Here is a 55,257-nt window from a genome sequence, read left to right as displayed (position 1 = left end):
GTCCACGTCACCATCGGCGGCAGCGGGCCGCCCGTCGCGTACGCCGCCTCGATGACGCCGAGATCGTCCAGGACCTCCAGCGTGCGGGGCTGCAGCCCCTTCCCCCGCGATCCGGGGAACAGCGCCGCGGCCCGCTCGACGATCCGGGCCCGTATCCCCCGCCGCGTCAGGTCACAGGCGAGCGCGAGGCCGGTCGGCCCGGCTCCGGCGATCAGAACGTCCGCGTGCTTAACGTTGTTAAGTTCCATGCCTCAGAGGATCGCCTTAACGTTGTTAAGTTGTCAAGGGCGGGGCGTGGACCGCGATTTCGGTGGTTCACGGGAGGGTTTGTCGGACGGTGACGGTGACGGCGATGACGGCGAAGGACGGCGAAGGCGGACAGGCCCAGCCTCGCGCCGCCCCGGTAGAGGCCGCGGGCCTGCTTCGCGACCACCCCGGGGATGGGTCGGCCGACGGCCCGCCGGCGCCCGCTGGCGGCCCCTGACGTCGACGTCGCCGTCGCCGTCGCCGTCGCCGTCGCTGTCGCCGTCGTCGGCGACCGGAAGGAAGCGCATGCGCCGGGGCTGAGAAGAGAGTTGGTGCCGTCATGCCGTGAGCACGGCATGACGGCGTTCCTCGGAACCTGAATGCGCAGGCCGGCGAGGTCGTGGCCGAGGAGTCCGGTGTTCTGCTGCGTCGGCCGCTGTGACAGAACGAAGACGCCGCGGAGGACCGCCTGTAACTCGGTGCGGGATACAAATACTTCAGACCGCACGCACCGCGCTTCTTCTGGGGGAACGCCATGAAGTACACCCGCATCGCCGCTCTCGCCGCCGTCGGCGTCGCCGCCTCCCTCTCGCTCACCGCCTGTGGCGGCAATGGCTCCGGGAAGGTCTCGTCCTCCAAGGGCTCCTCTTCCTCGTCTTCTTCGTCCTCGGAAGACGGCTCGACGGCGGAGAGCGGCTCGGCCTCCGACAGCTCGAAGTCGACGGCCGACGACGCGAAGCCGGGTTCCGGACAGGACACCGAGGCCCGCGCCGGCGCCGCGAACGGCGCGACGGGGACCGGCGGCAAGGTCAAGTTCTGCAGGACGCAGGACCTGGCCATCGACGCCCGGGACGCCGCGACCGACGAGGCCTCCGGCAGGATCGACATCACCATGGTCAACCGGGGTTCGGCCACCTGCTCGGCGACGGGCTTCGCGGGCGTCGACATCAAGGACGCCGACAACACCTCGAACCCCATCGAGCGCGGCCACGCCCAGCCGCGTATCACCACCCTGAAGCCCGGCGACGCCGCTGTCTTCAACCTCGCCTACGACATCGACAGCACCGGCGACAGCCTGGCGCACCCGACCAACATCCTGGTGACGCCCCCCAACGAGACCCACACCGTGAGCCTGAAGTGGCCCGCGGGCGCGGGAGAGATCAAGGGCGCCTACACCGATGTCCAGGTCTACCCCACGCACACGACCAAGTAGGGGGCGCGGCCGGCCCGGTGGCCACTGAGCCTGAACTCGTGAAGCCGTCGGGGTGAGGGATGGGCCGGTGCCGACGAGGCGGCCGTCGAAGTGGGGTCCGCGGAAGAGGTCGAACCGGCGTGAGCCGTCCGGCAGCGGGGTGTCCGGGGCCCGGTCGCCGGCCCGCAGGACGCCCTCCGGTACGGCGCTCCGCCGTTCGACCGCCACCGCCCCGTCGTGATCGGGCCGCCCACCGCGTGCGCCGCGTCGATGATCCCGAGATCGTCGAAGACCTCCCAGGTCCGGGGCTGCAGCCCGTCCCCGTGAGCCGGAGAGCCTTAACGTTGTTAAGCTCCATTTTCCGAGGCCGGCCTTAATGGCGTTACATCGTCAAGGGCCGGTGGTGCTGACAGGGAGAATGGCCGGATGGCGACGACGCGACTGGACCGGGCACAGGTGGTGGACACCGCGCTGCGGCTGCTGAACGAGCTGGGGCTCAACGGCCTGACGCTGCGTCGGATCGCCAAGGAGCTGAACGTGCAGGCGCCCGCGCTCTACTGGCACTTCAAGAACAAGCAGGAACTGCTCGACGAGATGGCCACCGAGATGTTCCGGCGCATGGTGGAGCCCCCGGAGGCCTGGCCGGCCGGGGCGAGCTGGCAGGAGCAGATCGGCGCGTCCTGTCGCGCGCTGCGCCGCGGACTGCTCCGCTACCGGGAGGGCGCCAAGGTCTTCAGCGGCACCCGCTACACCGGCCGGGACCACGACCCCTACCTCGAGAAACACCTGCAGGCCCTGGTCGGGGCCGGGTTCACCGTGGCGGAGGCGACGCAGGCGTACTTCACGTCCTACGCCTTCACCATCGGCTTCGTGATCGAGGAGCAGGCGGTGTACCCGGAGCCGGGCGAACGCGACCCCCGGTACGACCCGGCCGAGCGCGCCGCGGGCATCGGCCCGGACTACCCGCTGGCCGCGGCGGCCGGGGAGCACTTCTTCACCGGTTACGAGGAGCGCTTCGAAGCGGGCCTGCGGATCGTCCTCGCGGGGGTCGAGCAGGTGCGGGGCGGAGGGGGCCCGTCCGGGTCGTGAGAGCCGGGCCCGGGCCGGTGTCTACGGCGAGGGCGTAGGCTTCCATGGGCTTCCTGCGGAGCCGGTTCGGCCAGGGTCAGCCCAGCGCCTTCTCGATCGCTTCGAAGATGTCCGCGTCGGTCTCCTGCTGCCAGGGCGGGAGGTCAGGCCAGTCCGCCACGTAGCCGGGCTTCGGGTCGTCGAAGTGCTTGAACATCTGGGCGGTCCAGCAGGTCGCGACGAAGCGGCTCTTCTGCTCGCGGGACAGCCGGGCCGTGGTGCCTCCGCTGATCTCCACGAACTGGCGGACCTGCTCGTAGACGGAGCCCGCGGCCTCTCGCTCCCACTGCGGCGTGTCGTCCCACGGAGTCACGTAGCCGGCCTTCGGCTCGCCGGGGAAGTGCTGCTGGACACCTGCGATCCAGGATTCCCGGAACAGTCGTGCACCATCGGTCTGCGACATGGCTACCCCTCTCGTCACGGCGTGTTCAGAGCGGCGATCTCTTCCCCCAGCTCCGCCACGCGGTGGTCCCGGCTCAGGGGGCCGAACTCGTCGCACAGATAACGGAGTTTACGGGCGGCCGTCACGACCCCGGGGCGTCACCGCCTTCGCTGCCGCCAACCGCTCCGGGGCGAGATCGGCGCAGTCTCGGGCGTGCCGGTCGAACGGCCGGGGCTGTGGTGGCCGGGCTCGCTCGGCCGCCCGCCGCCACCTCGCCACCCCGCCCCAGCACCCGGACTCCCCGCGTGCTCCCCGTGATCGCTTCCGTGCGCTGGGGCGGACCGGGTGAGATGTTTCCTTACTCTCTGTCGAGCCATGCTCACTTGGGGTAGCGTCTGCGTTCCGCTTGCCGCAGTCGCACCTTCACGAGAGGCGTTTGCCCATGCGCACCGCCGTCGCGGACGTACCCCACTCGTACACCCTCTACTGCCCGCCGCTGTGCACCTCCCCGCTGGTCGCCCGCGACTTCGTGGCCACGGTGCTCCGCTCGGAGCGGCTTGACCATCTCGTCGACACGGCGATGCTCTGCACGTCCGAGCTGGTGACCAACGCCTATCTGCACGCCCGCGGCCTCGGTTCGCTGCTCTGGCTGGCGATCGAGGCGGCCGACGTCCGGGTCACGGTGTACGACGGGACGGCCGAGCCGGTCACCCGGCGTCCCGCCACGGCCGACGGGGAGAGCGGGCGCGGGCTGCACCTGGTGGACGTCCTCACCCACGGCCGCTGGGGCACGGCGCTGGGCGCGCCGATGGGGCTGGGCGGCGCCCAGGGCAAGGGCGTGTGGTTCACGCTCCCCGTCGCGGTGGCGCCAGTGCCCGTTTGATCCGCGGGGTCAGCGGAGTCTCCACCCACCGGTACAGCAGCCACGCCGTCCCCAGCATCGCGGCGATGGCCAGCGGCAGGGTGGCGTAGGCGGGCAGCCCGAGCGTCCGGTGCAGCACGTGCACCGTCACCCAGCCGAGGTGCTCGTGCACCAGGTAGAACGGGTAGGTCAGCGCGCCGGCCACGGTCAGCCAGGGCCAGTTCGCCCAGCGGAGGTGCCCCAGGGCCACCGCGCCGACGGCGACGAAGCCCAGGGTGACCACGGCGACGATGCCCAGCGAGGGGCGGTAGGAGAAGAACTCCGGGTCCGCCGGGTGCCAGAGGCGGTCGACGGCGTAGTGCTGACCGATCAGCCAGCTTGCCGTAACGATTCCCCACGCGGTCATGTCACGCCGGTCGAGGTGGAGCAGGTACAGGCCGATGCCGCCGATGAAGAACGGCGCGTACTCGGGCATCAGCACCAGGTCGAGCAGCGGCTCGTTGGCGGCCTCGGCCACCGCCGCCGCCAGGGTCCACACCGCGCAGAACAGCACGATGCGCTGCCGGTTGGCGCCGGGGAGGATGACGCAGAGCGCGAACAGGGCGTAGAAGCGCAGCTCCGCCCAGAGGGTCCAGCAGACGCCGAGCACCCGGTCGACGCCCAGCGGCATCTGCAGCATCGTCAGGTTGGTCAGGGCGTCGCTCGGCGACACCGCCTCGTATGTCACCCAGGGGAGCGCGAACACCGCCGTGACCAGGATGATCGCCGCCCAGTAGGCGGGGAAGAGGCGCGAGACGCGGGAGGCGAAGAACGCGCGCAGCGGCCGGCCCCAGCCGCTCATGCAGATCACGAAGCCGCTGATGACGAAGAAGATCTGGACGCCCAGACAGCCGTAGGCGAAGACCTGGGAGGCGGTGGGGAACTGGACGGCGGGGGAGCTGCCCCAGGCCTCGCCGATCTCGCCGTCCCGGCCGCCGAAGTGGTAGCAGGCGACCATCAGGGCGGCTATCAGCCGCAGTCCGTCGAGGGCGCGCAGCCGCGCGCCCCGGGGCGCGCTGGATATCGTGCGCGCCGCGGGCCGTTCCCGCGGCGCGGGCGCTCCCGGTGAGGGCTTCGGGAGCGTGGTGCCGGCCGGAGCCGTCATCCGAACGCGGCTTTCTTCTTCACCAGGCGTCGCTGCACGGCGCGGGCCCGGCGCGCGACCCGGCGGACCGCGGCGTTCCGCGGCAGGAAGGCGAGCTGGGACGGGATCGCCCCGGGCAGCGCCAGCGAGGTCAGCCGGCGGCGCTTGAAGTAGCGCCAGGTGCGGGTGTCGAGCCGGGTGGCCAGGAAGCGCTCCGCCTCGGCCCGCAGGCCGGGGTAGATCTGCGACTGCATGGCGTAGCCGACGGCGGCGACCAGCCCGGTGAGGCGGTCCGCGACCTCCTCGCGGGACGGGGAGGTCCAGCCGGTGACGGCGGCCGCGTCGGTGATCTCCGGCAGCAGCGCGTCGACCACGGTGACCGGGACGCGGTTGCTGTTCTGGTACGGGCTGAGCCGCTCCAGCAGCAGGTCGGTGCCGGCGCGGGCCACCGGGAGGCCGTAGAACGCGCTCGCGGTGAGGAGCGCGGTGGAGAAGCAGCCGACGACGAGCGCGGGCCGCATCCGCTGGTACAGCACCTCGGCGAGCACCGGGGTGTCGAGCACGGTCAGCCGGACGCCCAGCTCGCCGGCCTCCTTCTCCAGCACGCGCGACCAGCGGGCGGGAGCGGTGGGGTGCGGCTTGAACACGATGTTGTGATGGCCCAGTTCGGCGGCGCCGCGCAGCATCGTCACATGCAGCTGTTCCTCCTCCTCGGGGGTGAGGATGTCCAGGGCCGACAGGTACTGGCCGAGGAGCAGTGCGGGGGCCGTCGGCTCCGGCAGGGTCTCGCCGCCGGCCTGGTCCTCGGCGAGTTCGGCGAGGACGGCGGTGAAGACGTCGGTGGGGACGACCTCCGGCTCGACGCCGAACTCGGTGAGCAGCAGCGGGCGCAGGCCCGGCACGAGATCCAGGTGGAGCAGCCGCCGGATCCGGGTGCCGACCAGCGGGTCGAGCTTGTTGCGGGTCGGGCCGTAGCTCATCAGCCCGTCGGCGTAGACGTCGACCGGGGCCCCCGGGAAGAGCTGGGTCAGCGCCAGCGACGGGTTGACCTGGATGGATTCGACGGCGAGTTCGACCTCGTCGTCGCCGAGCCCCCAGAGCAGCCGCAGATGACGCTCCCAGAGCGGGACGTCGTCCTGGCGCGGGGACCAGCCGCCGGGGTGGAACGGGCTGATCGTCTCGTTCCAGGAGAGCACCCGGTCGAAGCGGCCGCGGAGCCGTTCGAAGCCGGGCATGGTGTCCACGGACGGCGTCGTCTCGGGCGTCGTGGCGTTGTTGCTGATCAGCAGCAGCCGGCGGTCGGCGGGCCCGAAGCAGTCCGCGTCGAGGGCGGCGGCCAGGGTCGCGGCGCCGTAGAGGGTGGAGGCGAAGAAGATCTGCGTCTTCCGCCGGCTCCGTGCGAGGGCGGGCATCAGGCGGCCACCTCCGTGGTGACGGGCCGGCGGCGTACGCGCCGCAGCCGCGAAGCGCGCTGAACGTCCATGGAGTCGATGGCCTCCTGCAGAACGTCCTGCGGCATGCGCTTCAATGCGGCGGCGCTCATCGCCCGCAATTTACGCGCCACCGCAGGCTCGAACCTTTCGATACCGGCGAGGTGGTGGGAAATGATGGCGCAATACGTGCGCACGGCTTTCGGGAGCAATGCGTCGGCGTTCGGATCCTTTGCCGTCTCGTCGATCACCTGGTCGAATGCGCGAATGAAGTCGAGCTGGCGGACATCGCCGATCTGGGTCAGGGAGGAGGCGACCCCGCGGCGGTAGAAGACGCCGAGCAGGCCGAGTACCGCGAACGACCGTGCCTCGCGGTGCAGCCGCCAGATCCACGGCCGGTCCTCGGCGGTGCGCAGCCCGTCCCGGAAGTGCAGCAGCCCCTCGTCGGCGAGCCGCCGGTGGTACATGCCGGCCCAGGCGTAGGCGTAGTCGACGGAGGTGCTGCGGTCGGCGGGCAGGATCGCCTCGCGCGGCGGCATGACGACGCCGCGCCGGCCGTGCGGGACGCGGTGGATGCTGCGCGCCCTGGCCGTGCACTGGACGTGGTCGGTGCGGACGAAGTCGCAGCCCAGGTCCTCCATGGCGGCGAGCAGTTGCTCGTAGTACCCGGGCGCGAGCCAGTCGTCGCCGTCGAGGAACGTCAGGTACTCACCGCGCGCGGCGTCGAGGCCGGTGTTGCGCGCGGTGGCGAGACCGCCGTTCTGCTCGTGCCGCACCACGACGGCACCGGGCAGGTCCCGCGCGGCCCGGTCGAGGATCTCCGGGGTTCCATCCGTCGAACAGTCGTCGACGAGAATGAATTCGAAGTCCTCCCGGGCGTTCGCGCGGAGACTTCTCAGGGTGTCGGGCGCGTATGTCTGCACGTTGTAGAACGGCACGATGACGGAGAGCTTAACCACCCGGGTGACGGTAGGCGGCTCCCCGACCGTAGTCTTGACCTACGGTGAACTCACGGGTGAACGAAATATGGCGGATCGGTTAACCGGCTTCCGTCACGGGCCGATTCGCCATTCGGCGATGTGCTGTTAACCCTTTGTTGCGGCTGTGTTGGGCCGCGACTCGAAATGCCTTCCTAGCGTCATCGACGTGCCAGTAACCAGTCACCGCCAGCGGGTTGCCGTGCTCGCCGATTCCGATACTCGATGGAAATGGGGCGCACTCACCGCAAACCGCCTCGTATCGGACATCCGCCTCGACGGATACCTCCTGCGCGGACGCGCCACCCCGACCCCCCGTCAGCTCGACGAAGTGGGCGTACGGGCCGACTCGCTGCGCGAGGTCACCGGCGTCGAATTCCTGCGGACCGTCGCGGATTCAGCGTACGACGTCGTCGTCCTCGCCTGTGTGGGCGGGGCCGTCCAGGCGATGCTGCACGGACTGGCCCGCGCGACGGCGACCGCCGCGGCAGGCCCGGACGGGGTCCGCCGCAAGCGCCCCGTCGTCGTCACCGGCTACGTCGGCGTCGTCTACGAGAAGCTGGCCGACGGGCTGCTGCTGCGGCACGGGGCCGACCTCGTGCTCGCCAACTCCCGCCACGACGCCGAGCGGTTCCGCGCCGTCTACCGGGGGGTGAACGCCGGAACGGACAGCGTCGTCGAGACCGCGCTCCCCTTCCTCGGCGGCGCCCGCCACGACGAGCAGGCCCGCGGGGACCGCCCCTTCACCGTGGTCTTCGCCGCCCAGCCCTCCGTCCCGGAGAACCGCGCCGACCGCACCTACCTGCTGCGCCGGGCCGCCACCCACGCCCGGCTGCACCCCGGCCGGGAGGTGCTGGTCAAGCTGCGCAGCAAGCCCGGCGAGCACACCACGCACATCGAGGAACTGCCCTACCAGAAGCTCGCCGCGCGGCTGCCCGGCGGACTCCCCGACAACTGCCGCCTGGTCTACGGGCACATGGGGGAGGTGCTGGACCGCACCGACCTGCTGGTCACGGTCAGCTCCACCGCCGCGCTGGAGGGGCTGCACCGGCACATCCCGACCGCCGTCCTCACCGACCTCGGGGTCCGCGAGGCGCTGGGCAACCACCACTTCCTCGGGTCCGGCTGCCTGCTCTCCTGGGACGAACTGGACGCCGGGCGGACCCCCGAGGCGGACGCCGGCTGGCTCGGCCGGCAGGGCGTCGCCGCCGACGGCCCGTACGAGACGGCCTTCGACGCCGCGCGGAACCGGCTGGCCGAACTGGTCGCCGCGGACGGGCTCCCGCCGATCCGCCCCTATTACACGAACGCCACGGCGCCCGGCTACCTCCCCGGCATCCTCGCCCGGCACGCCCTGGACCCCACGGGCGAACCACTGCCCGGGGCGAGCGCCGAACCGCGCGAGGAGGGCGCCCTGCGCCGCGCCACCCGCGGCTTCGCCCGCGACGCGGCCCGCACCGCCTACCGGCAGGGCGTCCAGCGCGTGGCGCCCGCGATCCGCCGCTGGGGGCAGCTGTGAGTGCCATACCCGGGGCGGCCGTGCCGTCGCGCGCCGCCGCCGCGGGGCCGGTGCCGCGCTCCGCACCGCCCGCCGCCTCGTCCGCCACGGTCACCGCGCCGCCGCGGTCCACTCCCGCGCCGCCGGGCAGCCCCGCGCCGACGCCGATCCGGGCTGCCGGGACGCAGCCCGCCGAACTCCCCGAAGGAGCCGTGATGCCTCCCACCGTGCTGGCCGTCATTCCCGCACGAGGCGGGTCGAAGGGCGTGCCCGCGAAGAACCTCGCGGCCGTCGGGGGCGTGCCCCTGGTGGTGCGGGCCGTCCGCGAGTGCCTGGCGAGCCGGATCGTCACCGACGTCGTGGTCTCCACCGACGACGCGGGCATCGCCGCGGCCGCCCGGGGCGCGGGCGCCGACGTGGTGCAGCGCCCGGCCGTCATCGCGGGCGACACCGCCACCAGCGAGGCCGCCGTGCTGCACGCGATGGACGCGCACGAGGCCCTGCACGGCCGCGCGGTCGGGACCGTGCTGCTCGTCCAGTGCACCAGCCCCTTCCTCGCCCGGGAGGACATCGACGGGGTGGCCGCCGCGGTCGCCGAGGACGGCGCCGACAGCGCGCTGACCGTCGCCGCCTTCCACGGCTTCGTCTGGCGCGAGGGCGACGGGACGGCCGGGCCGGCGGACGCCGCCGACGGCGACGCCGCCGGGGTCAACCACGACAAGTCCTACCGCCCGCGCCGCCAGGACCGGCCGCAGGACCTGCTGGAGACCGGCGCCGCGTACGCCATGGACGCCACGGGCTTCCGCGAGGCGGGGCACCGGTTCTTCGGCCGCACCTCCCTGGTGCGCACCGACCCGGCGCGCGTGCTGGAGGTCGACGACCCGCACGACCTGGCCCGCGCCCGCGCGCTCGCGCCCCTGATGGACGCCCCGCGCCCCGGCGCACTCCCCACCCGCGACGACATCGACGCGGTGGTACTCGACTTCGACGGCACCCAGACCGACGACAGGGTGCTCGTCGACTCCGACGGACGGGAAATGGTCGCCGTGCACCGCGGCGACGGGCTCGGGATCGCGGCACTGCGCCGCTCCGGTCTCGGCCTGCTGATCCTGTCCACGGAGCAGAACCCGGTCGTCGCCGCACGGGCCCGCAAGCTGCGGGTCCCCGTACTCCACGGCATCGACCGGAAGGACCTCGCACTCAAGCAGTGGTGCGAGGAGCAGGGCATCGCGCCGGAGCGGGTGCTCTACGTCGGCAACGACGTGAACGACCTGCCGTGTTTCGGCCTCGTCGGCTGGCCCGTCGCGGTCGCCGGTGCGCACGACATCGTGCGCGGCGCCGCACGCGCGGTCACCTCCACCCCCGGAGGAAACGGCGCGATCCGCGAGATCGCCTCGTGGATCCTCGGCCCCTCCCTCTAGAAGAAGGAACTGACTCACATGAGCACCACCCCTCGTCTGCGCACCCTCGGCACCAAGACCGCGGGCCCCGGCAACCCCGTCTACGTCACGGGCGAGATCGGCATCAACCACAACGGTGACCTGGAGAACGCCTTCAAGCTCATCGACGCGGCCGCCGACGCCGGCTGCGACGCGGTCAAGTTCCAGAAGCGCACCCCGGAGATCTGCACCCCGCGCGACCAGTGGGACATCGAGCGCGACACCCCCTGGGGCCGGATGACCTACATCGACTACCGGCACCGCGTGGAGTTCGGCGAGGACGAGTACCGGCAGATCGACGAGCACTGCAAGAAGCGCGGCATCGCCTGGTTCGCCTCCCCGTGGGACACCGAGGCCGTCGCCTTCCTGGAGAAGTTCGACGTCCCGGCGCACAAGGTCGCCTCGGCCTCGCTGACCGACGACGAGCTGCTGCGCGCGCTGCGCGCCACCGGCCGCACGATCATCCTGTCGACCGGCATGTCCACCCCGAAGCAGATCCGGCACGCCGTCGAGGTCCTGGGCAGCGACAACATCCTGCTCTGCCACGCCACCAGCACCTACCCGGCCAAGGCCGAGGAGCTCAACCTCAACGTGATCAACACGCTGAAGGACGAGTACCCGAACGTGCCGATCGGCTACTCCGGCCACGAGACCGGTCTGCAGACCACGCTCGCCGCCGTCGCCCTCGGCGCCTCCTTCATCGAGCGCCACATCACCCTCGACCGCGCCATGTGGGGCTCCGACCAGGCCGCCTCCGTGGAGCCGCAGGGCCTGCAGCGCCTCGTCCGGGACATCCGGGTCGTCGAGGAGTCGCTCGGCGACGGCGTCAAGAAGGTCTACGAGAGCGAGCTCGGCCCGATGAAGAAGCTGCGCCGGGTGCCCGGTGTCATCGCCGAGGGTGCCGACCGCGAGCCGGTCGCCGTCTGAACCGGCCGGAACCGCGCTGCCGGCGAGAAGCTGTCGCGCGAGAACACGAGGTGGAGCTCGGTGAGTACACCTGACGGGCCGCTGGGCCCGCCCCCGGAAGCGGCTCCGGGCCGGCGCACGGCGGCGCCGGCGGGCCGCTTCCGGGGCCCGGACCGGGCGGACCGCTCCCCGGCGGACGGCTCATCGGCGGACGGCCCGCCGGCCCCGGGGGCCCCGGACCTGGGGACGCAGGAGGGCCCGCCCGCCGTGGGGACTCCGGTGGGAACGACGGCGGGGACCTCGGCGGGAACCGTCGTGGGGACGCGGGCGGGAACCGTCGTGGGGACCCCGGCGGCCGTCGCGGGGACGCGGGCCGGACGGCGTTCCGCGGCCGGATCCCGGGCCGGGCGGCGGCCCGCGGCGGGGGAGACCCTCGCCTTCGTGGAGAGCCCGGTCCAGCTCCTGAACGTGCTGGAGTGGGTGTACGCCGACCGCTGCCGGGCGGCCGGGCAGCACCTGCCGGCGCCGGCTGCTGCCGAGGGCCGGGTCCCCGCCCCTGCTTCCGGGGCGGACGTTGTGCCCGGGCCGGTCGCAGTCCCGGGGCCCGCCGCCGAACCCGTGCCGGTCGCAGTCCCGGGGCCCGCCGCCGAACCCGGACCCGCCGCGCCCGACGGCGCCGCACCTCCCGCGCCGGACGGCGGCCGGCCGACCCCGGGGACCCCGAACCCGGCCACCCCGAACCCGGACATCCCCACCCCGGACGCCACGGCCCCGTTCGCGCCCCCGTCCGCCGGGCCGTCCGGCAGCGGCGCCATCACCGTCGTCGTGCTCTCCCCGACCGACCCCATGACCCGCGGCCAGCTGCGCCGGATGGCCGAGCTCGCCCGGGACGAGGGGCTCACGGTGCGCTGGGAGGAGGCGCGGGGCGGGGCCGGAGCGCCGTTCCAGACCATCGGCTCGCTGGCCCCCGCGCTGCGCCGGGCCGCGCGGATCGTCATCGGCGACCCGTTCTCCCGGTATGTACAGCTGCTGCTCACCCTCGCCCGCGCCCGGGACCTCGTCGTGGTGGACGACGGCACCGCGACCATGGAGTTCGTGGCCCAGCTGGCGCGCGGCGAACGGCTGGTGCGCTGGCACCGCACCGGGCGCCGCGGCGGGGCCCGCGAGGCCGTCTTCGCGCCGGTCGCCGCGGCGGCCCGGCGCCGGCTCACGCCCCGGCGGGGCCACCGTGTCGAGGTGTTCAGCTCGATGCCGGTCGAGCCCCCGGACGGCGTCACCGTGACCGGGAACGCGTTCGCCTGGACCCGGGAACGCTTCGGCCCGCCGCAGCTCACCCGGGGATCCGACCTGGTCGGGACCTCCCTGGCGGAGACCGGGGTGGTCGATCTCGACCGCTACATCGAGGCGGTCGGAGCCCTGGCCCGCGCCCACGGGGCCACCCGGTACTTCGCGCACCGGCGGGAGAGCGCGGAGAAGCTGCGCCGGCTCTCCGAGGAGACCGGTCTGGAGATCGTCCGGCCCGATCTGCCGCTGGAGCTGATCGCCCGGCGCGGTCCCATCGGCCGGACGATCCTGAGCTTCCCCTCCACCGTGGTGCACACCCTGCCGCTGGCCCTGGCCGGAACCGAGGTGAAGGTGGCCGTCTTCGACATCGACCCGGCCTGGCTCACGGACACCGCGTCCCCCCGGGCCCAGGGGTTCCTCTCCGGAGTCACCGGCACCGCCCGTGACGTGCACCGACTCGATTCGCTGCCCGCTTCGGCGCCCTGAGCGGCACGGCGGCGGGTGGTCGGCGGGCGGCCGGCGGGGCCGGGCACGGGCCGTACGGCTCCGAACCGGACCGCCGAACGCACAGCCCCGACTGATACCCGTCCAGGTGCGTGCTCATGCCGATCGCGGGCGGTTTTCCTTCGCCTATCGGGCTGAACTTTTGTTGATCGAAGGGCAGTTGCCCGGTGTGCGGACGTACCCTTCAAAGGGTGAACCAACTGATGTCCGCCGACACCGATGCCGACCTGCCCGCAGACTCCGAACTGCCCGGGGTGCTCCCCGACGCCCTGCGCACCGAGCTCATCGCCTTCCGGCGTGACCTCCACATGCACCCCGAGCTGGGCAATCAGGAGTTCCGCACCACCGCCGCGATCAAGGCGCGGCTGGAGAAGGCCGGCCTCAAACCCCGCGTCCTTTCGGTCGGCACCGGGCTCATCTGCGACATCGGCACCGACATCGGCACCGAGGAGGGCGGACGGCTCGCCGCGGGAGGCCGGCCGCAGCCGCCGCGCCCGATGCTGGCGCTCCGGGCGGACATCGACGGCCTGCCCATCCCGGACACCAAGACCGTTCCGTACCGCTCGACCGTGCCCGACCGGGCCCACGCCTGCGGCCACGACGTGCACACCACCGTCGTGCTGGGCGCCGGGCTGGTCCTCGCCGAGCTGGACCGGGCCGGTCTGCTGCCGCATCCGGTCCGGCTGGTCTTCCAGCCGGCCGAGGAGGTGCTGCCCGGCGGCGCCGCCGACGCCATCGACTCCGGCGTGCTGGACGGCGTGGGCCGGATCCTCGCGGTGCACTGCGACCCCAAGGTCGACGTCGGCCGGCTCGGGATCCGTCCCGGCCCGATCACCTCCGCCTGCGACCGGCTGGAGGTCGCGCTCGACGGCCCCGGCGGCCACACCGCCCGCCCGCACCTCACCACCGACCTGGTGCTGGCCGCCGCCAAGGTGGCCACCGACGTGCCCGCCCTGGTGGCCCGCCGGATCGACGCCCGGTCCGGTCTCGCCGTCACCTGGGGGCGCATCGAGTCCGGCCACGCCTGCAACGTCATTCCGCAGCACGCCGAGCTGTCCGGCACCGTCCGCTGCCTGGACCTCGCCGCCTGGCACTCCGCGCCCGACGTCGTGCACGCCGCGATCGACGAGGTCGCGACGCTGCACCGGGCGAAGTCGCAGGTCAACTACGTCCGTGGGGTTCCCCCGGTGGTCAACGAGCCCGGCACCACCGAGCTGCTGCGCGACGCCATGGCCGTCCGGCGCGGCCCGTACGCCATCGAGGACACCGAGCAGAGCCTCGGCGGCGAGGACTTCTCCTGGTACCTGGAGCGGGTGCCCGGCGCGCTGGCCAGGCTCGGCGTCCGGCCGCTCGGCGACACCACCCGGCGGGATCTGCACTGCGGGGATTTCGACGTCGACGAGGGCGCGATCACGGTGGGAGTGGAGCTCTTCACCGCCGCTGCGTTGCTCGACGGACACCGACCGTAAGCACCCGTCGATCCCGGTAACTGCCTGGTCAAGCGCCGTTCGCCTCGATCCGATAACGGGCTCCTGGAGAGGGTTTTATCGGGCATCTACGCGCGTTACGATGCGGCGAAACCAGCGCCGGAAGAGGCGCTTTCAGCCGAAGGGGAAGTCCTCTTGCGCCGGGTAACCAAGATCGCAGCTGCGAGTGTCGCCACCGCCGCGCTCGCATTCACCGCCACTGCCTGTGGGGAGTCGTCCACCGAGTCCGGTGGCAAGAACAAGGGCGTCGGTCTCGCCTTCGATGTCGGCGGCCGTGACGACCACTCGTTCAACGAGGCCGCCGCGCGCGGTGCCGACAAGGCCAAGAAGGAGCTGGGCGTCGGCTCCAAGATGCTGACGGCCAAGAACAACGAGACCGAGGCCGACCGCGAGCAGCGGCTGACCTCCCTCGCCGAGGCGGGCTACAACCCGGTCATCGGCGTCGGTTTCACCTACGGCAAGTCCATCTCCAAGGTGGCCAAGGACTTCCCCGACACCACCTTCGCGGTCGTCGACTCGGTGTCCCCGGGCAAGAACGTCGACAGCATCGTCTTCTCCGAGCATGAGGGTTCGTACCTCGCCGGTGTCGCCGCGGCGCTGAAGACCAAGACCGGCAAGGTCGGTTTCATCGGCGGTGTGAACAACGCGCTGATCCAGAAGTTCCAGGCGGGCTTCGAGCAGGGCATCCGGGAGACCGACAAGAAGGTCAAGATCAGCTCGGAGTACCTGTACGCCAACAACGACAAGGGCTTCAACGACCCCGCCGCCGCCAAGGAGAAGGCGAAGGGGATGCTGGACCGCGGCATCGACGTGGTCTACTCCGCGGCCGGCCAGTCCGGTGCGGGCTCGATCGAGGCGGTGTCCGGCAAGAAGGGCGCCTGGGCGATCGGTGTCGACTCCGACCAGTACCAGCAGCCGGGTCTGGCGAAGTACAAGGACGCGATCCTGACCTCGGTCGTCAAGAACGTCGACGTCGGCGTCTACGACGTGGTCAAGAGCGTCAAGGACGGGAAGCCGCTGACCGGCACCCACGCCTACCCGCTCGACAAGGACGGTGTCCGGCTCGCCACCTCCGGCGGGTACATCGACGACATCAAGCCGAAGATCGACGCCGCCAAGAAGAAGATCATCGACGGCGACATCAAGGTCGAGGACTCGCCCGAGAAGTGACCTCCGGTCGGCTCCGCCGACCCCGCGGGCTCGGCGGGAGTGACCACTCTCGCCGGGCCCGCGCCCTCGTGGGGAAACTACGCGCGTAGCGCCCCTCAGCAGCGCCGACGCCGCCGCCTCCCGCGATAGCGTCGCCTTCCCGCCCTCCCACACACCGCTCCTTTCCGCCGAGGAGAGTGCGCCATCAAAGCGTCCACCAGCAGCCCCCGGGCAGACAGTGCCCCTGCCGTAGAACTCCGGGGAATCACCAAGCGATTCCCGGGAGTTGTCGCCAACCACGACATCGACATCACCGTCCGGCGCGGCACCGTGCACGCGCTCGTCGGCGAGAACGGTGCCGGCAAGTCGACCCTGATGAAGATCCTCTACGGCATGCAGAAGCCGGACGAGGGCACCATCACCCTCGACGGCGACACGGTGACCTTCCACAGTCCGGCCGACGCCATCGCGCGCGGCATCGGCATGGTGCACCAGCACTTCATGCTCGCCGACAACCTCACCGTCCTGGAGAACATCGTCCTGGGCGCCGAGAAGCTGCACGGCATCGGGGCCAAGGCCCGGGCGAAGGTCATGGAGATCTCCGACGCGTACGGGCTGAACGCCCGCCCCGACGTCCTCATGGAGGACCTCGGCGTCGCCGACCGCCAGCGCGTGGAGATCCTCAAGGTCCTCTACCGCGGCGCCCGTACGCTCATCCTCGACGAGCCGACGGCCGTCCTCGTGCCGCAGGAGGTCGACGCGCTCTTCGACAACCTCCGCGAACTCAAGGCCGAGGGCCTCACCGTCATCTTCATCTCGCACAAGCTGGGCGAGGTGCTGTCGGTCGCCGACGACATCACGGTCATCCGCCGCGGCACCACCGTCGCCTCGGTGCACCCGGCCGATGTGACGCCGAAGCAGCTCGCCGAGCTGATGGTGGGCACCGAACTCCCGTCCCCCGAGACCCGCGAGTCGACGGTCACCGACGTCCCGATGCTCGACGTGAACGAGCTGCACCTGTCGGCCACCGACACCGACGGCGCGGTCCGCGCGGTGCTCGACGGCATCACCTTCACCATCCACAAGGGCGAAGTCCTCGGCATCGCCGGTGTGGAGGGCAACGGCCAGGCCGAGCTCGTCGAAGCGATCATGGGCATGCGCGACCCGGACGGCGGCGGCGTCACCCTCGACGGCACCGACATCTCCCACCTGCCCACGCGCCGCCGCCGCGAGGACGGCATCGGCTACATCCCCGAGGACCGCCACCGCCACGGCCTGCTCCTGGAAGCGCCGCTGTGGGAGAACCGCATCCTCGGCCATGTCACCGAGACGCCCAACGCCAAGGGCGCGCTGATCGACATCAAGGCCGCCCGCAAGGACACCGAGCGGATCGTCGCCGAGTACGACGTGCGCACCCCCGGCATCGAGGTCACCGCGGCCTCCCTGTCCGGCGGCAACCAGCAGAAGCTGATCGTCGGCCGCGAGATGAGCCACACCCCGAAGCTGCTGATCGCCGCGCATCCCACGCGCGGTGTGGACGTCGGCGCGCAGGCGCAGATCTGGGACCAGATCCGCGAGGCGCGCCACGAGGGCCTGGCGGTGCTGCTGATCTCCGCCGACCTGGACGAGCTCATCGGGCTCTCCGACACCCTGCGGGTGATGTACCGGGGCCGCCTGGTCGCCGACGCCGACCCCGCCACCATCACCCCGGAGGAGTTGGGTTCGGCCATGACCGGCGCCGCCCGCGGCCACCTCGAGCACCACGAGGACCACCAGGAGGACGAGGGGGGCGAGAACCGATGATCAAGTTCGACAAGGACCGGGTGATCCTGGCGGTCGCCGCGCCTCTCCTCGCCATCGTCGCCGCGCTGATCGTCACCTCGCTGGTGATCGTCGCCGCGGGTGACGACCCGTTCAACGCCTTCCGGATCATGCTCGACTACGGCTCGAAGAGCGACAGCCAGGTCTGGATCATCAACAAGGCGGTCCCGTACTACCTGTCCGCGCTCGCCGTGGCCATCGGCTTCCGGATGAACCTCTTCAACATCGGGGTCGACGGGCAGTACCGCATCGCGGCGTTCTTCGCGGCGGTCGTCGGCGGCGCCCTGACGCTCCCCGGCTTCCTCCAGATTCCGCTGATCATCATCGTCGCGATGCTGGTCGGCGCCGTGTGGGCCGGTATCGCCGGTGTGCTGAAGACGACCCGCGGGGTCAGCGAGGTCATCAGCACCATCATGCTCAACGCCATCGCGGCGTCGATCATCGGCTACTTCCTCGCCGAGGGACGGCTCGCGGAGAAGGAGGGGAACATCATCCACACCCCCTTCATCCCGGAGTCCAGCCACTTCTTCACCTTCCCGACGACCCCCAAGCCGGTCGAGGGCTTCATCGTCGTCGCGGCGCTCGCCGGAGCCCTCTACTGGTTCCTGCTCAGCCGCACCCGCTTCGGCTTCGACCTGCGCACCGTCGGCCAGTCGGAGTCCGCCGCCGAGGCGAGCGGCGTGAGCGTCAAGCGGATGGTCGTCGTCAGCATGCTGCTGTCCGGCGCCGCCGCCGGCCTCGTCGGCATGCCGACCCTGCTCGGCGTCTCGTACAACTACGGCACCGACTTCCCCGCCGGTATCGGCTTCACCGGCATCGCCATCGCGCTGCTGGGCCGCAACCACCCGATCGGCATGGCGCTCGGCGCGCTGCTCTGGGGCTTCCTGGAGCGCACCGGCAGCCAGCTCGAATTCGAGGGGTACGCCCAGGAGATCGTCGGCGTGGTCCAGGGCGTCATCGTCCTGTGCGTCGTCATCGCCTACGAGCTCGTGCGCCGGTACGGGCTCAAGAGCCAGCAGCGCAAGGTGGGCGCCGAACTCGCCGCCCAGGCCCGCAAGACCGATGAGGCGGAGGTGTCCGCATGAGCGCGACCACGGCCACGACGCCGTCGCGGCAGCCCGGCAAGAAGCAGGGCGGACGCCGGCAGATCACCTACCCGGTGGTCCTGCTGATCATCGCCGGGGCGCTCATCGCGCTCTCCGCCCTCCGCGCCGTCACCGGCGCCGCGGACCTCACCTCCTCCGGCCAGTACAGCGGCGCCCTCGCCGCCGCGGTGCCGATCGGCCTGGCCGGTCTCGGCGGTCTGTGGGCCGAGCGCGCGGGCATCATCAACATCGGCCTCGAAGGCATGATGATGCTCGGCTCGTTCGGCGCCGGCTGGGTCGGCTGGCAGTACGGACCGTGGTGGGCGGCGGTCGCCGGCATCGGCTTCGGACTGATCGGCGGCCTCATCCACGCGGTCGCGACCGTCACCTTCGGTGTGGACCAGATCATCTCCGGTGTCGCGGTCAACATCCTCGCGCTGGGCTTCACCCAGTACCTGGCCAAGCTCTGGTTCGGCGCCGAGGGCAGCGCGGCCGCGGCGGCGGGCGGCAACGACAAGCAGTCGCCCCCGATGGACAACCTCTCGGCGTTCTCGATCCCCGGCCTGTCCAGCGGGCTCGGCGCCATCGAGAAGCACGACTGGTTCCTGGTCTCCGACACCGCCGGCATCGTGCGCGGCCTGGTCACCGACGTCTCCTGGCTGACCCTGATCGCGGTCGGACTCTTCGTCGGCACCTTCTTCGTGCTGTGGCGCTCGTCGTTCGGCCTGCGGCTGCGGTCCTGCGGCGAGAGCCCGGTGGCGGCGGAGTCGCTCGGCGTCAACGTCTACACCTACAAGTACGCCGCGGTGCTGGTCTCCGGCGGCCTGGCCGGCCTCGGCGGCGCCTTCATCGCCATCGGTACGCACTTCTACCAGGACGGCCAGACCGGCGGCCGCGGCTACATCGGTCTCGCCACGATGATCTTCGGCAACTGGCGGCCGGGCGGAGTCGCCCTGGGCGCGGGCCTGTTCGGCTTCACCGACAGCCTCCAGCTGCGCGGCGGCGGCCAGACCGTGCACGCGCTGCTGCTGCTCCTCGCCGTGCTGCTGCTCGCCCTCGCCCTGTGGGGGATGCGCACCGGCCGCCTCAAGCAGGCCATAGGAGGCGGCGCCGTCGCGGTGGGCCTCTTCGTCTGGTACGCGTTCACCGACACCGTGCCGGTGGAGATCGTGGACGCCACCCCGTACGTCGCGACGCTGCTCGTCCTGTCGCTCTCCGCACAACGGCTCCGGCCACCCAAGGCGATCGGCAAGGCCTACCGGAAGGGGCAGGGCAAGTGACCGACTCCCCCGACTGGGAGGCCCTGCGGGAGCAGGCCCGGGACGCGATGTCCCGGGCCTACGCCCCCTACTCGGGCTTCGCGGTGGGCGCCGCGGCCCGCGTCGACGACGGGCGCACCGTGACCGGCTGCAACGTCGAGAACGCCTCCTACGGCGTCGGACTGTGCGCCGAGTGCGGACTCGTCTCCCAGCTGATCGCCACCGGCGGCGGCCGGCTCACCGCCTTCACCTGCTGCGGCCCGGACGGCGCGCTGCTCATGCCCTGCGGCCGCTGCCGCCAGCTGCTGTGGGAGCACGGCGGGGCCACGATGCTCGTCGACACCGAGAGCGGCATCCGCCCGCTCCGCGACCTGCTGCCCGACGCCTTCGGCCCGGAAGACCTCAAACGACACGGCCCCGACCGCCAAGGAAAGAACTCCTGATGGACGCCATCACCGTGATCCGCACCAAGCGTGACGGAGGCCGGCTCACCGACGCCCAGATCGACTGGGTCATCGACGCCTACACCCGCGGCGAGGTCGCCGACTACCAGATGTCCGCGCTCGCGATGGCGATCCTGCTGAACGGCATGGACCGCGTCGAGATCGCCCGCTGGACCGCCGCGATGATCGCCAGCGGCGAGCGGATGGACTTCTCCTCCCTCGCCCGCCCCACCGCCGACAAGCACTCGACCGGCGGCGTCGGCGACAAGATCACGCTGCCGCTCGCCCCGCTCGTCGCCGCGTGCGGCGGCGCCGTGCCGCAGCTCTCCGGCCGCGGCCTCGGCCACACCGGCGGCACCCTCGACAAGCTGGAGTCCGTCCCCGGCTGGCGGGCGCTGCTCTCCAACGACGAGATGCTCCGGGTGCTGGGCGATGTCGGCGCCGTCATCTGTGCGGCCGGGGACGGCCTCGCCCCGGCCGACAAGAAGCTGTACGCGCTCCGCGACGTCACCGGCACCGTCGAGGCGATCCCGCTGATCGCCTCGTCCATCATGTCCAAGAAGATCGCCGAGGGCACCGGCTCGCTGGTCCTGGACGTCAAGGTCGGCTCCGGCGCCTTCATGAAGAACCGCGAGGACGCCCGGGAGCTCGCCACCACCATGGTGGGCCTCGGCACGGACCACGGCGTGAACACCGTGGCCCTGCTCACCGACATGTCCACCCCGCTCGGCCTGACCGCGGGCAACGCGCTGGAGGTCCGCGAGTCGGTCGAGGTGCTCGCCGGCGGCGGCCCGGCCGACGTCGTCGAGCTCACCGTGGCCCTCGCCCGCGAGATGCTCGACGCGGCGGGCCTGAAGGACGCCGACCCGGCGAAGGCCCTCGCGGACGGCTCCGCCATGGACCACTGGCGCCGCATGATCGCGGCCCAGGGCGGCGACCCGGACGCGCCGCTGCCGGTCGCCCGCGAACAGCACGTGCTCACCGCCGAGTCCACCGGCGTCCTCACCGAACTCGACGCCTACGCCGTCGGCGTCGCCGCCTGGCGTCTCGGCGCCGGCCGGGCCCGCAAGGAGGACCCGGTGCAGGCCGGCGCGGGCGTGGAGATCCACGCCAAGCCGGGCGAGGAGGTCACGGCGGGCCAGCCGCTGCTGACCCTGCACACCGACACCCCGGAACGCTTCGAGTACGCCCTGGACTCCCTCGCGGGCGCCCTCGTGATCGACGCCCCGGGCACGGCGTACGAGCGGACGCCGGTGGTGCTGGAGCGCATAGGCTGACGGCCTGACCTGCGCTGATTGCCTTCGGGCGAACGGGACCGGTGGAACTTCGCCGGTCCCGTTCGGTGTTTCGGCGACCGCCCCGGCCGTGGGGCGGCGGTGCAAGGGCGGGGAGGGGAAGTACATCCCCACCCGTGAAGAGAACCGGCACTCGGCGCGGCGGGCCCTGTCCAACGAGCCTGCGAGAAACGCCTCCGCGTGAAGAACAGCGTCGGAAAGGACTCGCTTCGCGGCACCCGGCCCGCAACAACCGTTGGTCCCCCGCCATGTCTCAGGACAGCGGCAGGAGGACAAGGCCCGCGGGCTCGGGGCCAGTCAGGAAGGCATGGCCGCGTCGAGGTAGTTCTGCACCGGCTCGAACAGCCCGTACGGCACGTACTGCGAGATGTCGCCGTGGGCGACCCAGGCCAGTTCGGCCAGTTCCTCGGTGTCCGCGACGTGGGCGGTACCGCCCAGTACCTCGCAAGCGGTGTACGACATCAGCCGCCCCGTCTTCGGGTGGACCCGCTCGCCGAGCACCTTCACCGCCGCTACGGTCAGCCCGGTTTCTTCCCGGGTCTCCCGCACGGCGGCGTCCTCGCGCGCCTCGCCGGGCTCGACCTTTCCGGCCGGGAACTGCCAGGAGAGCTGTCCCTCGCTGACCCGGCGGCGCACCATCAGCACACGCCCTTCGTTCACCACAATGGCTGCGGCGATGCCTGGACGCCCGTCCGTGTTCTGCTGCGTCACGTCTGCTCCTCCAGAGCTGCCCGGATGGGTGGATGGATCGTATCGATGGGGATGAAGCGGGGCACCGCGTTCGTGGGTACCCACACGACGTCGATGTTCTCGGCCGCGTCGCTGTTGGGCCGCAGTGCCGCTCAGAGGTCCCAGCGGCGCCCCGTGGGGATGTGCCACACCCGCGCGTCGCCCTCGGGCCGCCGTGCGTAGCCGAACCGGTCCTGTGCCGGACGGCCGTTGGCGTTCCACCACGCCCAGGTGTCCTCGACCCGGTCCCACAGATCCGGCGTGCCGCCGTACGTCACGGTGGCCGGTCCGGTGAGCGGGGCGCGGGCCCACGTGCCGTCCGAGCGCTGGAGTTGGACGGACGTGGCCCCGTGGTCGTCGAGGTGATACACGAGTTCCGCGTCGGGCATGTCGAGCGCGAGCAGCAGGCGGAACGGGTAGTTCCCGCGGATGTCGGCCGCCGTGACGGTCGTCCGGCTCCTGCGCGTACCAGTGGGGCACGAACAGGTGCCGCGGCACCGACGCGAACACGTCGGCCCACTGCGGAGTGAGGAGGGCACCGTTCTCGATGAGGTGGTCGACCAGGGCGCCCAGGCGCGAGCGAACCGCATCCAGGGGGAGAGTACTCACGTGCCGGCTCCTTGCAGTTCATCGGCAATGGCTTGCGCGATGGTCATGCGTCGTCCTTTCAACGGGTCGACATGCGGCGGGTGCTACCTCGGAAACCGTCGGCGCCGACATGGCGGGCACGGACGGGGGCTGTGGTCAGAGCGGAGGAAGCTCGATCCGCGTCGAGATCTGTTGGCGCCGCCCGCACGCCTCGACATCGCGGCAGACGACTTCTTCGAGCCATCCCGTGTCGTCGCGCACGCGGCGGACGTCCAGAGCATCGGCAGAGGCGGCGGTATCGCAGAGCAGGCAGCGGCCGAGCAGCGCGCCCTCGCCCGGCTCCTGACCCACAGGGACGACGGCGCCGACCTGGCGCCAGTGGTCGGGGTTCCGGGTTCGGGCATAGCAGGCGGGCGGGTCCGCGCACACCACGTGGGTGATGCGGCGCAGCGCGCTGTCGCGGTCGCCGATCCAGAAGTCGCGGACCCGGAGAGTCGCCGAGTCGACGAGACACCCGCACAGATCGCACTTGATCAGCAGGCTCTCAGTCATGTCCGCCCCCGCACACGTGGTCCGGCGCCACGCACGTGCACCACCGTGGCTCGACGCACGGCGCGGAACCGGGGCGTGACGATGCGCGCGGAAGCAGAAGAACTGGGACGACGCTCCACGCGATGACGGAGGCACCCGCTCGGGCGCAACGGTCGAGCGGCGTCCCGCATTTCAGCAACAGCAGAGCCTCGCCCTGCCCCCGAGTGAGCCACCGCGTCGTGGCCTCGCGGTCGGCTTCATCCATGGCCGACACGAACACGCGCAAGCCGATGCGGAGCCACCCGAGGGCCCTGTCTGCGCGCGGGGCAACGTACTGACGTGCACGGACGTCCGTCGACGTCGCGCCTGCGGTCGACGCTGTGATGCGTGCCCACCAGCCGGGCTGCGGAACGGTGGGCGGACGCGCGATGACGCTGCGGCGGCACCGCGTGAGCTCGGTGATCAGCTTCCCCATGGGCTCATCTCCGGTCGCGATTCCGCCTCAACGCCGGGACAGGGGGAACTCGACGTCAGTCCGAGGTATCGCACGGGGTGCAACGACCACTCGGCGTCCGCCCCGTCGCCCAGCGCCACGGTGTACCCGCACGGCGCGCCGGAGTTGAGCAGACCAAGGGCCGTCATCCAGCCGGAATCCGCCCATGCGACAGCTCGTTCAACCTCGCGCGGGGTCATGCCGAAGACGTGGGCGCCGCGAATCTCTGCCCGCATCGCGCGTATGGCTTCACGGGAGGTGGGGAGCAGGCGCGGGACTCGGATCGGTACGGCTCGGTCCGCGTTCCGCGCCTCCTTCCGCACGACATGGAGCACGAACCCTTGCCTGACGGGTGACTCTGCAGGCATGGGCAGAGCGGGCGACCTTGTCTCGCGAACGGTGATCGCACGTGGTGCGCGCATTCCCTCGCCTTCCAGGACACGTGGCGGCCCTGGACGGCGGAATCCGGTGGTGGGCAGCCTGCTGAACCTCCCAGGACATGCGCAAGGGGAGGTGTCGTTACACACAGTGTGTGTGTCGCAACAGTGCGACCGTAGCGCCATAGGGACGTGCGTCGCAACGGTGCGCCGTCCCAATGGTGTGCCGGTGCATGCCAAGCGCCCCTCGCCTGCTGAGAGGTGAGGGGCGCCGGTTGGAGTGCTGGGCTAGATCAGGTGATCGAACTCCCCTGCCTTGACGCCGAGGACGAACGCGCGGAGTTTCTCGACGGAAGTCGTCACAATGACGTCTGGGTCGTCGCTTTCTCGCATCAGGATCGCGCCGTCAACAGGTGCCAATTCGACGCAACTCTGATTGTTGTCGGCTCCGGAGAAGGAACTCTTCTGCCAGTTGATATCGTCGGTCATGCCCCTTGACTCACATTTCCTGAGCGATGCGGTGGATGAATTTTCTCGACTCTTCGGGGTCGAGAGAGATCGCCTCGATCGAGGCGAACAATTTCCGGTACGTGACGAGCTGAGCCTCTGCGTCCAGAAAGCCGCTGTCGAATGCGCTGTCAATCTGAACTGTGTCAAGTGCTGGGATTTCTGCCCCAGCGTAGAGCACGGAGTGCACCGATCCGGTGATCTGTCGATCAAAGGGGATGATGCGGATGGTCACGGATGGCCATTCTGAGGCTTCGCAGAGGAACTTTAGCTGGTCGGCCATGGTGTCTGCGCTGCAGTACCTCATGCGCAGGGCCGCCTCGTGAATGAATGCTTCAAAGGGGGTCGGAGTGGGGCGGTCGAAAATGATGCGGCGTCGCATCCGATGCTCGACGCGCGTGTTCACTTCGTTTGCCGGCAGGTCCGAGACGCCGCTACGGATGAGACCTCTTGCGTAGTTCTCGGTCTGGAACTGGCCGGGGATGTGAAGCATTTGGATGTCGCGGAGGTATGTGGCCCAAAATTCGAGCTCTGCCACGTCCAGAAATCCAGGGGAGAGTATCCCGCGATATTCGTCCCACCACCCCTTGTGTCGCTCCTCAGCCATCCGTCCGAGTGCGTCTATGAGGTGCCGATCCGTGGCGGCGTAATGCGCTGCGAGCCTGCGAACTCGCTCGTCGCTCACCCCGTAGCGGCCTGACTCGATGTGGCTGATCTGGGCTCGCTCTCCACCCAGGAATGCGGCGGCGGAGGCTCCGTTCATGCCGGCCCGCTCGCGCAGCTTGCGCAACTCGGCGCCCAATCGCTTCTGTCGGGCGGTCGGGTAACTCCTCGGCGGCATGACCCCTCCCTCTCTTCCGCGTAAGAGTGTGCCGTGCTGAAGGTGTCCCGGTCCACCTGGCTTGATGCGACAGGCGTCCCAATGTTGCGCCGTCCCACAGTTGTGCCCTAGCTTCGGAGTGGCGGCACAGTCACCCCCTGTGTTGGGCCGAAGTGCAGCCCTCTGTTGATGATTTGACGATCTTTCAGAAGAGCCAATGCCACGGTCCCCGCTCTTGACCTGCATCAACGTCGCGTTAGGAGAGATGTCGTGACGAGCCGTGACTTACTGCCTGCTGCACTGCTCCCTGGCCGAGGGGTGAGCTATCGGTTCACCGGCCCGAACTCGCCCAACATGGCAGGCCTCGCCCGTCATTGGGTCGTTGACCTGCTCTGTCAGAACAACCGGGTATCGCTCGCTGAGCGTGCCGAGCTCTGCACCTCCGAGCTGGTCACGAACGCCCATCTCCATACCGCCTCGCCGGTGATCACGGTGGAGGCGTCGCTCTCCTCCGACGGTGTCACCGTGTGCGTTCATGATGGCGACCCTGGCTGTGCGCCGCAGCCGCGGGACGCATGGGCGAGCGCGGACCTCTTCGGTACTACGGGGCGTGGGCTCGGGCTCGTCGCCGCGTACGCAGACCAGTGGGCAGCGGTAGCGGACGAGACCTCAAAGACCGTTTGGTTCTTGCTGGTCGACGGTCCGGCCGCGCCATGTGCCACGTAACCCGAAGGGCGGTGAGCCGTCGCCATCGGTGACGCGCAACTATGCGCTGGGGTGCGGGCGTTTCTTGCCGACGATCAGCCTCGAACAAGGGGCTCGGTAATCCTCATTCTTGCTGGTCAGGAGTGCTTTTCGTTTGCCTGTCCGCCCGTCGGGCAGCCCGCTTCACGAAGACGCGAGGGCTAGAGTCCAATCTGTGAGTGAGAACGAGCACGAAGCGAAGATGGCCCACCCACGCATGGCGGCCGGCGCTCTCTTCTTTGATGAAGCCGGTCGAGTCCTCCTCGTCGAGCCATCATACAAGGACTATCGAGACATTCCCGGTGGATACGTCGAACAGGGTGAGTCGCCCCGACAAGCCTGTGTTCGCGAAGTCCAGGAGGAACTGGGCATCAATCCCCACATCGGTCGCCTCCTCGTCATCGACTGGGCGCCGAACCCAGGAGAGGGAGACAAGGTCCTCTACCTCTTCGACGGCGGCCGCCTCGGCGCAACCCACCGCCAACAGATCGCACTGCAAGCGGATGAGCTCCGTGGCTACGACTTCCACCGCGCCGAACAGGTGCCGGAACTCACCATCCCCCGCCTGGCACGCCGAATCACCGCTGGCATCGAGGCCCGAACGAACGGCCTGACCGTCTACCTGGAACACGGACAGTCGCCGGAAGCAGCTCCCTGACCAACTTGTGCCTCGGCGTCGTGCTCTCGATGTCTGCTCGGCCGTTTACGACCTGACACGTTGGTAGAGCCCTCCGAATTCGCACTGCGGGGTCGCACCGCCGATCGGGGCTGTGCGACCCCGGGCGCTCCCAGTGCACGGAGTGCCTATGCCGGATCCCCGTCCGGCCCGGCCCGTCCGACTGCCGGTGAAACCGCGTGCAGTAAGTCGGTCAGATCCTGCACATCGAGACCGCAGTAGGCGGCACGGTGCGCGGCCATGAGCAACAGATGGGCGACGACCTGCTGGTTCTCGTCGTGGCCGAGCCATTCGCCGGTCTTCTCGACCCCCGCGTCGTTGAGTAGGACGCCGCTCCGGGCGGCCTCCGCGGCCACCTCGGCGATGGCATGGAACTGGCTCCGCGCGGCACGGCGCCCGGTGATGCCCGGGTAGCACTCCCAGGTCTGGTCCGAGTAGGTGAATCCGTGCGGCGGGTCGTCGCGGAGCGGTGCGAAGTAATCCGGGTTCTTCTCCGGCCAGTTGGTGTGCAGGAGCGTCACGTCGTAGCTGTGCATGCGGCCGATGGTTCCACCGGGGTCGGACAACGGCCCGTAGCGTCCGGGAGTCGGGACCGCGTAGGAGTCAGCAGGCGGACCAGGCGGACCAGGCGGACCAGGCGGACAGGGCGCACCGAAGCCCCCGCGCCGCAACGCAAAGCACCGGGCCTTGCGGAGCCCGCCGCAACGCGGAGCACCGGGCAACGCAAAGCACCGGGCAACGCAAAGCGCCGGGCTCTCCAGAGCCCGGCGCTATGAGTGGAGCGAGCCCGGCCGATGCCGGCCGCCCGCGCGGTGATTCAGCCCGCCACCCGGGCGAACCCCGCCGGGTGCGCGGCGCGGGCCCGGCGCTCGGCCAGGGCCTTGCGCGTGGCGTAGAGCGTGATGCCCGCGGCGGTCGCGACGGCCACCAGGCCGAGCACCACCGTGGCCGACCAGCCGCCGGCGTGGAAGGCGACGGCGCCCAGCGCGCCGCCCAGGCTGCTGCCCAGGTAGTACGAGGTCTGGTACAGCGCGGAGGCCTGGGCGCGGCCCGTCTTCGCGGCGCGGCTGACCGAGGAGGACGCCACGGCGTGCCCCGCGAAGAAGCCGGCCGTGATCAGGACCAGGCCGAGCACCACCGACACCAGCGAGCTGCCGAGGCTCAGCAGCAGACCGGCCGCGGTGGTGCCCACCGCCGCGTACAGCGCCCCGCGCCGGCCGAGCCGGGCGACGAGCCGTCCGGCGGCGGCCGAGGAGACCGTGCCGACCAGGTAGACCAGGAAGATCGACCCGACGACGCCCTGCGGCAGGCTGAACGGCGCCTCCGTCAGGCGGTAGCCGATCACCGTGTAGACCGCGCCGAAGACGGTCATGAACAGCCCGCCGATGCAGTACAGCCGGCGCAGCAGCGGGTCCGAGAGGTGCTCGCCGAGCGTACGGACCAGCGCCCGCGGGCTCACCGTGGCGGGCGTGAAGTGCCGGGCCTTCGGCAGCAGCATCCGGTAGACGGCGGCGCACACCACGGCCAGCAGGCCGACCGCGGCCAGTCCGGCGCGCCAGCCCCAGGCCTGGGCCACCCAGCCGGTCACGATGCGTCCGGACATGCCGCCGATGGCGTTACCGGCCACGAACAGCCCGATCGCGCTCACCAGGGCCTTCGCCCGGACCTCCTCGGCGAGGTAGGCCATGGCGGACGCCGGGACTCCGGCGAGCGCCACGCCCTGCACGGTGCGCAGCGCGATCAGCGTGCCCAGGTCCGGGGCGAGCGGCACCACCAGGGAGATGACCGCGGCGACGGTGAGCGAGGTGGTCATGACGGCCCGGCGCCCGTATCGCTCGGAGAGTGCGCTGAGCGGGACGACGGCGAGGGCCAGGCCCGCCGTGGCGGCGGAGACGCTCCAGCTCGCGGCGCCCGGCGTCACGCCGAAACCGGCGGAGATGGCGGGCAGCAGGGCCTGGGTGGAGTAGAGGAGGGCGAAGGTCGCGACCCCGGCGGCGAAGAGGGCGAAGCTCATCCGGCGGTAGCCGGCGCCGCCCGGGCGCAGCTTGGTCGCTTCGGGATCGGTGGTACGGGATGACGCGGTGGAGGCGCCCACGTGGAGGGTGGACGCCCCGGTATCAGCGGGAGGCATGCGTCCAACCTAAGGACCCGGGTTTCATGCGTCCAATGCATGAACTCGGCATAATCGTTCCCATGGTGCATGATCGCAGCTCACGACCGCGTACGTCACTGAACAGCAACGAAAAAGACATCCAGGCAACAACCGCGGCGGGCGGCGAAGCGGTCGCCGAACTGGACGCGGATTCCTGGCCCGCGCTGCTCGCGCCGCGGCTCGCCCAGTTCGCGGGCGTCGCCCGGCACGAGCATGTGACCCGGGCCGCACACCAGCTCGCCGTACCGCAGTCGACGCTCAGCCGGGCCATGGTCCGGCTCGAACAGGACCTGGGCGTCGCCCTGTTCGCCCGGCACGGCCGCACCCTCTCGCTCACCCCGGCGGGCCGCGCGTTCCTGGGAACGGTCGAGCGGGCCCTCGCCGAGATCGAGCGGGCCGCCGAGTCGGTGCGCGCGGACGCCGACCCGGGCGGCGGCAAGGTCGCCTTCGGCTTCCTGCACACCCTCGGCTCGGAGACCGTCCCGGGCCTGATCCGCACCTTCCGCGCGGACCACCCGCGGATCCGCTTCCAGCTCGTCCAGAACTACGGCGAGGCGATGATCGAACGGCTGCGCGCCGGTGACCTGGACCTCTGCCTGACCTCACCGGTCCCGGACGCGCCGGACCTGGTCGCCCGCCGGCTGGACGAGCAGAAGCTGCGGCTCGTCGTCCCGGAGGACCACCGGCTCGCCGGCCGCCGCCGGGTCCGGCTCGCGGAGGCGGCGGACGAGTTCTTCGTGACCCTGGAACCGGGCTACGGACTGCGCCGGATCACCGACGCCCTGTGCGCGGAGGCCGGCTTCACCCCGCGGGTCGCCTTCGAGGGGGAGGAGGCGGAGACGCTGCGCGGCCTGGTCGCGGCGGGCCTCGGCGTGGCGCTCCTCCCGCCCCCGGCCGTGCCCCGGCCGGGCGTCGCGGAACTCACCGTCACGGCGCCGCGGGCGGTCCGGGAGATCGGCGTCGCCTGGCTGGACGGCCACCACGACACCCCGCCGGTGACGGCCTTCAAGCGCTTCCTGCTGTCCCGGCGGGGGCAGTTGATCCCGCGCTGAGGCGCGTACGGCGGCGCGTGGTGAGGTCCGCCGACAGCCGCGGACGCCCGCGCGGGGAGGAACTGCCGGTTCACTCACCGGCAGCTCCTCCCCGCGCGGGGTGCTACGGAGACGCGTCAGCCGTTCGGCCAGGACGTCCCGGAGGAGCCGGAGGACCCGGCGGACCCGAAGGAGCCGGCAGACCCGGAGGGCCCGGCGGACCCGAAGGAGCCGGCAGACCCGGAGGAGCCGAAGAGGCCCTCCGCCGGGTCGACGGGCGGCGCGGCGTGGCAGGTGAAGCCGAGCTTGGTCAGGGCCCGGACCACCTCACCGGCGGTGAAGTCGCGGCGGTCCTGCTTGGTGATCACTGCCCCGACCTGCTTGACGGGGTAGGTGCGCCGGCCGATCGTCACGGACGCGCCCGTGACCGGTTCGGGGGCGACGCCCTCCATCGACTGCTCTACTTCGCTCTTGATCAGGTCGAACGGGAAACGTGCGATGACGAAGCGCATGGTGCCTCACAGGCGTCAGAGGGAGGGACGGGCCCGGGAAAGGAGCAGCGTGAGTGGGCGGGAACGCCCCGTGCGTAACCGTGGTCGTCGATCATGGGGGATGCCTCGAGCGGGCGTCCGCCCTTGGCGTGGTCCGCGGCCACCGGTGCCGTGGCAGCGGTGAACGGACCCCGGTTGCAGGCTATGCCCCGTGCCCGGGTCTGCGCCCGGTACCGGGACTCGCCCTGCCGGACGGTGAGCCGGATCCCGGTCACCGGACCGGTGCGCCGGCCGTCCTCGTCGCGGACGAGGAGGCGGCCGGCGTGGGCACCGAGAGGAAGGGGCAGGGCGGTGCCGGCCGTCATGTCGTCGCCGGTTAGCGGTCCCGGCCCGGCCATGGCGTCACGGGTTGTCGGGCACGTCCCGTCCGGCGTCCGGCCACCATGCTCGCGCCGCCGGTTTCCGGGGCCGTGTCGCCGCCCCCGACCTGCCGCGGGACTCGCGTCGAGGCGCGGGAGCCGTGCGTGGAGCGAAGCCATGGATCCTCCTTCGGCGAGGTTCGCCGGGCACGCGTCGTGCCCGGCGTCCTGCACGGCCCTGCCCGGCGTCCTACGCGGCCCTGCCCGACGACGCGCGCCCCCGCCCGCGGGACGGACGGCTCCGTCGGCTCCGCCGTGCCGGCGAGGTCCGGGCGGGGCGCTCCGGGGCGGGCGCGGTGATGGTCACCGGGACGCCGGAGGGGGTCCGGGCGCCGGTGATCCGGCTCAGCTCGGCCTCGCCGGAACGGACCCGGGTGGTCGTCGCGGTGATGCCCGCGTCCCGCATCAACTGGTCCACGGAGCGCCGCTGTTCCGGAAGCACCAGGGTGACGACGCGGCCGGACCCGCCGGCGCGCGCCGTACGGCCGCCCCGGTGCAGGTAGTCCTTGTGGTCCGCGGGCGGGTCGATGTTGACCACCAGGTCGAGGTCGTCGACGTGGATGCCGCGGGCCGCGACGTTGGTGGCCACCAGCACATTGACGTGCCCGTCCTTGAACTGGGCCAGGGTGCGGGTCCGCTGCGGCTGGGACTTCCCGCCGTGCAGGGCGGCGGCGCGGACGCCGCTGCTCAGCAGCTGGCGGACCAGCCGGTCCACGCTGTGCTTGGTGTCCATGAACATGATCACCCGGCCGTCACGGGCGGCGATCTCGTTGGCCGTGGCGAACTTGTCGGTACCGTGCACCTGCAGCAGGTGGTGCTCCATCGTGGTCACCGTCGCGGCCAGCGGGTCGGAGGAGTGCACCACCGGGTCCCGCAGGTAGTTGCGCACCAGCTTGTCGACGTTGCGGTCCAGCGTCGCCGAGAAGAGCAGCCGCTGACCGTCCGGACGCACCTGGTCCAGCAAGTGGGTGACCTGCGGCATGAAGCCCATGTCGGTCATCTGGTCGGCCTCGTCCAGCACCGTGATCGCCACTCGGTCCAGCCGGCAGTCGCCGCGCTCCACCAGGTCCTTCAGGCGCCCGGGGGTGGCCACGACGACCTCGCACCCGCCGCGCAGCGCCCCGGCCTGGCGGCCGATCGACATACCGCCGACGACGGTGGCCAGCCGCAGCCGCAGCGCCTTCGCGTACGGGGTGAGCGCCTCGGTGACCTGCTGCGCGAGCTCCCTGGTCGGGGCCAGGACGAGCGCCAGCGGCTGGCGCGGCTCGGCGCGCTGTCCGGCGGTACGGGCCAGCACGGCCAGCCCGAAGGCGAGGGTCTTGCCCGAGCCGGTGCGGCCGCGTCCCAGGACGTCCCGGCCGGCCAGCGCGTCCGGCAGGGTGGCCGCCTGGATCGGGAAGGGCTCGGTGACGCCCTCGGCGGTCAGCGCGGTGTGCAGTCCGGCCGGGAAGTCCAGGTCGGCGAACGACTCGGCGGGCGGGAGTCCCGGGGTGACGGTGGCCGGCGGCGCGAAGTCCTGGCGCCCTCCACCGGAGCGCCCGGACGGGCGTCCGGAGCCCCGTCCGGACCCGCGCCCGGCGCGGGACCGGTTGCCGGAACCACGTGCGGGCTCGGCCGCCGAGCGGCCGGAACGGTCCTTCGGGCGGAACTTTCGGTTCATGCGGAACCTCCTCGATACGGCACGTATCGAGGAATTCCCGGACAGCGGCGGGCGCGGGAAAACGCAGGAACGAACCGGGTGGAATGCAGAGAATGGATCGGCCGGAAAACGGCCGGTGCCGGGCGGTGAATATTGCGGTGAACATTCATCCCGGGGTGCAGCGGCCTCCGGCGCTCCGGACGGCGGAGGCCGGGCCGTGCGGCCGGGCGGTGCTGTCGGGCGGAGCCGCCGGGAAGCGGGCAGCGCTCATGCGGTGGCATGCCGGCGTGCGAGTCGTGCACAAATGGCTGGGGCCCGCACCTCAGGGTGCGGGCCCCAATACGCGCGGGGCGTCAGAGGGCGGTGATGTTCTCCGCCTGCGGGCCCTTCTGGCCCTGGGTGAGGTCGAAGCTGACCTTCTGGCCCTCAAGCAGCTCACGGAAGCCCTGAGCGGCGATGTTCGAGTAGTGGGCGAAGACGTCGGGGCCGCCGCCGTCCTGCTCGATGAAGCCGAAGCCCTTTTCGGAGTTGAACCACTTCACAGTGCCGGTTGCCATACCAGTCCCTTTCCGGGGGTTGTCTCGGGAACCGCACCGTGCGGCTCCCGTGTCGCCGAGATGATTGCCTCGCCCGGCTCGGGAGCCGGTACACAAAATGAACCCGCCGACGAAAGACCCGACCAGAACACCTGGATTCGATGGGAACCACAACTGCAACTCGGCCCGAGACTAGCACGGTGACCGGTCCGGAGGCGTGGTCCGAAGCGCTGCCCGCCATATGGGGGAGCCGGGCCCGGGAGAGCGCGGCACGGCCCGCCGCCCATCGGGTGCGGCCGGTGCCGGGGAGCGGGACCCGTTCCGTCGCCGGTGACCGGGCTCCGGCGCACCCCGGCTGCCGCCGCACGCCGTCCCTGCCGCCGACGCCGAAGCCGCCGCACGCCGTCCCTGCCGCAGCGATGCCCGAAGCCGCCGCCGCGCACCGTCACCGCCGCAGCGAAGCCCTGAAGCCCGCCGCCAGCGGCATGCGCAGCCCCAGCGGCGGGGGAGCGGCCAGCGCGTCGGCGACCGGGCGGGAGAAGCCGCGGGCGAGGACCGCGCCCAGCACGAAGTCCGTGGCCAGGGCCAGCACTTCGGCGCGGTACTGGGTCAGGCCGTGGCCGTCGGTGTGCACCTCGAACCGGCACACGTCACGGTTGACCTTCTTCGCCCGCTCCGCCAGCCGGTAGGACAGCTCCGGATCGGTCCGTGCGTCGTCGGTGCCGTGCACCAGCAGGACGTGCCGGCCCGCGAGCTGCCGCACCGGCTCGGGGACCGCCGGGCTCTCCTGCGCCTGCTGCGGCAGCCAAGGGGCCAGGGCCAGTACGGAGTTGACGGCCATGTGGTCCGCGGCCCGCAGGGCGGCGCGGGCGCCCATGTCGGTGCCGGCCAGACAGACGGGCACGTCGCCGTACCGCCGCACCGCCTCGTCCACCGCCCAGCGGGCGTCCTCGACCGGGTGGGACGCGGCGCCGTTCCACCCGCGGTAGCGGTACCGCACCACATGGGTGACCAGCCCGTCGGCGCGCCCCGCCCGGGCCAGCCGCCGGGCCAGCGGCCGGGCCGCCGCGGTGGTCACCGGCGACTGCCGCCGGGTGCTCACCGGCTGCCCGCCGGGCAGCAGCAGCACCACCCCGTGGACCGTCGCGTCCGCCCCGGTCGCTCCCGCCGCCCGCCCCAGCCGGGCACCCCGCACCGGCACTGCTTGCTGAGCCATGGCAGAACGATGGCAGACGCGCCGGTGCACACCACCCTGCGCGCGGGTCACCGTTCCGTATCGTTCGGGGTGCTCTACGCGCGTAGGCGTTAGAGTGCGGAAATGACGAGCGAGACCACCAACACCCCGAGCCCGGACCAGATCCGCAGGGCCCCCAAGGTGCTGCTGCACGATCACCTCGACGGTGGTCTGCGTCCCGGCACGATCATCGAGCTGGCCCGCGAGACGGGCTACGACGGGCTGCCCGAGACCGAGCCCGACAAGCTCGGCGTCTGGTTCCGGGAAGCCGCGGACTCCGGCTCCCTGGAGCGCTATCTGGAGACCTTCGCGCACACCTGCGCCGTCATGCAGACGCGCGAGGCGCTGGTCCGGGTGGCCGCCGAGTGCGCCGAGGACCTCGCCGCGGACGGCGTCGTGTACGCCGAGATCCGTTACGCGCCCGAGCAGCACCTCGAGGGCGGGCTCAGCCTCGAAGAGGTCGTAGAGGCCGTGAACGAGGGCTTCCGCGCGGGCGAGCGCCGGGCACGCGAGGACGGCAACCGCATCCGGGTGGGCGCCCTGCTCACCGCGATGCGCCACGCCGCCCGCGCCCTGGAGATCGCCGAGCTCGCCAACGCCTACCGTGACCAGGGTGTCGTCGGCTTCGACATCGCGGGCGCCGAGGCCGGCTACCCGCCCACCCGGCACCTCGACGCCTTCGAGTACCTGAAGCGCGAGAACAACCACTTCACCATCCACGCGGGTGAGGCGTTCGGTCTGCCGTCCATCTGGCAGGCGCTCCAGTGGTGCGGCGCCGACCGGCTCGGCCACGGCGTCCGGATCATCGACGACATCGAGGTCACCGAGGGCGGCACGGTCAAGCTCGGCCGCCTGGCCTCGTACGTCCGGGACAAGCGCATCCCGCTGGAGCTGTGCCCGACCTCCAACCTCCAGACGGGCGCCGCCTCCTCGTACGCCGAGCACCCGATCGGGCTGCTCCGCCGGCTCCACTTCCGGGCCACCGTCAACACGGACAACCGGCTGATGAGCGGCACCAGCATGAGCATCGAGTTCGAGCGGCTGGTGGAGACCTTCCAGTACACCCTCGACGACATGCAGTGGTTCACCGTCAATGCGATGAAGTCGGCGTTCATTCCTTTCGATGAACGGCTCGCCATGATCAATGACGTGATCAAGCCCGGGTACGCGGAGCTGAAGTCCGAGTGGCTGTTCCGGCAGACCGCCATCGAACCGGCTGCCACCAGCACCTCCGGCTCCGACCGGTAGGGCGGAGCGGAAGCGAGGGGACCGGCCGGGACACGCGACCCGGCCGGTCCCCTCGCATGTTTGCGGGTGCCCTGCGGAGTGGCTACGTTGCGGAGTCCCGCGGTCACGGCTCGCGTTCTTCGGTCTGCCCGAGTCCCGGTGCCGCTCACGACTCCCCACCACGAGGACGTAATTCCATGAAGCAGGGAACCGCCAAGACCCTCGGTGCCGCCGTGCTCGGTGCCGCTTTCGCCGTCGCCGCCGCCGGGACCGCCGCCGCCGGTGTGCAGACCCAGCTGCCCGTGGAGACCGCGGCCCAGGGCGTGCCGGGCGGCCAGGAGGCCGTCCGCGCCGGTGAGAGCGCCGTCGACCAGAACATGAACAGCACCCTGTCGCAGCTCCCGCTCGACGGCATCGTCCGGAAGCAGCAGAACACCCGGGACGTCCAGGGCGTCCAGGGCAAGAAGAAGGCGGGCCAGGGGGCGAAGACCGGTCTGATCGGCGGGCTGCCCGTCGGCAACCTCAACTCCACCGGTTCCGGCCTGCCGATCGGCTGACCGCGGTTCCCGGGGCACCCGCCCCGGCACGACGGCGCCCCGCCCGTACAGCGCGTAGTACAGCGCGTACGGGCGGGGCGCCGTCGTCGTCACTCGCCGGTCGTCGTCACCGGCCGGTCGGCGTCCCTCCGCCTGCCGCCGTCCCCCGGCGGTCGGCCCGGCGCCCCGCTCACAGCGCGCTGCCGACCTCGGTCAGCCGTCGTGCCGTTTCCGCCGGCGCCGCCTCCTCGCGGGGCCGGGGCACGGCCGGCGTGGCACTGTTCCGCCGTCGCGCCCACGCCCGCAGCGGTGGGACCAGCAGCAGGTGGGTGATCGCGACACCCGCGGTGTTGAGCAGCAGTGAGTCCACATCGAGGGTGCGCCCGGGGACGTCGGTCTGCAGCAGCTCGATGCCCAGCGACATCATCGCGCCGGTGAACACCGTGTGCGCCAGGGAGCCCACCAGCGAACCGTCCAGCCGCCCGGTGACCACCGGCAGCAGCACGCCCAGCGGTGCCAGCAACAGCAGCCACGGGCCGAGGAAGTGGACCGCGTCCCAGGGCCCCTGGGCCAGTTGGGCCCGGATGGTGGCCAGGGGCCGCAGATTGGTCGCGGCCACCCACGGCACGGTCAGCGGACGCAGGGTGAACCAGCCGACCATCGAGAGATGCACGGCCAGGAGGACGAATCCTGTCGCGCGGAAGGGGGGAAGAGGGCGCTCGCCGGAGCCATGACGCTGCACGCCCAGGAGGACGCGGCTTCCTGGGAAACCGGTTCCGGCGCGTCCGGCTGTCTTCCAGCTGTTACTCGCCGGTTACCGGCCGGTTGAACTCCGGCGTGCCGCCCGCCACCGGCCTCAGGCGCGGGCCCCGGCCACTGAACCGGCATCGCGCCCGCGCCCGGCTCCGGCATCGCCTCCGGGCCCCGGACGCCCGGCCGGGGCACCGGCATCGACCCCAGGTCCTCACCGGCCCGCCCGGGTTCCGCACCCGCCGGCGGTCACTCCACCGGCGTGCCGTCGGTGGGCGCGGCCTCCGGCCTGGTTCGCAGGCCCTCGGTGCACGCGTAGCGCTCCAGGGAGTCGTCCGACGGGCCGCCGAGCACCACCGAGGGCTCCTTCTCGGCCACCACACCGCCGCTCCGCAGCGTTTCGGCGAACGTGCACACCAACTGGGCCAGCGCGTACGGCGGCAGTTCGTCGGGGAGCCGGCTCAGCCGCAGGGCGTCCTTCGGGTCGTCCTTGCGCGGGCCGGTGACCTCCAGGGCGCCCGGGACCTCCGTGGAGAACCCGGCCTCCTCCTCGGCCGCGTCGGGCTGGGCCTGGAGCTCGTCGACGAGGGCGCGGGCGACCCGCAGCCGGTCCGCCACCAGCCGGCCCTCGGGGAGCTGCACCGTCCGGTCCACCGGCATGATCTGCATGCTGCAGACCAGATAGGCCTTGACCGGCACGGACGACGGGGAGTCCGCGGGTTCGGTCCGGTCGCCGCCGGCCACCTGGCAGGAGGCCCGCGAGGGGGCCGCCCCGGCGTCCACCGGCACGGACGTCCCGCGGATGCCGCAGCCCGCCGTGCCCAGCAGCAGCGCGGCCACGGCCACGCTCCCCGCCCGGCGGATCCGCCGCGAACGGCGGACCCGACCCGCTCGGCGGACCTGCCCCTCCCCGTGGCCCGGCAGCCCGAACGGCCCCGGTGCGCCCCCGGATTCCGTCCCTCCGGGCGCAGAGGTGCGCAGGCCGGACAGACGGAGAAGGCGGCCGAGTCCGGTCCGCGGGTGCTGGCGCATCATTGGTCGTCCTGTTCGTCCTCGTCCGGCCCCAGCCGGGAGGTGTCCATGGGCAGCCGCAGGGTGAACACCGCACCGCCGTCGGCCGAGTTGGCCGCGGAGATCTCACCGCCGTGGACATGGGCGTTCTCCAGCGCGATGGACAGCCCCAGTCCACTGCCCTCGGAACGCGGCCGGGAGGCGCTCGCCTTGTAGAAGCGGTCGAAGACATGCGGCAGGACGTCCTCCGGGATGCCCGGCCCGTGGTCCCTGACCTCGACGACCAGCTCCGCCTCCGGCGTACCGGCGGCGACCGTGCGCACCGAGACCCGCACCGGCGAACCGCCGTGCTTCAGCGCGTTCCCGATCAGGTTCGCCAGGATCACGTCGAGCCGCCGCGGATCGAGCCGGGCCACGAGGCCGCGCTCGGCGTCCAGCTCCACCGCGTCCAGCCAGGCGCGGGCGTCGATGCACGCGGTGACCATGTCCGCCACGTCCACGTCGTCCAGGACCAGCCGCGCCGTGCCCGCGTCGAACCGGGTGACCTCCATGAGGTTCTCCACCAGGTCGCTCAGCCGACGGGTCTCGGTCACCACCATGCGGACGGCCGGTTCGATCATCGGGTCGAGGCTGTCCGCCTCGTCCTCCAGCACCTCCGTCATCGCCGTGATCGCGGTGAGCGGGGTGCGCAGCTCGTGCGACATGTCGGCGACGAACCGGCGGCTGGACGCCTCCCGGGCGCTCAGCTCCGCGACCCGGGCCTCCAGGGACTCGGCGGTCCGGTTGAACGTCCGGGACAGATCGGCGAGTTCGTCGGTGCCGGACACCCGCAGCCGGGTGTCGAGCTTGCCCTCCCCCAACTGCTGCGCCGCCTTGCCGAGCCGCTGCACGGGCCGCAGCACCGTCGTCGCGGCGGCCTGCGCCAGCAGCGCCGAGCCGACCAGCGCCAGCGCCGTGGCGATCCCCAGCGACCAGGCCAGGGAGTTCAGGTCGTCGCGCTCCGAGGCGAGCGACTTCAGCATGTAGCCGGTCGGGCCGTCACCGATCACCTTGGCGCCACCGACCAGGAACGGGTCCCCGCCGATCGTCCGCCGCTGCCAGTACAGGTGGTACGGCAGCCCGTCCCCCTCGTCCGCCGGACGCTCCTTGTTGACCGCCTTGCGCAGCGCGGCGGGCACCGCGTCCAGGGTGAATATGCCGGAGTCCGAGGGCGCGGCGCAGTCGCTGCCGTCCCGCTCCTTGTCGATCAGCACCACCTCGTAGTGCTGGGTGGTGCTCGCCATCCGGTTCGCGGCGTCCTGGAGCTGGTCGCACGGCGGGCGCAGCGGGAGCGAACCCGCGTTGTCCTCCAGCGACTTGCGGAAGTCGTTGAGCGCGGCGTTCTGGGTACGGGTGAGCACCGCGTCCCGGTTGAGCCAGTACGCGATACCGGACGCGGACACCGCGGCGGTCAGCGCGACCAGGGCGAACACGACGACCAGCCGCAACCGCAGACTGGTCAGGCGCAGCTTGCCCGCCGCCCAGCCGCGCACCCGGCCGGGCGGCTGAGGACGGTCCGTCATTGGGGACTGTCCAGCCGGTAGCCGACACCCCGGACGGTACGGATCAGCGTCGGCGAGGACGGCACGTCCTCCACCTTCGCCCGCAGCCGCTGCACACAGGCGTCCACCAGCCGGGAGTCACCGAGGTAGTCGTGCTCCCACACCAGCCGCAGCAGCTGCTGCCGGGACAGCGCCTGCCCCGGCCGCCGGCTCAGCTCCAGCAGCAGCCGCAGCTCGGTCGGGGTCAGCTGGAGGTCCTCCCCGTCCTTGGTCACGGTCATCGCGGACCGGTCGATCACCAGGGAGCCGAAGGTTGCCGCGTCGTTGGACTCCCGCTCGCCGCGCCGCAGCACGGCACGGATCCGGGCGTCGAGCACCCGCGGCTGCACCGGTTTGAGCACGTAGTCGTCGGCGCCCGACTCCAGGCCCACCACGACGTCGATGTCGTCGCTGCGCGCGGTCAGCAGAATGATCGGCAGCTGGTCGGTGCGCCGGATCCGCCGGCACACCTCGAAACCGTCGATCCCCGGCAGCATCACGTCCAGCACGATCAGGTCCGGGCGCTGCTCACGCAGCAGTTTCAGGCCGTCCTCACCCGTGGCCGCGGCCACCACGCGGTGGCCCTGGCGGGACAGGGACAGCTCGAGAGCCGTGCGGATGGCGTCGTCGTCCTCGATCAGCAACAGGAAAGGCACGTCGGTCATTCTGGCCCAAGGAGCACCGGTAGTTCGACCTCGCCGGTCCCCGCCGGGCCGGATCCGCCCTCCCCGCGCCGGTCCGGGGCCTGTGACAGGCCTGTGACAGTCGACGGACAGCCCGATGAAACTGGCCCGGCAGTCTGTTGTGCACCGGGCAGGACAACGGCCCGGGGACAACCGGCCGACTCAAGGCTTCACCGACGGGGGGCGCGAGATGAACACACTGCACACCGGGACCACCAGCGCAGTGATTCGCACGGCCACGCCCGTCGGCCACCACCACACGTCCAGGGACGCGCTCCGCGTCGGCCACCTTCCGGCCGCCCGGAGCCCCGAGAAGTCCGGTGCCGTGAGCGGGCGGGGGTGCGCTCGCGGCGCCGGACGCGGCAGGCCGCCGTACCGTGTGGCGATCGACGCGTTCACGGTCGCCGGCGGCGCCGCCGCGAAGCCGTCGTACAGGGAGGAAACGGGGAAGCGGAGCGACCGGGCGGAGTCGGTGAAGGCCGAAGCGGCGTTCACCGCCTACGTCCAGGAGCGCCGCGCCTCCCTGTACGCGACGGCGTACCACCTGACCGGGGACCGTTTCGAGGCCGAGGACCTGCTGCAGAGCGCGCTGTTCTCGACCTACCGGGCCTGGGACCGGATCAGTGACAAGGCCGCGGTCGGCGGCTACCTGCGCCGCACGATGACGAACCTGCACATCAGTGCCTGGCGCCGGCGCAAGCTCAACGAGTACCCGACCGAGGAACTGCCGGAGACCGCGGGCGACCAGGACGCGATGCGCGGCACCGAGCTGCGGGCCGTCCTGTGGCAGGCGCTGGCCCGGCTGCCCGAGCTCCAGCGGACGATGCTCGTGCTCCGTTACTACGAGGGCCGCACCGACCCGGAGATCGCGGACATCCTGGACATCAGCGTCGGCACGGTCAAGAGCAGCATCTGGCGCTCCCTGCGCCGGCTGCGCGAGGACGAGGCCCTGAGCTTCGGCCGTGACGCGGAGGAGTCCTTCGGCGAACTGGTCGCCTGAAGGCAGGGGGGAAACGGGGGCTGCCGCCCCGGGGGGGAGCGGCAGAGGCCCGTCCATCGGGGGACGGACGGGCCGTACGGGGGAAACACGGGGGGATCACGGGGGAAGACGGGGGCCGCCGCTTGGGGGAGCGGCGGTGCGACAAGGCGGGACCGAGTGGCCGGGGGGTCTGCTCGGTCCCGTTCCGTTTTCCGGGGCCGTTCCGCCTGGCCTGCTCTGTGTTCCCGGGCTGTTCCGGCAGTGCCGTTCCGCGTTACCGGCCAGTTCGTCAGTACCGTTCCGTGTTCCTGGGCCGTCCTGGTGGTCCCGTTCCGTGCATCCTGGCTGTGCCGCCGGCCCCGTTCCGCATACCCGAGCCGTTTCGCCGGGCTGTTCCGCCGACCCGGGCTGTTCCGCCGGGCGAGGCTGCCAGGGCGCCGTTCCTGGTCGGGCCCGGTGTCGGGCGCGGGCGTCAGACGCGGCTGTCAGGCGCTGACCGTACGGGCGGGGCCGCGGCCGGAGCGGGCCGGAGCGCGGCGTTCCGCGGCCGAGGCGATTCGTGCGAACGCCTCCTCCTTGCCGCAGGGGTGCGCGCCGAGCGCCGTCTGCCGGGCGACGATCTCCCGCTCCGCGCGCATCAGCCGCCAGCCCCGCCGGACCAGCACCGCGGCCGACTTGCGGCCCTCCCGCAGATCCCGCACCAGCCGCCGCCGGAAGGTGGTGAACGGCCGGCCGCGCAGGCACAGCGCGTCCGCCAGGACGCCCAGCTCCCGGCACCGCTCGGCGATGTCGGCGGCGAAGACGCCCTCCGCGATGAACACCGGTGCCCCGCCGATGTCGAGCCGGGCCGTACCGGTCCGGGAGCTGGTCGCGATGTCGTAGACCGGGACGTCGGTCACGGCGTCGCGGCTCAGCGCCGTGATGGCGGCCACCGCGGCGTCGGCGTCCCAGGACCGCGGCGAGTCCCAGTCGATGGCGCCGTCCGGCAGCAGCGGCATCGGGGCGCGCGGGCCGCCGGGGGACGCCTCCTCGTGGGCCTCCCGGTAGAAGTCGTCGAGTTGCAGCACGGGGAAGCCCGTGCGGGACGCGAGGGAGGACTTGCCGGAGCCCGACGGCCCCGTCAGCAGCACGACGCGGGCGGAACGATGAGGGGAGGTCACGGGTCACCATTGTCGCGCATCGGGGCGCGACTCCGGAACCCGTGGGTGCGGAGCGGTCCCGGGCGGGGCGTGGGCGGGCTGCGAGGGGTGTCTGGGGGTGCATCGCGCGTTCGGGGGGCCGGGGACCGGCGAGAGTTGGCCCACTCGGCGCCCGGGGCATGGTGAGGAGCGGGGCGATGCGCGGAGGCTCGTGTGCATTGCGTTCCGAGCGACCATCACACAGACACCGGAGGACGCATCTCATGGCGGACACAGAGCAGGAGCAGGCGAAGGGCACGGCGGGCTTCCTGCTGGAGATGGGGATGCTGAAGCGCGCCAAGCGGTCCGGGTGGTGGATCGCCGGGGTCAAGGACCCCGAGACCATCGCCGAGCACAGCTTCAGGGTCGCCCTCATCGGATCCGTGCTCGCCATGATGGAGGGGGCCGACCCGGCGAAGACGGCGCTCCTCGGGCTCTGGCACGACACGCAGGAGACCCGGGTCAGCGACATCCCGCACATCGGCCGTCGCTACCTGGAGGCGGCCGGCAACGAGAAGGTCACCGCGGACCAGGTGTCAGCCGCACACCCGGCGGTGAAGGCCGGGGCGCAGCGCATCGTGGAGGAGTACGAGAACGGCGACTCTCTCGAAGTGATCTGCGCGCACGACGCCGACAAGCTCGAATGCCTGATCCAGGCCGTCGAGTATCGCGAGCAGGGGTGTTCCAACGTCCAGCCGTGGATCGACAGCAGCCTCTCGAAGCTGAAGACGCCCTCGGCCCAGGCGCTTGCCGAGGCCGCGCTGACGATGACCTCGATCGAGTGGCAGAAGACCTACCTGCCCTGAGCCGTCCAGGGAGCCCACTGCCCACCCAGCCCCGTCCGTGCCGATGCCCTCAACTCGGCGGGCACGCCCCGGGATGCCGGCGAGCCCCCGCCGGCCGGGGCCGGTGGGGGCTCGTGCGGGTGGAGCGGCGGTCAGATGCCGATGGGGTGCCAGACCGTCTTGGTCTCCAGGAAGGCCAGCAGTCGGTCCGTGCCCGGGTCGGCGGTCCAGTCCGTGGCGGACGGGCGCAGCACCCGCTTGAGGTTGTCGGCCGCGGCCGTCTCCAGGTCCTTCGCCAGAGCGGCGTCGGCGCCCGCGAGGTCGATCGCGTTGACGTCCTGGTGCGCCGCGAGCGGCGCCGCGATCTCCGCGGTCCGCCCGGACAGCACGTTGACCACACCGCCCGGCAGGTCGGAGGTGGCCAGCACCTCGCCCAGGGACAGCGCGGGCAGCGGGGCCCGCTCGGACGTCGCCACCACCACGGTGTTGCCGGTGACGACCGCCGGGGCGATCACCGACACCAGGCCGAGGAACGAGGACTCCTGCGGGGCCAGGACGGCCACCACACCGGTCGGCTCCGGGGTGGAGAGGTTGAAGAACGGGCCCGCCACCGGGTTCGCCGAACCGGCGATCTGGGCGACCTTGTCGGACCAGCCCGCGTACCAGACCCAGCGGTCGATCGCGGCGTCCACCTGCGCGGCGGCCTCTGCGGCGCTCAGGCCCTCCGCGTCGGCGACCTCGGCGGCGAACTGGCCGCGCCGGCCCTCCAGCATCTCCGCGATCCGGTAGAGGATCTGGCCGCGGTTGTACGCGGTCGCGCCCGACCAGCCGCCGAACGCCTTGCGGGCGGCCACCACCGCGTCCCGGGCGTCCTTGCGGGAGGAGAGCGGGGCGTTCGCCAGCCAGGCGCCCTCGCCCGCCGTGTCACCGGCCGATGTTGCTGCGGTCACCTCGTACACCCGCCCGCTCTCGGAACGGGGGAACTTGCCCCCGACGAACAGCTTGTAGGTCTTCAGGACACCCAGGCGATCAGACATTGAGGTAGGCCTCCAGACCGTGGCGGCCGCCCTCGCGGCCGTAGCCCGACTCCTTGTAGCCGCCGAAGGGGGAGGCCGGGTCGAACTTGTTGAACGTGTTGGCCCAGACGATCCCGGCCCGGAGCTGGTCGGCCATCCACAGGATGCGCGAGCCCTTCTCCGTCCAGATGCCCGCCGACAGCCCGTACGGCGTGTTGTTGGCCTTCTCCACGGCCTCCGCCGGGGTGCGGAAGGTCAGCACCGACAGCACCGGGCCGAAGATCTCCTCGCGGGCGATGCGGTGCGCCTGGGTCACGCCGGTGAAGAGGGTCGGCGCGAACCAGTAGCCGGAGGACGGCAGTTCGCAGGCCGGGGCCCAGCGCTCGGCGCCCTCGGCCTCGCCCGCGTCGGCGAGGCTGCGGATGCGGGCCAGCTGCTCGGCGGAGTTGATCGCGCCGATGTCGGTGTTCTTGTCCAGCGGGTCGCCGACCCGGAGGGTGCTCATCCGGCGCTTGAGGGCGTCCAGCAGCTCGTCGGCGACCGACTCCTGGACCAGGAGGCGGGAGCCCGCGCAGCAGACGTGGCCCTGGTTGAAGAAGATGCCGTTGACGATGCCCTCGACGGCCTGGTCGATCGGGGCGTCGTCGAAGACGATGTTCGCCGCCTTGCCGCCCAGTTCGAGGGTGACCTTCTTGCGGGTGCCCGCCACGGTGCGGGCGATGGCCTTGCCGACCTCGGTGGAGCCGGTGAAGGCGACCTTGTCGATGCCGTCGTGGGCGACGAGCTCGGCGCCGGTGGCGCCGTCACCGGTGACGATGTTGACGACACCCTTGGGCAGCCCGGCCTGGCGGCAGATGTCCGCGAAGAACAGGGCCGACAGCGGGGTGGTCTCGGCCGGCTTGAGGACGACGGTGTTGCCCGCCGCCAGCGCCGGGGCGATCTTCCACGCCAGCATGAGCAGCGGGAAGTTCCACGGGATGACCTGCCCGGCCACGCCCAGCGGCTTGGGGTCGGCGCCGTAGCCGGCGTACGAGAGCTTGTCCGCCCAGCCCGCGAAGTAGAAGAAGTGCGCGGCGACCAGCGGCAGATCGGCGTCCCGCGACTCGCGGATCGGCTTGCCGTTGTCGAGCGACTCCAGCACCGCCAGCTCGCGCGAGCGCTCCTGGACGATGCGGGCGATGCGGAAGAGGTACTTGGCGCGCTCGGCGCCCGGCAGGGCGGACCAGGACGCGAACGCCGTGCGGGCGGCCCGGACGGCGCGGTCGACGTCCTCACCGCTCGCCTGGGCGACCTCGGAGAGCACCTCCTCGGAGGACGGGGAGACGGTCTTGAAGACCTTGCCGTCCGAGGCCTCGGTGAACTCACCGTCGATGAACAGCCCGTACGAGGGGGCGATGTCCACGACCGCCCGGGACTCGGGGGCGGGTGCGTAGTCGAATGCTGAACTCATGTCGGATCAGTCCACCGTCACGTAGTCGGGACCGGAGTAACGCCCGGTGCTCAGCTTCTGGCGCTGCATCAGCAGGTCGTTGAGGAGGCTGGAGGCGCCGAAGCGGAACCAGTCCGCCGTCAGCCACTCCTCGCCCAGCGTCTCGTTGACCATGACCAGGTACTTGATCGCGTCCTTGGTCGTGCGGATGCCGCCGGCGGGCTTCACTCCCACTTGTACACCCACGGCGTCGCGGAAGTCGCGGACGGCCTCCAGCATGAGGAGGGTGACCGGGGGAGTGGCGTTCACCGCGACCTTGCCGGTGGAGGTCTTGATGAAGTCCGCGCCGGCGAGCATCGCCAGCCAGGAGGCGCGCCGCACGTTGTCGTATGTCTGGAGCTCGCCGGTCTCGAAGATCACCTTGAGGTGGGCGGCGGTGCCGTCCGGCCGCGCGCAGGCCGCCTTGACCTGCTGGATCTCCTGGAAGACGTCCAGGTACCGGCCGGAGAGGAAGGCACCCCGGTCGATCACCATGTCGATCTCGTCGGCCCCGGCGGCGACCGCGTCCCGGGTGTCGGCGAGCTTGACCGGCAGCGCGGCGCGGCCCGCCGGGAACGCCGTGGCCACGGAGGCGACATGGATGCCGGACCCGGCCAGCGCGTCCTTGGCGGTGGCCACCATGTCGGGGTAGACGCAGATCGCGGCGACCTTCGGGGCGGAGCGGTCCGTCGGGTCGGGGTGGACGCCCTTCGCGCAGAGCGCCCGGACCTTGCCCGGGGTGTCCGCGCCTTCCAGCGTCGTCAGGTCGATCATCGAGATCGCCAGGTCGATGGCGTACGCCTTCGCCGTGGTCTTGATCGAGCGGGTGCCGAGCGTCGCGGCGCGGGCCTGCAGACCGACCGCGTCGACACCCGGGAGGCCGTGCAGGAAGCGGCGCAGTGCGGCATCCGAGGCGGTCACGTCCGCCATCGACGCCAGGCGCTCCGCGGCTTCACTGCCGTATGCGGGAACAGTGGTGGGCATGGTCACCACCCGAGCATATCTACGCGCGTAGCAACTGTCACCCCCCGAGCTCTCCTTCCGCCGGGACGGGCTCCCCCGGACGGCCCCGCGGACCCTGGTGGATGTGTGTGCCGCCGGGGCCCGGGAACGGGCCCGGAGCGCGGGTGGAGGCGCCGCGAACACCGGTATTCGATGCCGGAACGCAATGTCCGGCATCCGGACGATCGGGCAGAATCGGGCCCATGACGAGCCCCGACAACTCCTCCGCACCCCGGCCCGCGTCGCAGCAGGGATTCGCCGACCGCGTCTACCGTTCGCCGTCCGCGCTGGTCGGTGGCGTGCTGCTGCTCGTGCTCGCCCTGTGGTTCGGCGGGGACGCGGTGATCCGCGGGGAGGGGCGCACCCCCTGGCTGGCCCTGGCCGGGCTGCTGCTCGTCGTTCCGCTGGTGGTGGCGTTCACCCTGCGCCCGGCGGTGTTCGCCGGTGCCGACCGGCTCCGGGTGCGCAATCCCTTCCGGACCGTCACGCTGCCCTGGGCGTCGGTCGAGGGGGTGCGGGCCGGCTACTCCAGCGAGGTCCTCGCGGGCGGCCGCACCTACCAGCTGTGGGCGATCCCCGTGTCGCTGCGGGCCCGCAAGACGGCGGCGCGCCGGGCCGCCCGCGCCGCCTCCGAGGACCCGTACGGCCGGACCTCCGGCACGGCCGACGTCTCCGACACCGCGGCCCGCCGCGCCCCGTCCGACCAGGCGGTGGACGACCTGCGGGAGTTGGCGGAGCGCAACGCGGCCAACGAGTCGGCGCAGGGCGGGCCCCAGGTGCGCTGGGCCCTCGAGGTCATCGTCCCGAGCCTCGTCGGGGCGGTCCTGACGGCGGCTCTGTTCGTCATCGGCTGAGGCCCCGCGCCGTCCGCCGCTGACGCCCGCGTCGTCACCTACTGACGATCGTGCCGGTCCGTTCGTCGCTCCCCGGTGCCGGGCCGTCATCCACTGACGCTCGCCCCGGTCCGTTCGTCGCTCATCGGTGCCGGGCCGTCGTCCACTGACGCTCCCGCCGGTCCGTTCCCCGCTCCACGGTGCCGGGCCGTCATCCGCCGACGCTCGCCCCGGGCCGTCATCCGCCGACGGGCATCGAACCGTTGTCGCGGGAGGGAGCGGAACGGAGCGGAGGGGAAACGCGGAGGGCCCCCGGGTGATCCCACCCGAGGGCCTCGCGCGGGCCCGGCGGCCCGTACGTCGATGCGCGGTGCGCGCGGGGGTCAGATGCCCGCTGCCGCCGCCAGATCCGCCTTCAGTGCGTCCAGCACCGCCGACGCCGTCGCCCGGCCCCGGTCGAGCTCCGCGGCGGAGGCGACCGGCACCACGACCTCCAGGTAGCACTTGAGCTTGGGCTCGGTGCCGCTCGGGCGGACCACCACCCGCGCCGCGTCCATACCGCGCCCGGCGTCCCCGGCGAGCCGGTAGCGCAGGCCGTCGGTCGGCGGCAGCCGGTCGGTGCCCCGGGTCAGGTCCTCGGCGGAGTCCACCGTGAGCCCGGCGAGCGCGGCCGGCGGCTGTTCGCGCAGCCGGGTCATCGCCGCGGCGATCAGCGACAGGTCCTCGACCCGCACCGACAGCTGGTCGGTGGCGTGCAGCCCGTACTCGACGGCGATGTCGCCCAGCAGTCCGGTGAGCGTCCGCCCCTGCTGCTTGAGCCCGGCCGCCAGCTCGGCGACGAGCAGGGCGGCGGTGATGCCGTCCTTGTCCCGGACGCCGGCCGGGTCGACGCAGTAGCCGAGCGCCTCCTCGTAGGCGTAGCGCAGGCCGTCGGCCCGGGCCAGCCACTTGAAGCCGGTGAGCGTCTCGTCGTAGGAGACCTCGGAGCCGGCCCGGTCGGCGATCCGGCCCAGCAGCGAGGACGACACGATCGTGGTCGCGAAGGTGCCCCGGGCGCCGGTGTCGGCGAGGTGCCGGGCCAGCAGGGCGCCGACCTCGTCGCCGCGCAGCATCCGCCAGCCGGCCTCGGCCGCCGGGTCGGGGACGGCGACGGCGCAGCGGTCGGCGTCCGGGTCGTTGGCGATGACGATGTCCGGCCCTGCGGCGCGGGCGGTGGCGAAGGCGAGGTCCATCGCCCCCGGCTCCTCCGGGTTGGGGAACGCGACCGTCGGGAACGCCGGGTCCGGCTCGGCCTGTTCGGCGACGACGGTCGGGGCCGGGAAGCCGGCCCGGGCGAACGCGGCGGCGAAGGTGGACCGGCCGACCCCGTGCAGCGGCGTGTAGACGACCCGCACGTCCCGCGGGCCGCCGGGGGAGAGGACGGCGTCGGTCCGGGCGAGGTAGGCCTGGACGATCTCGTCGCCGAGGGTCTCCCAGCCGGAGTCCGGGCGGGGGATCGCGTCCAGGCCGCCCAGGGCGGCGATCTCCGCGGCGATCTCCGCGTCGGCGGGCGGCACGATCTGCGAGCCGTCGCCGAGGTAGACCTTGTAGCCGTTGTCCCGCGGCGGGTTGTGGCTGGCGGTGACCGTGACGCCGGCGACCGCGCCGAGGTGCCGGATGGCGAAGGCGAGGACGGGCGTGGGCAGCGGCTCCGGCAGCAGCACGGCGCGCAGCCCGGCACCGGTCATCACGGCGGCGGTGTCGCGGGCGAAGTCGATGCTCTTGTAGCGGGCGTCGTAACCGATGACGACCGGTCCGCCGGTCTGCCCCTGCTTCTTCAGGTGGGCCGCCAGGCCGGCCGCGGCCCGGATGACGACCGCGCGGTTCATCCGCATCGGGCCGGCGCCGAGCTCGCCGCGCAGTCCGGCGGTGCCGAACTGGAGCATGCCGGCGAAGCGTTCGGTGATCTCCGCGAGCTCCGGGCTCTCGGCGCCGTTCTCGACGTCCGCCGGGTCCACGGCGTCGAGCAGCGCGCTCAGCTCCGCGCGGGTCTCCGGGTCGGGGTCCTCGGCCAGCCAGGTACGGGCCTGGCGGAGGAGTTCCGCTGTGTCGCGTGCCACGTGATGCTCCTGTGTCCGGTAGGGGGCCCGGTCACCGCGGCGCCGCTGCGCAGGAGGCGGCGGCACCGGTGGGTCGCGGGCACGGAAGGGATACCCGGCGCGGCGGCGGTCTCACCGGGCCGCCTGTGTGCCGGGGTGGCCCGGGCGGCCCGGGCTCCGGAGGGCTGAGGGGTCCTGGTCCGCCGGGCCGTCCGGGGCGCGCCGGCGGGCCGCTGTGGGGCGGGCCCGCCGGGTGATCGCCTCGTCGTGCCCGGTCAGGGGTACCCGGCCGGGGCCGGGATCTCTCAGATCCGGCCGAGGACCTGGGCCAGCAGGCTGCCCATGCGCGCCGCCGAGTCGCGGCCCGCCTGCAGCACCTCTTCGTGGTTGAGCGGCTCGCCGGTCATGCCCGCGGCGAGGTTGGTGACCAGGGAGATGCCCAGGACCTCGGCGCCGGCCTCGCGGGCGGCGATGGCCTCCAGGACGGTGGACATGCCCACCAGGTCGCCGCCGATCACCCGGATCATGTTGATCTCGGCCGGGGTCTCGTAGTGCGGGCCGGGGAGCTGGACGTACACGCCCTCTTCGAGGGTGTCGTCGATCTCCTTGCACAGCGCGCGCAGCCGCGGCGAGTACAGGTCGGTGAGGTCGACGAAGTTGGCGCCGGCGATCGGGGAGGTGGCGGTGAGGTTGATGTGGTCGCTGATGAGGACCGGCTGGCCGGGGCGCATGCCGGGGCGCAGGCCGCCGCAGCCGTTGGTCAGCACGACGGTCTTGCAGCCGGCGGCGACGGCGGTGCGCACGCCGTGCGCGACGGCGGCGACACCGCGGCCCTCGTAGTAGTGGGTGCGGCCGAGGAAGACCAGCGCGCGCTTGTCGCCGATGGCGTACGAGCGGACGGTGCCGGCGTGCCCCGCGACGGCCGGCGGCGGGAAGCCGGGCAGCTCGGTGACCGGGAACTCGAACTCGGGCGCTCCGAGGGCGTCGGCGGCGGGGACCCAGCCGGAGCCCATGACGAGTGCGACGTCGTGGCTCTCGGCACCGGTCAGCTCGCGCAGGCGGGCGGCGGCGGCGTCGGCGTCGGGCGCGCCGCGGTGGTCCGAAGGAAGAGAAGCGTTCACGGCACGAGCGTAGCCTGTCTTCGCCTACGCGCGTAGACGCCGTCCGGATACCGATCGGATACCGGTCGTGCGCCGGGTCGGACACCACTGCGTCGCCGCTGTTCCGGCGGGGGACGACGGCCGCTCCCGACCGGGGTGAACGGGGGCGCGCTGCGGTCAGCAGGGGCGCTTGCGGAGCTCCATCACATAGTCGTGCGGGGCGCCCGCCGACTCGGCGGCGTCGGCGATCTCGCCGAGGTAGCGGGCGGAGGGCAGTCCGCCCTCGTAGCCGTTGAGGACGTAGACCCAGGCGGCCTCGTCCCCGTCGAGGGTGTGCACCCGCACTCGCATCCGCCGGTAGATGTCGAGCCCGACGCCCTCCCAGCGGTCCATGGAGTCCTCGTCCATGGGGGCGATGTCGTACAGCGCGACGAAGACCTGGGACCGCGGCGCCTCGACGATCGTGGCCAGCGCCCCCTCCCAGCCCATCTGCTCGCCTCCGAAGGTGAGCCGCCAGTCGGAGATCCAGCCCGTACCGCGCAGCGGCGAGTGCGGAGCGCGGCGGGACATCAGCCGCGCGTCGAGGTTGCCGGCGTACGCGGCGTAGAGCGACATGGGTCGAGGGTACGGGAGACGTGCCGGAGATCCCCGGGAGTGCCGGAGAGGCACCCGAGGCCCCCGGGAGAGAGGCGCGGGCAGGGGTGCGGGACAATGGAGCACGTGACTCGGATCGTGATCATCGGTGGCGGACCCGGCGGCTATGAGGCGGCGCTGGTGGCCGCCCAGCTCGGCGCGGAGGTGACCGTCGTCGACTCCGACGGTCTGGGCGGGGCGTCGGTGCTCACCGACTGCGTGCCGTCGAAGACGTTGATCGCCACCGCCGAGGTCATGACGACCTTCGACTCCTCCTACGAGGAGCTGGGGATCATCGTCGCCGACGACACGCCCCACATCGAGCAGGCGGCCCGCGTGGTCGGCGTCGACCTGGGCAAGGTCAACCGCCGGGTGAAGCGCCTCGCGCTCGCCCAGTCCCACGACATCACCGCCTCGGTCACCCGGGCCGGCGGCCGGGTCATGCGCGGCCGCGGCCGGCTCCAGCCCCACCAGGCCCCCGACGGCTCGCGCCGGGTCACCGTGACCGCCGCGGACGGCTCCAGCGAGGAACTCGTCGCGGACGCGGTGCTGGTGGCGACCGGCGGGCACCCCCGGGAGATCCCGGACGCGCAGCCCGACGGCGAGCGCATCCTGAACTGGACCCAGGTCTACGACCTCACCGAGCTCCCGGAGGAGCTGATCGTGGTCGGCTCCGGTGTCACCGGTGCCGAGTTCGCGGGCGCCTACCAGGCGCTGGGCTCCGAGGTGACGCTGGTGTCCTCGCGCGACCGGGTGCTGCCGGGCGAGGACCCGGACGCGGCGGCCGTGCTGGAGGACGTCTTCCGGCGCCGCGGGATGAACGTCATGGCCCGCTCCCGCGCCCAGTCCGCCAAGCGGGTGGGGGACCGGGTCGAGGTCACCCTCGCCGACGGCCGGGTCATCACCGGCTCGCACTGCCTGATGGCGGTCGGCGCGATCCCCAACACCGCGGACATGGGCCTGGAGGAGGCCGGGGTCCGGCTGAAGGACTCCGGTCACATCTGGACCGACCGGGTGTCGCGGACGACCGCTCCGGGCGTCTACGCGGCCGGTGACTGCACGGGCGTGTTCGCGCTGGCCTCGGTCGCCGCGATGCAGGGCCGGATCGCGATGTACCACTTCCTGGGCGACGCGGTCGCGCCGCTGGACCTGAAGACCGTCTCGGCGAACATCTTCACCGACCCCGAGATCGCCACCGTGGGCTACAGCCAGGCGGACCTGGACAACGGGCTGATCGACGCCCGGGTCGTCAAGCTGCCGCTGCTGCGCAACCCGCGCGCGAAGATGCAGGGCATCCGGGACGGCTTCGTGAAGATCTTCTGCCGCCCCGGCACGGGCATCGTGGTCGGCGGTGTCGTGGTCGCCCCGAAGGCGAGCGAGCTCATCCATCCGATTTCGATCGCGGTCGACAACAACCTGACCGTCGAACAGATCGCCAAGGCCTTCACCGTGTACCCGTCCCTGTCGGGCTCGATCGCCGAGGTGGCACGGCAGCTCCACACCCGGAAGGCTCCGCGCGAGGTGTAGGCCGTACGGGTGCCGCCTGCGGGGTCGTTGCCCCGTATACCACTTGCGGCACCCCTGTGCGAACAACTTCTGTAATTCGGCGCAAACTGCTGAAAGCAGACGGTCGCTGGGGTTACTGTCAGTTTCGTGTTCGCTGCAGAACGTCGCCAATTGATCCTCGAAATGGTGCGAGCGAACGGAGCGGTGTCGCTCCGGGAACTCGCCCGCGTCGTCCAGACCTCCGAAGTGACCGTACGGCGGGACGTACGGGCGCTGGAGGCCGAAGGACTCCTCGACCGCCGGCACGGCGGTGCGGTGCTGCCGGGAGGGCTCACCAGGGAGTCCGGCTTCCCGCAGAAATCCCATCTAGCGACCGCGGAGAAGACGGCCATCGCCGATCTCGCGGCCGGTCTCGTCGAGGAGGGCGAGGCGATCGTCGTCGGAGCCGGTACGACGACACAGGAGCTGGCCCGCCGGCTCGCCCGCGTCCCGGGGCTGACCGTCGTCACCAACTCGCTGCTCGTCGCGCAGGCGTTGGCCCATGCCAACCGGGTCGAAGTGGTGATGACCGGCGGCACCCTCCGCGGTTCCAACTACGCGCTGGTCGGCAGCGGGGCGGAGCAGTCCCTCCAGGGGCTGCGGGTCTCCCGGGCCTTCCTCTCCGGCAGCGGGCTGACCGCCGAGCGCGGCCTGTCCACCTCCAACATGCTGTCGGCCAGCGTCGACCGGGCGCTGGTCCAGGCCGCGGCCGAGGTCGTGGTCCTCGCGGACCACACCAAGCTGGGCACCGACACCATGTTCCAGACGGTGCCGACGGACGTCATCACCCGGCTGGTGACGGACGAGCCCCCGCTGCACGACGACCGCGCCGCCACCGAACTGCAGGCCCTCGCCGACCAGGGCGTGCAGGTCGCGGTGGCCGGTACGGGGCCGGGGCCGTCCGGAGCGGGGGCCGAGGGAAGCGGTCCGCCGGGCCGCAGGCCCCGCCGGATGGCGCCCTCCACCCCGAAGGAGGAACTGCCGCTGCCGGGCCAGCGGCGCAACCACCCGCCGGGGCCGGGCGGGCCCCAGCTGCGCGGTGGCGGCGCCCTGTCGGACCAGCAGACCGCGGTGGCGAACGGCCGCATCGCCGACCTGTCGCCGCGCCGCCGCTGACGCGGTCCGAGGCTGGAACGCCGCGCCGCCGCTGACGCCGGGCCGAGGCTGAAACGCCGGGCCGCGGCTGGCGCTGGGCCGAGGCTGGCGCCGGGCCGGCGGCCGGGTCCGGGCCCAGCCGTCGGGCGCCCGGCTCCGGGTGTGGCCGGCGGCGCCGGCCAGGGGGGCGCCCCCGTGGGCTGCCGCCGCGTCCCCCGTGCCACCGGTGCTCCAGCAGCGCGGGAGGCGGGCGGCATCAGCCGCAGCGCCTGCTCGCCCAGCCGGAGCATCGCCTCGGGCCGGGCCGGGGCCGGGGCGCCACCCGGCGGCTCGCCGGCCGGCAAGGTGCCGTCCGACAGGCCCTCAGGAGGACCGGGTGCGGACCCGCGGGATGCACCCGCCCCTCGGCCCGGGCTGCGCTACCGCCGTCCGGCCGCAGGCGGCTGACGGCTGACGGCTGACGGCTGACGGCTCAACCGTGCGGTGGCCGCAGCCCGGTGAAGGTCAGGCCGAGCAGCCGGTCAGCCAGGTCCGGGTCGTCGGGGGTCGCCTCGACGGCCAGGGCGATCGCGTTCGTCAGCTGCAACAGATCGGCGATGTCGACGTCGTCCCGTACGGAGCCCGCGCGCTGGGCCCGGGCCAGGAGTGCGCTGCCCGCCTCGCGCATCGGCACCCGGCACCGCGCCAGCGCCGAGGCCTTGTCCTGGGCGGCGCTCATCAGCGCCCGGGCCAGCCCCCGGTAGGTGCCCGCGTGGTCGATGACGGCCCGCAGCCAGTCGATCAGCGCCGCGCAGGGCCGTTCCGCGTCCAGCAGCTCCCGTGACCGGGCCAGCAGCGCGTCGAGTTCACCCTGAAAGACGGCACCCATCAGGGCGTAGCGGTTGGGGAAGTGGCGGTAGAGGGTGCCGATGCCCACGCCCGCGCGCCGGGCGATGTCCTCCAGCGAGGCGTCCGTGCCGTGTTCGGTGAAGGCCGAGCGGGCCTCGGCCAGGAGCCGGTCGTAGTTGCGCCGGGCGTCGGCGCGCATCGGCCGCACCGGGTCCTGCGCCGCTTCGGTCGCCATTGCCCGTCCTCCGTGCTCCTCGGTGCCGCCCGGCCGCGGTCCGGGGAAGTCCAGCATGCCACCCGGCGCCCGGCGCGTTCCGGTGCGCCCCGGGCGGGGCCGGAACGCGGTGTCGGCGAGTCGCCGGGCCCCGGCGACGGCCGCGTCGCCGAGTGCGCCCCGGACAGCGGCGGACCCCCGGCACCGGGTGCCGGGGGTCCGCTGACGTGCTGCGTGCG

Annotated in this window: 53 protein-coding genes and 1 pseudogene (1 of these 54 only partly in view); 25 read left to right on the top strand and 29 right to left on the bottom strand. The window is 72.2% G+C overall.

Going from position 1 to position 55,257, the window contains the following annotated elements; translation table 11 throughout:
- Window positions 1-248: the beginning of an FAD-dependent monooxygenase gene (locus AC3EQ1_RS22140; RefSeq protein WP_432096081.1), read on the bottom strand. Its footprint begins 1,318 nt before the window's first position; the window shows 248 of its 1,566 coding nt (coding positions 1-248); its start codon is at window positions 246-248; the stop codon falls past the left edge of the window.
- A gap of 192 nt (window positions 249-440) precedes the next feature.
- Between AC3EQ1_RS22140 and AC3EQ1_RS22135 the strand changes: the two genes are divergently transcribed.
- From AC3EQ1_RS22135 to AC3EQ1_RS22125, 3 genes are all read left to right on the top strand, one after another.
- A complete protein-coding gene (locus AC3EQ1_RS22135; protein ID WP_432096080.1) occupies window positions 441-626 on the top strand; it encodes a hypothetical protein in 186 nt (61 codons plus the stop codon).
- Between the two features lie 155 nt (window positions 627-781).
- Window positions 782-1,459, top strand: a complete 678-nt coding sequence (locus AC3EQ1_RS22130) for a DUF4232 domain-containing protein (protein ID WP_432096079.1) — start codon at window positions 782-784, stop codon at window positions 1,457-1,459.
- A gap of 405 nt (window positions 1,460-1,864) precedes the next feature.
- Window positions 1,865-2,527, top strand: coding sequence for a TetR/AcrR family transcriptional regulator C-terminal domain-containing protein (locus AC3EQ1_RS22125; RefSeq protein ID WP_432096078.1), 663 nt, complete (start codon window positions 1,865-1,867; stop codon window positions 2,525-2,527).
- A gap of 76 nt (window positions 2,528-2,603) precedes the next feature.
- Here the strand turns inward: AC3EQ1_RS22125 and AC3EQ1_RS22120 are convergent, their stop codons facing one another.
- Entirely contained in the window at window positions 2,604-2,969 is a 366-nt protein-coding gene (locus tag AC3EQ1_RS22120; RefSeq protein WP_432096077.1) for a hypothetical protein, read from the bottom strand.
- 421 nt (window positions 2,970-3,390) lie between these two features.
- Between AC3EQ1_RS22120 and AC3EQ1_RS22115 the strand changes: the two genes are divergently transcribed.
- On the top strand, window positions 3,391-3,831 hold the full coding sequence (locus AC3EQ1_RS22115; RefSeq protein WP_432096076.1) for an ATP-binding protein: 441 nt from the start codon (window positions 3,391-3,393) through the stop codon (window positions 3,829-3,831).
- Here AC3EQ1_RS22115 and AC3EQ1_RS22110 read toward each other — a convergent pair.
- From AC3EQ1_RS22110 to AC3EQ1_RS22100, 3 genes are read right to left on the bottom strand one after another with little or no spacing between them, the layout of a single operon-like run.
- Complete coding sequence (locus tag AC3EQ1_RS22110) at window positions 3,794-4,954, bottom strand: acyltransferase family protein (protein WP_432096075.1); 1,161 nt, start codon at window positions 4,952-4,954, stop codon at window positions 3,794-3,796. The two genes, AC3EQ1_RS22115 and AC3EQ1_RS22110, sit on opposite strands and share 38 nt — an antisense overlap.
- Window positions 4,951-6,345, bottom strand: coding sequence for a polysialyltransferase family glycosyltransferase (locus AC3EQ1_RS22105; RefSeq protein ID WP_432096074.1), 1,395 nt, complete (start codon window positions 6,343-6,345; stop codon window positions 4,951-4,953). The genes AC3EQ1_RS22110 and AC3EQ1_RS22105 overlap by 4 nt, the downstream gene beginning before the upstream one ends.
- Window positions 6,345-7,322, bottom strand: a complete 978-nt coding sequence (locus tag AC3EQ1_RS22100) for a glycosyltransferase family 2 protein (protein ID WP_432096073.1) — start codon at window positions 7,320-7,322, stop codon at window positions 6,345-6,347. Before AC3EQ1_RS22100 ends, AC3EQ1_RS22105 begins: the two co-directional genes overlap by 1 nt.
- A gap of 187 nt (window positions 7,323-7,509) precedes the next feature.
- Here AC3EQ1_RS22100 and AC3EQ1_RS22095 point away from each other — a divergent pair, with 187 nt between their 5' ends.
- From AC3EQ1_RS22095 to AC3EQ1_RS22045, 11 genes are all read left to right on the top strand, one after another.
- Complete coding sequence (locus AC3EQ1_RS22095) at window positions 7,510-8,859, top strand: DUF6716 putative glycosyltransferase (RefSeq protein WP_432096072.1); 1,350 nt, start codon at window positions 7,510-7,512, stop codon at window positions 8,857-8,859.
- A 194-nt stretch (window positions 8,860-9,053) separates the two neighbouring features.
- Window positions 9,054-10,259, top strand: coding sequence for a cytidylyltransferase domain-containing protein (locus tag AC3EQ1_RS22090; RefSeq protein ID WP_432096071.1), 1,206 nt, complete (start codon window positions 9,054-9,056; stop codon window positions 10,257-10,259).
- Between the two features lie 18 nt (window positions 10,260-10,277).
- The gene (locus AC3EQ1_RS22085) at window positions 10,278-11,204 is read left to right on the top strand and encodes an N-acetylneuraminate synthase family protein (protein WP_432096070.1); all 927 of its coding nucleotides are present in this window, start codon (window positions 10,278-10,280) and stop codon (window positions 11,202-11,204) included.
- A 420-nt stretch (window positions 11,205-11,624) separates the two neighbouring features.
- Window positions 11,625-12,953, top strand: coding sequence for a hypothetical protein (locus AC3EQ1_RS22080; RefSeq protein ID WP_432096100.1), 1,329 nt, complete (start codon window positions 11,625-11,627; stop codon window positions 12,951-12,953).
- Window positions 12,954-13,174: 221 nt separating this feature from the next.
- Complete coding sequence (locus tag AC3EQ1_RS22075) at window positions 13,175-14,440, top strand: amidohydrolase (protein WP_432096099.1); 1,266 nt, start codon at window positions 13,175-13,177, stop codon at window positions 14,438-14,440.
- 153 nt (window positions 14,441-14,593) lie between these two features.
- Window positions 14,594-15,628 (top strand): BMP family lipoprotein, encoded by a 1,035-nt coding sequence (locus AC3EQ1_RS22070; protein WP_432096069.1) that lies wholly within the window; start codon window positions 14,594-14,596, stop codon window positions 15,626-15,628.
- 183 nt (window positions 15,629-15,811) lie between these two features.
- Window positions 15,812-17,410 carry an ABC transporter ATP-binding protein gene (locus AC3EQ1_RS22065; protein ID WP_432096098.1) on the top strand — a complete coding sequence of 533 codons (1,599 nt, stop codon included), beginning with the start codon at window positions 15,812-15,814 and terminating at the stop codon, window positions 17,408-17,410.
- Complete coding sequence (locus tag AC3EQ1_RS22060; protein ID WP_388850234.1) at window positions 17,407-18,513, top strand: ABC transporter permease; 1,107 nt, start codon at window positions 17,407-17,409, stop codon at window positions 18,511-18,513. Before AC3EQ1_RS22065 ends, AC3EQ1_RS22060 begins: the two co-directional genes overlap by 4 nt.
- A complete protein-coding gene (locus tag AC3EQ1_RS22055) occupies window positions 18,510-19,793 on the top strand; it encodes an ABC transporter permease (protein WP_432096068.1) in 1,284 nt (427 codons plus the stop codon). Before AC3EQ1_RS22060 ends, AC3EQ1_RS22055 begins: the two co-directional genes overlap by 4 nt.
- The gene (locus AC3EQ1_RS22050) at window positions 19,790-20,215 is read left to right on the top strand and encodes a cytidine deaminase (RefSeq protein ID WP_432096067.1); all 426 of its coding nucleotides are present in this window, start codon (window positions 19,790-19,792) and stop codon (window positions 20,213-20,215) included. The genes AC3EQ1_RS22055 and AC3EQ1_RS22050 overlap by 4 nt, the downstream gene beginning before the upstream one ends.
- The gene (locus tag AC3EQ1_RS22045) at window positions 20,215-21,492 is read left to right on the top strand and encodes a thymidine phosphorylase (RefSeq protein ID WP_432096066.1); all 1,278 of its coding nucleotides are present in this window, start codon (window positions 20,215-20,217) and stop codon (window positions 21,490-21,492) included. The genes AC3EQ1_RS22050 and AC3EQ1_RS22045 overlap by 1 nt, the downstream gene beginning before the upstream one ends.
- A 315-nt stretch (window positions 21,493-21,807) precedes the next feature.
- On the opposite strand, the gene AC3EQ1_RS22040 is transcribed toward AC3EQ1_RS22045, so the two are convergent.
- The 6 genes and pseudogenes from AC3EQ1_RS22040 to AC3EQ1_RS22015 all read right to left on the bottom strand — a co-directional run bounded on the left by AC3EQ1_RS22040 (window position 21,808) and on the right by AC3EQ1_RS22015 (window position 25,576).
- Window positions 21,808-22,221, bottom strand: coding sequence for an NUDIX hydrolase (locus AC3EQ1_RS22040; RefSeq protein WP_432096065.1), 414 nt, complete (start codon window positions 22,219-22,221; stop codon window positions 21,808-21,810).
- Window positions 22,218-22,337: pseudogene (locus AC3EQ1_RS22035) on the bottom strand (NUDIX hydrolase); the annotation flags it as partial. The gene AC3EQ1_RS22040 and the pseudogene AC3EQ1_RS22035, both read right to left, overlap by 4 nt.
- Window positions 22,338-22,352: 15 nt before the next feature.
- Window positions 22,353-22,829: a hypothetical protein gene (locus AC3EQ1_RS22030; RefSeq protein ID WP_488187164.1), complete on the bottom strand. Its 477-nt coding sequence runs from the start codon at window positions 22,827-22,829 to the stop codon at window positions 22,353-22,355.
- Window positions 22,830-22,983: 154 nt separating this feature from the next.
- Window positions 22,984-23,379, bottom strand: a complete 396-nt coding sequence (locus AC3EQ1_RS22025) for a hypothetical protein (RefSeq protein WP_432096063.1) — start codon at window positions 23,377-23,379, stop codon at window positions 22,984-22,986.
- A gap of 1,137 nt (window positions 23,380-24,516) precedes the next feature.
- Window positions 24,517-24,717, bottom strand: a complete 201-nt coding sequence (locus tag AC3EQ1_RS22020; RefSeq protein WP_432096062.1) for a DUF397 domain-containing protein — start codon at window positions 24,715-24,717, stop codon at window positions 24,517-24,519.
- 10 nt (window positions 24,718-24,727) lie between these two features.
- Entirely contained in the window at window positions 24,728-25,576 is an 849-nt protein-coding gene (locus tag AC3EQ1_RS22015) for a helix-turn-helix domain-containing protein (protein WP_432096061.1), read from the bottom strand.
- A gap of 333 nt (window positions 25,577-25,909) precedes the next feature.
- Here AC3EQ1_RS22015 and AC3EQ1_RS22010 point away from each other — a divergent pair, with 333 nt between their 5' ends.
- Window positions 25,910-26,281 carry an ATP-binding protein gene (locus AC3EQ1_RS22010; protein ID WP_432096097.1) on the top strand — a complete coding sequence of 124 codons (372 nt, stop codon included), beginning with the start codon at window positions 25,910-25,912 and terminating at the stop codon, window positions 26,279-26,281.
- 193 nt (window positions 26,282-26,474) lie between these two features.
- On the top strand, window positions 26,475-26,957 hold the full coding sequence (locus tag AC3EQ1_RS22005) for an NUDIX domain-containing protein (protein ID WP_432096060.1): 483 nt from the start codon (window positions 26,475-26,477) through the stop codon (window positions 26,955-26,957).
- Between the two features lie 146 nt (window positions 26,958-27,103).
- Here the strand turns inward: AC3EQ1_RS22005 and AC3EQ1_RS22000 are convergent, their stop codons facing one another.
- The gene (locus AC3EQ1_RS22000) at window positions 27,104-27,511 is read right to left on the bottom strand and encodes a hypothetical protein (protein ID WP_432096059.1); all 408 of its coding nucleotides are present in this window, start codon (window positions 27,509-27,511) and stop codon (window positions 27,104-27,106) included.
- Window positions 27,512-27,792: 281 nt separating this feature from the next.
- On the bottom strand, window positions 27,793-29,106 hold the full coding sequence (locus AC3EQ1_RS21995; RefSeq protein WP_432096058.1) for an MFS transporter: 1,314 nt from the start codon (window positions 29,104-29,106) through the stop codon (window positions 27,793-27,795).
- A 62-nt stretch (window positions 29,107-29,168) separates the two neighbouring features.
- On the opposite strand from AC3EQ1_RS21995, the gene AC3EQ1_RS21990 reads away from it, so the two are divergent.
- Entirely contained in the window at window positions 29,169-30,179 is a 1,011-nt protein-coding gene (locus AC3EQ1_RS21990; protein ID WP_432096057.1) for a LysR family transcriptional regulator, read from the top strand.
- Between the two features lie 116 nt (window positions 30,180-30,295).
- On the opposite strand, the gene AC3EQ1_RS21985 is transcribed toward AC3EQ1_RS21990, so the two are convergent.
- The 4 genes from AC3EQ1_RS21985 to AC3EQ1_RS21970 all read right to left on the bottom strand — a co-directional run bounded on the left by AC3EQ1_RS21985 (window position 30,296) and on the right by AC3EQ1_RS21970 (window position 34,459).
- Entirely contained in the window at window positions 30,296-30,670 is a 375-nt protein-coding gene (locus AC3EQ1_RS21985; RefSeq protein WP_432096056.1) for an SCO5918 family protein, read from the bottom strand.
- A 588-nt stretch (window positions 30,671-31,258) separates the two neighbouring features.
- Window positions 31,259-32,728: a DEAD/DEAH box helicase gene (locus AC3EQ1_RS21980; RefSeq protein WP_432096055.1), complete on the bottom strand. Its 1,470-nt coding sequence runs from the start codon at window positions 32,726-32,728 to the stop codon at window positions 31,259-31,261.
- A gap of 332 nt (window positions 32,729-33,060) precedes the next feature.
- A complete protein-coding gene (locus tag AC3EQ1_RS21975; RefSeq protein WP_351511057.1) occupies window positions 33,061-33,264 on the bottom strand; it encodes a cold-shock protein in 204 nt (67 codons plus the stop codon).
- 424 nt (window positions 33,265-33,688) lie between these two features.
- Window positions 33,689-34,459 carry an alpha/beta hydrolase gene (locus AC3EQ1_RS21970; RefSeq protein ID WP_432096054.1) on the bottom strand — a complete coding sequence of 257 codons (771 nt, stop codon included), beginning with the start codon at window positions 34,457-34,459 and terminating at the stop codon, window positions 33,689-33,691.
- 102 nt (window positions 34,460-34,561) lie between these two features.
- Between AC3EQ1_RS21970 and AC3EQ1_RS21965 the strand changes: the two genes are divergently transcribed.
- Together AC3EQ1_RS21965 and AC3EQ1_RS21960 are read left to right on the top strand one after the other, a co-directional pair.
- Window positions 34,562-35,725, top strand: coding sequence for an adenosine deaminase (locus AC3EQ1_RS21965; RefSeq protein ID WP_432096053.1), 1,164 nt, complete (start codon window positions 34,562-34,564; stop codon window positions 35,723-35,725).
- A gap of 176 nt (window positions 35,726-35,901) precedes the next feature.
- The gene (locus AC3EQ1_RS21960) at window positions 35,902-36,261 is read left to right on the top strand and encodes a hypothetical protein (protein ID WP_432096052.1); all 360 of its coding nucleotides are present in this window, start codon (window positions 35,902-35,904) and stop codon (window positions 36,259-36,261) included.
- A 169-nt stretch (window positions 36,262-36,430) separates the two neighbouring features.
- On the opposite strand, the gene AC3EQ1_RS21955 is transcribed toward AC3EQ1_RS21960, so the two are convergent.
- The 4 genes from AC3EQ1_RS21955 to afsQ1 form a co-directional block, all read right to left on the bottom strand.
- On the bottom strand, window positions 36,431-36,913 hold the full coding sequence (locus AC3EQ1_RS21955; protein WP_432096051.1) for a VanZ family protein: 483 nt from the start codon (window positions 36,911-36,913) through the stop codon (window positions 36,431-36,433).
- A 326-nt stretch (window positions 36,914-37,239) separates the two neighbouring features.
- Window positions 37,240-37,830 carry a hypothetical protein gene (locus AC3EQ1_RS21950; protein WP_432096050.1) on the bottom strand — a complete coding sequence of 197 codons (591 nt, stop codon included), beginning with the start codon at window positions 37,828-37,830 and terminating at the stop codon, window positions 37,240-37,242.
- Between the two features lie 191 nt (window positions 37,831-38,021).
- Complete coding sequence (locus AC3EQ1_RS21945) at window positions 38,022-39,563, bottom strand: ATP-binding protein (RefSeq protein WP_432096049.1); 1,542 nt, start codon at window positions 39,561-39,563, stop codon at window positions 38,022-38,024.
- Window positions 39,560-40,237, bottom strand: coding sequence for a two-component system response regulator AfsQ1 (afsQ1, locus tag AC3EQ1_RS21940; RefSeq protein WP_351511068.1), 678 nt, complete (start codon window positions 40,235-40,237; stop codon window positions 39,560-39,562). The genes AC3EQ1_RS21945 and afsQ1 overlap by 4 nt, the downstream gene beginning before the upstream one ends.
- 217 nt (window positions 40,238-40,454) lie before the next feature.
- Between afsQ1 and AC3EQ1_RS21935 the strand changes: the two genes are divergently transcribed.
- Window positions 40,455-41,264 carry a SigE family RNA polymerase sigma factor gene (locus AC3EQ1_RS21935; RefSeq protein ID WP_432096048.1) on the top strand — a complete coding sequence of 270 codons (810 nt, stop codon included), beginning with the start codon at window positions 40,455-40,457 and terminating at the stop codon, window positions 41,262-41,264.
- Window positions 41,265-41,728: 464 nt separating this feature from the next.
- Here AC3EQ1_RS21935 and AC3EQ1_RS21930 read toward each other — a convergent pair whose 3' ends face one another.
- Window positions 41,729-42,403 (bottom strand): uridine kinase family protein, encoded by a 675-nt coding sequence (locus AC3EQ1_RS21930; protein WP_432096047.1) that lies wholly within the window; start codon window positions 42,401-42,403, stop codon window positions 41,729-41,731.
- A gap of 242 nt (window positions 42,404-42,645) precedes the next feature.
- Here AC3EQ1_RS21930 and AC3EQ1_RS21925 point away from each other — a divergent pair, with 242 nt between their 5' ends.
- Entirely contained in the window at window positions 42,646-43,227 is a 582-nt protein-coding gene (locus tag AC3EQ1_RS21925; protein ID WP_432096046.1) for an HD domain-containing protein, read from the top strand.
- Between the two features lie 131 nt (window positions 43,228-43,358).
- On the opposite strand, the gene AC3EQ1_RS21920 is transcribed toward AC3EQ1_RS21925, so the two are convergent.
- From AC3EQ1_RS21920 to deoC, 3 genes are read right to left on the bottom strand one after another with little or no spacing between them, the layout of a single operon-like run.
- A complete protein-coding gene (locus tag AC3EQ1_RS21920; protein ID WP_432096045.1) occupies window positions 43,359-44,243 on the bottom strand; it encodes an aldehyde dehydrogenase family protein in 885 nt (294 codons plus the stop codon).
- Entirely contained in the window at window positions 44,236-45,672 is a 1,437-nt protein-coding gene (locus AC3EQ1_RS21915; RefSeq protein ID WP_432096044.1) for an aldehyde dehydrogenase family protein, read from the bottom strand. Before AC3EQ1_RS21915 ends, AC3EQ1_RS21920 begins: the two co-directional genes overlap by 8 nt.
- 6 nt (window positions 45,673-45,678) lie before the next feature.
- Window positions 45,679-46,674 carry a deoxyribose-phosphate aldolase gene (deoC, locus tag AC3EQ1_RS21910; RefSeq protein WP_432096043.1) on the bottom strand — a complete coding sequence of 332 codons (996 nt, stop codon included), beginning with the start codon at window positions 46,672-46,674 and terminating at the stop codon, window positions 45,679-45,681.
- A 221-nt stretch (window positions 46,675-46,895) separates the two neighbouring features.
- Between deoC and AC3EQ1_RS21905 the strand changes: the two genes are divergently transcribed.
- On the top strand, window positions 46,896-47,546 hold the full coding sequence (locus tag AC3EQ1_RS21905; protein ID WP_432096042.1) for a PH domain-containing protein: 651 nt from the start codon (window positions 46,896-46,898) through the stop codon (window positions 47,544-47,546).
- Window positions 47,547-47,908: 362 nt separating this feature from the next.
- On the opposite strand, the gene AC3EQ1_RS21900 is transcribed toward AC3EQ1_RS21905, so the two are convergent.
- The 3 genes from AC3EQ1_RS21900 to AC3EQ1_RS21890 form a co-directional block, all read right to left on the bottom strand.
- Complete coding sequence (locus tag AC3EQ1_RS21900; protein WP_432096041.1) at window positions 47,909-49,624, bottom strand: phospho-sugar mutase; 1,716 nt, start codon at window positions 49,622-49,624, stop codon at window positions 47,909-47,911.
- A 284-nt stretch (window positions 49,625-49,908) separates the two neighbouring features.
- A complete protein-coding gene (locus AC3EQ1_RS21895; RefSeq protein ID WP_351511088.1) occupies window positions 49,909-50,724 on the bottom strand; it encodes a purine-nucleoside phosphorylase in 816 nt (271 codons plus the stop codon).
- Between the two features lie 156 nt (window positions 50,725-50,880).
- A complete protein-coding gene (locus tag AC3EQ1_RS21890) occupies window positions 50,881-51,318 on the bottom strand; it encodes a gamma-glutamylcyclotransferase family protein (protein WP_351511090.1) in 438 nt (145 codons plus the stop codon).
- 96 nt (window positions 51,319-51,414) lie between these two features.
- Between AC3EQ1_RS21890 and AC3EQ1_RS21885 the strand changes: the two genes are divergently transcribed.
- Together AC3EQ1_RS21885 and AC3EQ1_RS21880 are read left to right on the top strand one after the other, a co-directional pair.
- On the top strand, window positions 51,415-52,863 hold the full coding sequence (locus AC3EQ1_RS21885) for an NAD(P)H-quinone dehydrogenase (RefSeq protein WP_432096040.1): 1,449 nt from the start codon (window positions 51,415-51,417) through the stop codon (window positions 52,861-52,863).
- A gap of 126 nt (window positions 52,864-52,989) precedes the next feature.
- Window positions 52,990-53,997: a DeoR/GlpR family DNA-binding transcription regulator gene (locus tag AC3EQ1_RS21880; protein ID WP_432096039.1), complete on the top strand. Its 1,008-nt coding sequence runs from the start codon at window positions 52,990-52,992 to the stop codon at window positions 53,995-53,997.
- Between the two features lie 451 nt (window positions 53,998-54,448).
- On the opposite strand, the gene AC3EQ1_RS21875 is transcribed toward AC3EQ1_RS21880, so the two are convergent.
- Window positions 54,449-55,039 carry a TetR/AcrR family transcriptional regulator gene (locus AC3EQ1_RS21875; protein WP_432096038.1) on the bottom strand — a complete coding sequence of 197 codons (591 nt, stop codon included), beginning with the start codon at window positions 55,037-55,039 and terminating at the stop codon, window positions 54,449-54,451.
- Between the last annotated feature and the right edge of the window lie 218 nt (window positions 55,040-55,257).

This window comes from Streptomyces sp. bgisy100 (genome assembly GCF_057709105.1).
This window is presented reverse-complemented; position numbering and strand designations above follow the sequence as displayed.

Coding starts and splice junctions, on each gene's coding strand:
- AC3EQ1_RS22135 (WP_432096080.1), top strand. CDS start 441: ATGGGTCGGCCGACGGCCCGCCGGCGCCCGCTGGCGGCCCCTGACGTC.
- AC3EQ1_RS22130 (WP_432096079.1), top strand. CDS start 782: ATGAAGTACACCCGCATCGCCGCTCTCGCCGCCGTCGGCGTCGCCGCC.
- AC3EQ1_RS22125 (WP_432096078.1), top strand. CDS start 1,865: ATGGCGACGACGCGACTGGACCGGGCACAGGTGGTGGACACCGCGCTG.
- AC3EQ1_RS22120 (WP_432096077.1), bottom strand. CDS start 2,969: ATGTCGCAGACCGATGGTGCACGACTGTTCCGGGAATCCTGGATCGCA.
- AC3EQ1_RS22115 (WP_432096076.1), top strand. CDS start 3,391: ATGCGCACCGCCGTCGCGGACGTACCCCACTCGTACACCCTCTACTGC.
- AC3EQ1_RS22110 (WP_432096075.1), bottom strand. CDS start 4,954: ATGACGGCTCCGGCCGGCACCACGCTCCCGAAGCCCTCACCGGGAGCG.
- AC3EQ1_RS22105 (WP_432096074.1), bottom strand. CDS start 6,345: ATGCCCGCCCTCGCACGGAGCCGGCGGAAGACGCAGATCTTCTTCGCC.
- AC3EQ1_RS22090 (WP_432096071.1), top strand. CDS start 9,054: ATGCCTCCCACCGTGCTGGCCGTCATTCCCGCACGAGGCGGGTCGAAG.
- AC3EQ1_RS22085 (WP_432096070.1), top strand. CDS start 10,278: ATGAGCACCACCCCTCGTCTGCGCACCCTCGGCACCAAGACCGCGGGC.
- AC3EQ1_RS22075 (WP_432096099.1), top strand. CDS start 13,175: ATGTCCGCCGACACCGATGCCGACCTGCCCGCAGACTCCGAACTGCCC.
- AC3EQ1_RS22060 (WP_388850234.1), top strand. CDS start 17,407: ATGATCAAGTTCGACAAGGACCGGGTGATCCTGGCGGTCGCCGCGCCT.
- AC3EQ1_RS22055 (WP_432096068.1), top strand. CDS start 18,510: ATGAGCGCGACCACGGCCACGACGCCGTCGCGGCAGCCCGGCAAGAAG.
- AC3EQ1_RS22045 (WP_432096066.1), top strand. CDS start 20,215: ATGGACGCCATCACCGTGATCCGCACCAAGCGTGACGGAGGCCGGCTC.
- AC3EQ1_RS22030 (WP_488187164.1), bottom strand. CDS start 22,829: ATGCGGTTCGCTCGCGCCTGGGCGCCCTGGTCGACCACCTCATCGAGA.
- AC3EQ1_RS22025 (WP_432096063.1), bottom strand. CDS start 23,379: ATGACTGAGAGCCTGCTGATCAAGTGCGATCTGTGCGGGTGTCTCGTC.
- AC3EQ1_RS22020 (WP_432096062.1), bottom strand. CDS start 24,717: ATGACCGACGATATCAACTGGCAGAAGAGTTCCTTCTCCGGAGCCGAC.
- AC3EQ1_RS22015 (WP_432096061.1), bottom strand. CDS start 25,576: ATGCCGCCGAGGAGTTACCCGACCGCCCGACAGAAGCGATTGGGCGCC.
- AC3EQ1_RS22010 (WP_432096097.1), top strand. CDS start 25,910: ATGGCAGGCCTCGCCCGTCATTGGGTCGTTGACCTGCTCTGTCAGAAC.
- AC3EQ1_RS22000 (WP_432096059.1), bottom strand. CDS start 27,511: ATGCACAGCTACGACGTGACGCTCCTGCACACCAACTGGCCGGAGAAG.
- AC3EQ1_RS21995 (WP_432096058.1), bottom strand. CDS start 29,106: ATGCCTCCCGCTGATACCGGGGCGTCCACCCTCCACGTGGGCGCCTCC.
- AC3EQ1_RS21990 (WP_432096057.1), top strand. CDS start 29,169: ATGGTGCATGATCGCAGCTCACGACCGCGTACGTCACTGAACAGCAAC.
- AC3EQ1_RS21985 (WP_432096056.1), bottom strand. CDS start 30,670: ATGCGCTTCGTCATCGCACGTTTCCCGTTCGACCTGATCAAGAGCGAA.
- AC3EQ1_RS21980 (WP_432096055.1), bottom strand. CDS start 32,728: ATGAACCGAAAGTTCCGCCCGAAGGACCGTTCCGGCCGCTCGGCGGCC.
- AC3EQ1_RS21975 (WP_351511057.1), bottom strand. CDS start 33,264: ATGGCAACCGGCACTGTGAAGTGGTTCAACTCCGAAAAGGGCTTCGGC.
- AC3EQ1_RS21970 (WP_432096054.1), bottom strand. CDS start 34,459: ATGGCTCAGCAAGCAGTGCCGGTGCGGGGTGCCCGGCTGGGGCGGGCG.
- AC3EQ1_RS21965 (WP_432096053.1), top strand. CDS start 34,562: ATGACGAGCGAGACCACCAACACCCCGAGCCCGGACCAGATCCGCAGG.
- AC3EQ1_RS21960 (WP_432096052.1), top strand. CDS start 35,902: ATGAAGCAGGGAACCGCCAAGACCCTCGGTGCCGCCGTGCTCGGTGCC.
- AC3EQ1_RS21945 (WP_432096049.1), bottom strand. CDS start 39,563: ATGACGGACCGTCCTCAGCCGCCCGGCCGGGTGCGCGGCTGGGCGGCG.
- AC3EQ1_RS21935 (WP_432096048.1), top strand. CDS start 40,455: ATGAACACACTGCACACCGGGACCACCAGCGCAGTGATTCGCACGGCC.
- AC3EQ1_RS21925 (WP_432096046.1), top strand. CDS start 42,646: ATGGCGGACACAGAGCAGGAGCAGGCGAAGGGCACGGCGGGCTTCCTG.
- AC3EQ1_RS21920 (WP_432096045.1), bottom strand. CDS start 44,243: ATGTCTGATCGCCTGGGTGTCCTGAAGACCTACAAGCTGTTCGTCGGG.
- AC3EQ1_RS21915 (WP_432096044.1), bottom strand. CDS start 45,672: ATGAGTTCAGCATTCGACTACGCACCCGCCCCCGAGTCCCGGGCGGTC.
- deoC (WP_432096043.1), bottom strand. CDS start 46,674: ATGCCCACCACTGTTCCCGCATACGGCAGTGAAGCCGCGGAGCGCCTG.
- AC3EQ1_RS21905 (WP_432096042.1), top strand. CDS start 46,896: ATGACGAGCCCCGACAACTCCTCCGCACCCCGGCCCGCGTCGCAGCAG.
- AC3EQ1_RS21890 (WP_351511090.1), bottom strand. CDS start 51,318: ATGTCGCTCTACGCCGCGTACGCCGGCAACCTCGACGCGCGGCTGATG.
- AC3EQ1_RS21885 (WP_432096040.1), top strand. CDS start 51,415: ATGGAGCACGTGACTCGGATCGTGATCATCGGTGGCGGACCCGGCGGC.
- AC3EQ1_RS21875 (WP_432096038.1), bottom strand. CDS start 55,039: ATGGCGACCGAAGCGGCGCAGGACCCGGTGCGGCCGATGCGCGCCGAC.